The sequence below is a fragment of the Trichocoleus sp. DQ-A2 genome (assembly GCF_039961915.1).
Classification (GTDB): Bacteria; Cyanobacteriota; Cyanobacteriia; order Cyanobacteriales; family FACHB-T130; genus FACHB-T130.
In genome coordinates, this window is record NZ_JAMPKD010000020.1 from 1 (window position 1) to 57671 (window position 57671).

A 57671-nucleotide genomic window follows, 5' to 3' on the forward strand; every position below is an offset into this window, starting at 1 on the left:
AGCAAGGATTATGAACTACTGCCAGAGGTCAGTGAGGCAATGATTTATGGAGCTATGGTACGACTGATGCTCAGCCGTCTCACTTCTTAGTCTCAACTTTATAAATCAGCTCTGAGGATTTCATCAACCAATTCTCCTAAATTAGGGAATGCCCAACATCTTAGCATCAGAACTAAAGATGTCTATCCGCTCATTTTTATCTGGATAAAGTAGAGGATGCACGCTTGCGATCGCGCGGTTCTAGTTCGGTTTAAATCTTGCAGCGAGAGATTAAAAATTGCGAACCGCCACAATTCGGCGCTATCGGGATTACTCTCAAATAATTTAGCTTCCGTTAGATAGTCAGAAGCCGAGTTGACTTCCAAAATGGGTCTATACAAGCGAAATGATTTAACAATATAAATTTTGAAATTATTCCTAATCTAATGATTGCCGATTTTATTTTTAGGAATATAAAATCAGTCGTTGCTTCGCAGGCGACGCCGAGAAAGCGAAGGAACAGAAATAGATGAATTCACGACGGATCTAAATCTTTTGACGATTCAGGTTGAAGAAGCGCGATCGCTGAAATTCTCTCTTTTTGCATACGCCTTTTGGCAGGTAAGTATGCTAAAAAAAACCAGCCACTCGCGGCGACTGGTCAAGCTTGCTGTGTTGGGAGGAGGAAAACCTGATGCCAAGACGAAAAAGCTATGCAATTATCCCGTAGATAGCCAACCTGCGTCTCGATACACTAAGTCGTCCCTTGTTAAGGAATGTAACACATTTTTTTCAAAAGCTGCAATATTTATTTACAAACAGTCATTTGTGCGTGTGCCAACTTGTGCATTAAATGCCGAACAAAATAATGTAAGTTCCCCAAGCCGCAGCTAAACAGGCAATAATCGTTGACCAGATAGGGTGCCGACTGAGACTGGTAATGCCGCCTTGGGTTCGTAGGGTTTCTAAGTCAATCCAGGGAGTCGCGCCTCGCCGAAACCATCCAGTTGCAGTGACTTGCCGATTTACGAAGTCGCTGGGACGAGTGGACAAGGGTAAAAGATTACCAATAGAACCCAGTTGAGAGCAATAATGTAACTTAACCAAGCCGGTGTCGGTTTGTAGGATTAAATCCTGTCCCAGCCAGTTGCTAATCCCTTGACGCCCCAAGAGTTTTCCTTGCAGACGCACCGGCTGACTATCGACAGGTAAAGCATCGATTCGAGTCGATAAATCGGATAGGTTGGGGTTCGTTTGCAGAGTGGAAGCTTTGATATCTGGAAAGAAGGAATTGATCCGCAAAAAGGTGCCAATGCTAAAACCTATCGGCAGACAACCGACAAGGATCGTCCAGTAATCGTCGAGTATCCATGCAAGTTGCCGGATTCCCAGCCAGCTGCCAATCCACCCCAACAGCCAGAACAAGCACCCCAAGGCTAAACCAGACAAAATGCCAAAGAAGGGGGCACCTTGTAACCAAAGTTTTGACTTTTTAGTTTTAAGCGAAGATGCTCGAATCCGCTGTTCGGACATTTGAGTGAAGTCAAGTTCTGTCTCTAGCTTCCAGTGGCGGGCGTAGAGGCATAACAAGTACAGGCGATCGCCCATTAAAGGATGACTATTGTTGATGACCATCCACTGCCGATGGGGGTTGAGGTAGCCCCATTGCAACAGGGATTCCCAAGGTGTCTGGGAGGGAAAGCTGCCCAAGCTGATGGCTTGCCGATATCCCACTGGCGTCAGTGAATCAAAGCCTTCCAAAAGCCAGCGGGTAGACTGGTGTTTTTGGATATCAGCAGCAATGCCACGGGTAACTTTCAATAAAGCGCGGGAGAAGGCATTTGGGTTGCCAGTGATATCTGCCGCTATGCGATCGCTATAGATAATTCGCAGCCGCGACAGCCACAAACCGATAAAGCAAACTAGCCAAAATAAGCCGTAACTCAAAGCCGAAACAACCACCGCTGGAATCTTTAGCAGGGGGCTTTGTAAGCGGTCTCCCCACTGCGCGACTTGTCGGTACAAGGTGTAAGGAATCTGGGCGATGAGCATGATGAGGGACATCACTGCCAAATTCAATCCCAACGGTAAACAAGCCAGGGCAATCCACCAACAAGTCCAAGCCCAGTCTGAGTTCCTCAACAGGCTAAAAAAGCCTCCAATCAGGAACATTATGGTTGCCATCACCAAACCGACCAACTTGTTTTGGACAATGTGCCCCAACTCGCTGGCATAGACTGTGGCGATTTCATCCTCTGCCAGTTGATCTAAGAGTCCTTGACTGACCACAATTCGGGCAGTGCGAGGCAGATTTCCATAAGTGAGTGCGACTGGGGCGCTGATGGGTAAGATCCGCAAAGTCGGCACGGGCAAACGGCGCTGTCCGCAATAGCGGGGTAGCATCTTGGCGGCTTCTGGGCTGAATTTAGACAGCGCTGACAGCGACAGCGGTTGCATCTTCTCAAATTGCTTGAGGAAGAAGTCTAGTAGCAAGGGAGACAGACACGCTAGCAGCACCAACACGGTCACGATAGGCCAAGTCGGGTCTTCGTAAAAAGCTGGGATAGGCTGCAAAAATGGCAGGTTGATGAGGAAGTTGTTCGTCGTCGTCATCAAGAACTGCACGAAAACGCGAATTACCCAGAAAAGCGCGATCGCAGTCCCTGCTTGAAGCAACCACAGACGTTCTGGTTTCACTGCTGGCATTGCTCGCCATCCTTTGGCGCGTCCTGCTTGACGCCAGCCAATAATACTGGTCGATTCTAGAATTTTCTCATCTGTTGGCGTCTCAGATGGCGTCTCAGATGGCGTCTCAGATGGCGTCTCAGAAATGGCCCCTGTGTCTGCTGCTGTATCTGGCGCAATCGGTGCTTCTATCGGGGCGGCTACTTCTGCCTCTAGGTTGCTTTCCGCTTCTTTCCCTTTGCCCTGTACTAAGGGTGAGTTGGAGGGTGTTACCTTTTGTACTGGCTTAGTGCTGTTCGCCCTGACGCTTTCAGAGGCAGGTTGAGCGGCTTTTGCCCCCTGTGCGGGTGAAGTGGCAGGCGTTTGCAAGGGGACAAACCCGGTCGCGTCTAGAGCAGGCGACACGGATGGCTGAGGCTTTTGAGGCGGTTGGTCTAAGGGAATAAATCCGGTGACATCTGACGCAGGCGCAGCCCCTTGTGCGGGTGAAGTGGCAGGTGTTTGTAAGGGGACAAACCCGGTCGCCTCCGACGTTGGTGGAGGGGAAGGCGTTTTTTGAAGTTGAGGATAACGATTGACCAAATTAGCCAAATTCCGCTCTCCCCAGTCCTTCACCTTGGGATATTTGCTTTGACTGAGGGTTTGACAAAGCGCGATCGCTTTGTCGATTTCGCCAGTGCGTTCATAGGCAACCACCAGCCCCATCTGAGCGCGAAGGACTGTCTTTTGACTCAACTCAAACTCGCAAACGCCTTCTAGGTGGGCGATCGCATCTGGATAATTTCCCTGTTTCAGGGCTGCTAGACCAGCTTCCAGAGAGGGATTAGGAACAGAAGCCATAAAAATTCAACAGCACTCGGCTTCCTTCCAAGATACCCTCACTTCAGCGATCGCCTATCATTCAGCCAATTTTGAATTTTCAACCGCAGATGGCTACCCGTTTCAGTTGGATTCACCAATTAAAGTAAAAGCCGCCCAGTCTCTAGGGTCGGGGTGTTGTTTCATGGTTGTTAGCATCGCTTGCCGCAATGCTTGGGAGCGATCGGGGTTGAGCTGGAGATTTTTGTAAAACTCGGTCATTAAAGAGGCTGTTGGTGCATCGGGAACCGACCACAAAGAGACAATGACACTCGGAATACCCGCACTAATAAATGAACGTGATAAGCCAATCACTCCATCCCCGGTAATTTTTCCTCGTCCGGTGTCGCAAGCACTCAAAACGACTAATTCTGCATTAAGCTTCAGGTTTAAAATTTCAGAAGCCGTGAGTAAACCCTCATCTGAACCGGATGGAGCCAAAGCGATCGCACTGTTCAATCCCTGGATATCATCAAATATCCCATGTGTTGCCAGATGGATAATTCGGGCAGAAGGCAATGCTTGCGCGATCGCGGCTTTAGTCGCTTGCTTCCCTGTAATCGCCTGAGTCTTGAGCAGTTTAGCAATCTCTTTAGCTTCCTGTTCCGCCCCCGACAAGTTCGATAACTGCTCGGCGGGTTCTCCAGGTTTCAGCACCACCTTAGGCATTGTGGGATTGCCGACTATCAACGCATTCTTGCTAGAAAAAGTCCGTGTATCCCCCAAAACCCGTTTTGTGCGCTGATGGGTTAAATCCAGCATTTGAATTGAGGGAGCCGTCAGAATGGTATGTTTTTCTATCAGGTATTTACCAGAAGCATCTTGGAGAGCTGGAAATGGCGCGAGGAACAGCGCATCTTGTGGGATAAAAATCACGCGAGCATTTGGATCAACAGGTAGCTCTTCCGCAATGGGTTCAATCACCAGTTGATGGAGTTGCTGTAATCGTTTGGTCGGGCTTTCTTCCTCTATCAGTTCCGCTACAATACCGCCACCGCGCCCCCTTACCGCTATAGATTCACGGGTGTTGGCAACAAGGTCTTGTAGAGAAAGATTCTGTTTCTGCCACAGGGGCTTGAGGTCAGATGTCCGAAACGTCACTTCACCTGTAGGCTTGATAACCCAAATATAGAGTTCTGATTCCTTTGTTTGTTCTTTCCCTTGAACTTTGAAATTATCGTAAATAATCGAATATTCAACAAGGGTTGCATTTTGTTCCTTGGCAACTTTTTTAATCAGTTCAATATTGGGCGTAGTAATGCTAAATTGCTCTTTCGGGTTAGGAGATAATCGAGAAGCCAGTAATTCCACAATAGCCCGCGCCCTGCCCCGTTCGGCAATTTCCAGTGCTTCATTAGTTTTGTTCTGAACAATTAAAACTTCTTGTAGTAGGCGGTAAGTACGAGCTTGCCTTTCAAAGATTGACACTTTATTAGCATCATCTAATTTAATTCGGAGATTTTCCCAAATCTCAACTGCCTTGCGTAGGTGTTGTTCGGCTTCTGTGACCTTGCCAGCTTGACGCAGAGCATTAGCAAGATTATTCAAAGCATTGGCTTCGCCTTCCTTGTCTTCCTGTTGCCGTGCTTTTTCTAAACTCTGTTGATGTAAGTCAATTGCCTTTGCCGCATCACCAAGGGTTAAGTAAATATTTCCCAAACCTGCCAGGGCTTCAATTGGGTTAAATTCTTCTGCTTCTTTATAAAATTGAAGGGCTTTGTTATAGTCACCCAAGGCCTGGTAAATTCTTGCCAAATTGACTTTATCTTCTGCTATGCCAGAAGTGTTTTTCTCTGCTTGGTCGATGGCTAATGCTTGCAAATAATCTTTAATTGCCTTGTCAGAGTTGCCTTGGGAGTTGTAAGCATTGCCTCGACCTCTGATAACTTCTGCTTTGCTTTGTTGGTCTTGGTTCTGCTCTAAGATTTTTAAGGCATCGTTGTAATACTGAATTGCTTTGTTATAGTCAGCTAAGGAATTATAAACACTGCCCAGATTTGAGAGATTTTTAACCTGGATTTTGAGGTAATTAAATTCTTTAGCGATTTCCGATGCCTGGGAGTAGGATGCGATCGCATTGGTATAGTCACTCAGGCAATAATAAGCATTGCCCAATTTTTCCAGCATTAAACTTTCATTTTCGTGGTCTGCGATTTCCCGATAGATTTTTAATGCTGTTTGCCAAGGCTGAAACGCTGCTGAACAATTGGGGGCGTAGAATTCTAAGTCTCGCAGTCTATCTGCTTCTAATTGTGGAGTCGTAGCAATTTTTAATAGCGGCTCCAAAATGGCAATTTGCTTGCCAGACAAGTTCCATATACGGGCAGTACCATCATCGGATGCGGTAACAATCAGCTTTCTATCAGGGTTAAAGTTGACACTATTGACCCTATCTAAATGCCCTTTGAGTTCAACAAACAGCTTATCTTCTGTGTCCCATATACGGGCAGTAGCATCAAGATGCGTGGTGATTATAAACTTTCCATCCGGGCTGAAACTACTAGTCCCCCTGATAGAAGTTTCATACCCTTGAAGTTCTTTTAGTAACTTCCCTGAAGTATCCCATACTCGGGTAATACCATCAGTAGATGCAGTGACAATTAGTTGACCATCCGGGCTAAAGTTAGCATTGATAACGATGCCTTGAGCTGCTTTAAGTTCTGCTAACAGGTTGCCTGAGATATCCCACACACGAGCAGTGGCGTCATAAGAAGCAGTAACAATCAGCTTGCTGTTCGGGCTAAAGCTAGCACTTGTGACGTAATCTTGATGCCCTTGAAGTTCTGCTAGCAGCTTACCTGAGGTATCCCATACGCGAGCCGTTTTGTCATCAGATGCGGTGACAATCAGCTTACCGTCTGGACTAAATCTGGCACTGTTGACTCTGCCTTGATGCCCTTTTAGTTCAACGAACAACTCACCAGAAGTATTCCACACACGAGCTGTTCTGTCCAAAGAGGCAGTGACAATCAACTTTCCGTTTGGACTGAAACTAGCGCTATGGACTATGCTATTGTGAGCTAGAAATTGGGTGAGCAACTTACCTGATTTATCCCAGAGACGGACGATGCCGTTTTTATATGCACTGACAATCAACTTTCCGTCAGAGCTAAAGCTGGCATTGTTGACTTGGTTATTCTGATATGAAAACTCAGTCAGCACCTGACCTGACGTATCCCAAAGATTGGCAATGCCGTCATCAGATGCCGTAACAATCCTTTTCCCGTCCGAACTAAAGCTGGCGCTCCAGACTGGGCGATTATGCCTAGTAAGTTCTGCCAATAACTTACCCGACAAATCCCACACACGAGCAGTACCATCAAAAGATGCGGTGACAATACGTTGTCCATCTGGGCTGAAACGTGTCTTCCATACTTGTTTCTGATGCCCTTTGAGTTCTGCTAGCAACTTGCCAGAAATATTCCACACATGGGCAGTGCCGTCAAACGATGCAGTGACAATATGCCGTCCATCCGAGCTGAAATTAGCGCTGACAACATAGTTATGAGCTTGGAGTACTGTTAATAGTTTCCCAGAAACGTCCCATACACGAGCGGTACCATCACCGGATATCGTAATAATACGTTGACTATCTGGGCTAAAACTAGCACTTGAGAAAAGTCCAACAAAACGGTTACTGCTTACAAGAGTTTGGCTTCCTTGCAGTATCGCCAGTAGCTTCCCAGAAGCATCCCATAACCGAGTAGTACCATCCAAAGATGCAGTAACAATCAGCTTTCCGTCTGGACTAAAAGTAGCACTGTTGACAGCATCTTTATGGCCTTGGAGTAGGGTTAGTAATTTGCCAGACACATCCCATACACCAGCAGTACCATCATAAGAAGCAGTGACTACCCGCTTACCGTCTGGACTAAAATTGGCAGTTTGGACATTCTTATAATGACCTTGCAGTACAGCAAGCAGATTACCAGAAGCGCTCCAAATACGAGCAGTGCCGTCTGAAGAAGCGGTGACAATCTGTTGACCATTTGGGCTGAAATTAGCATCTTGAACAGTATCGTTATGACCTGTGAGTATTGATAGCAACTTGCCAGAGGTCTGCCATACACGAGCAATACCGTCACTTTCTACGGCAACCATCCGTTGTCCATCTGGACTGAAATTTGCAAAAAAGGAAATGGGCTTGGAAAAGCTGCGCCGAGGTTTCGCTTTATGTAAAGAAGGGGTTTGAAACAATCTCAGCAGTGATAGCTTTTTGCTAGATACATTCCACACACGAGCCGTACCTTCAGCAGATGCAGTAATAATATATTGTCCATCTGGGCTAAAACTAGAATCATTGACAGAAAACTTATGCCCTTGGAGTGCAGCTAGCAATTTGCCAGAAACGTCCCATACACGAGCAGTACTATCAACGGAGGCGGTGACGATACGCTGTCCATCTGGACTGAAACTAGCTTTCCAGACTTTTGCCTCATGCCCTTGGAGTACAGCTAGCAACTTGCCTGATACATCCCACACGCGGACAGTATAGTCATCAGATGCAGTAGCAATCAATTTTCCATCCGGGCTAAAACTGGCACTGTTAACAGAACTCTGATGCCCTTGGAGTACAGCTATCAACTTGCCCGATACATCCCACACGCGGGCGGTGAAGTCCCAAGAGATTGTCACAATTAATTTGCCATTCGGGCTAAAACTGGCACTTGTGAGATTATCCCGATGCCCTTGGAGTACAGCTAGCAACTTGCCCGATACATCCCACACGCGGGCAGTCTCATCCCAAGATGTAGTGACAATCAGTTTTCCATCCGGACTAAAACTAGCACTAGTGACATCTCTCTTATGTCCTTTAAGTTCAGTTACCAGTTTGCCGGACAAGTTCCACACACGAGCTGTTTTATCATCAGATGCGGTAACAATCAACTTACTATCTGGACTAAAACTGGCAGTTCTAACATCATCCTGATGACCTTTAAGTTCGGCTAGCAATTTGCCCGAAGTATTCCACACACGCGCTGTTTTATCATCAGATACAGTAACAATCAGTTTTCCATCTGGGCTAAAAATAGCACTGGTGACATTGCCCTGATGTCCTTTGAGTTCAGTTATCTGCTTACCGGACAAGTCCCAGACCCTAGCGGTGTCATCTTCAGATGCAGTAACAATCAGCTTACCATCAGAGCTAAAACTCCCACTCCTGAGAGTGCCTTGATGCCCTTGCAACTCAGTTAGCAAATTACTACTCGTATCCCACACTCGCGCCCTACTATCACTAGACGCCGTAACAATCAACTTGCCATCCCGGCTCCAACTGCCGGTGTTAACACTTCCCTCATGTCCTTGCTGCATGGCAAGCAACTTACCCGATACATCCCAGACACGGGCGGTTCTATCCAGAGACGTGGTAACAATTCGCTGTCCATCCGGGCTAAAACTAGCACTGTACACACTATCCCGATGCCCTTTAAGTTCCGCCAACGGCTTACCAGACAAATCCCACACTCGTGCCGTTTTGTCATCCGATGCGGTAACAATCCGCTTTCCATCGGGGCTAAAGCTGGCACTCCAGACTGTGTCAGTATGCCCTTGCAGAGACGCGATTAATCGCGTCTCTGCGCCAGACGCATCCCAGACACGGGTAGTTTTGTCAGCAGATGCTGTGACGATACGCTTGCCATCTGGGCTAAAACTGGCACTGTAAACACTACCTGAATGTCCTTTGATTTCTAACAACTGTTTGCCGGAAGTGTCCCACACGCGAACAGTTTTGTCAGCACCTGCGGTGACGATACGCTCTCCATCGGGACTAAAACTGGCACTATAAACATACCCTTGATGTCCAGTCAGTTCTACTAGCTGTTTGCCCGACAAATCCCACACACGGGCAGTCCCGTCAAACGATGCGGTGACAATGCGATCGCCATCGGGACTAAAATTTGCACTCCGGACACTTGCTGGATGCCCTCGTAGTTCCACTACTAGCTTGCCAGAGGTATCCCACACCCGCGCAGTACCGTCAGTTCCGGCGGTGACAATTAGCTTGCCATCTGGGCTAAAGCTGGCACTGTTGACACTCCCCTGATGCCCTTTGAGTTCAGCTTCTTGTGCGAAGTAATCAATAAAGCTGCCTGATACAGCAGGTTTGGCGGCGGGATTTTGGTCTAATTTCTGGTTATGGGGGGTTTGCGCGATCGCCTTCATATCAAATATGACTGGAAAATAGACAGGCAAGGGGGTTGAGATACCGAAGGCGAACCAGGGAAGAAAAAATAGACCAATTCTTGGGAGACGCATAAATCTCAATGAGGACAGCGCGATCGCGATTATCTACTGGAATACTTATCTCTCACAATTTGGCACTTATGTAATTTGCTCTCTAGTTTTTTGCCAGAAACTGGGTTGCTCAAAGAATTACCCGTGCAAACTGGATTGAGAAGGAAGCGATCGCCCTCTTCTCAACCAAATCTGGCGCTAGACTGGACAGTGTTACCAAGAGTCCAACCCTATGCAGTATCCAGATAAAGCCCTTACTTATCCAACTAGCCAAAAAGTCGATCAAGTTGATGACTATCACGGAACAAAGGTATCTGATCCTTACCGTTGGCTAGAAGATCCGGACTCGCATGAAACCAAAGCTTGGGTTGAGGCTCAAAATCAAGTTACTTTTAGCTATTTAAATGAAATTCCGGTTCGGGAAAAAATTAAGCAACGGCTAACCGAACTGTGGGACTACGAAAAATACAGTCTTCCGTTTAAAGAAGGCGATCGCTACTTCTATTTCAAAAACGACGGCTTGCAAAATCAAAGCGTTCTCTATACATTAACGTCCCTGGATGGCGAGCCAAAAGTTTTGCTAGATCCCAACAAACTTTCAGAAGATGGCACTATTGCTTTGTCGGGGATTTCGATTAGCGAAGATGGGAATTTGATGGCGTATGGTTTATCCACCTCTGGTTCAGATTGGCAAGAATGGAAGGTACGCGACGTTGAGACGGGCGAAGACCTTTGCGATCATCTCAAGTGGATTAAATTCTCTGGTGCGTCTTGGACTAAAGACAACCAAGGCTTTTTCTATAGCCGCTACGATGAACCGAACGAAACCAGCAAATTAGAAGATATTAACTACTATCAAAAACTTTTCTACCACCAACTGGGTAAGCCACAATCTGAGGATATCCTCGTCTACGATCGCCCTGACCAAAAAGAATGGGGTTTCAGCGGTGGCGTCACCGAAGATGGGCGTTACCTAATTATCAGCGTGTGGCGAGGAAGTGACCCTAAGAATTTGGTGTTTTATAAGGATTTCACAAATCCAGATGCGCCCGTAATTGAACTCATTAGCGAGTTTGAAGCTAGCTATAGTTTTATCGATAATGATGGCTCAATCTTCTGGTTTCGCACGGACTTAGATGCCCCTCGCGGTCGCGCGATCGCAATTGATACCTCCAATCTTCCCTCTGCTCCAATAAGTAAAGAGGAATGGCAAGAAATCATCCCGCAGGCAGAAGAAGTCCTCGAAGGTGTGGGCATCCTCAATAATCAGTTTGTGACTGAATATCTAAAAGATGCCCGGACTCAGATTAAAATCTTTGAGCTGAACGGCTCCTTTGTACGGGAAGTCGAGTTACCGGGAATTGGTTCGGCTGGAGGCTTTGGTGGTAAGCGCTACGATACGGAAACCTTCTACAGCTTCACCAGTTTCACAACACCCGCCACTATTTATCGCTACGACATGGTCAGTGGTGAAAGTACAATGTTCCGTCAACCGAAAGTTGATTTCAACCCTGATGATTACAAGACAAAGCAGATATTTTATCGCAGCAAAGATGGCACCCACCTGCCCATGTTTATTACCTACAAAAAAGGGCTGCAACTAGATGGAAGTAACCCTACTTATCTCTATGGCTACGGCGGTTTTAACGTCTCCCTGACGCCTAGTTTCTCGGTTGGCAATCTGGTGTGGATGGAGATGGGCGGGGTCTATGCTGTCCCCAATTTGCGCGGCGGCGGCGAGTATGGAGAGGAGTGGCACCAAGGCGGCACGAAGCTAAATAAGCAAAATGTCTTTGATGATTTCATCGCGGCGGCGGAGTGGCTAATTGCTAACGGCTATACAACCCCGGAAAAACTTGCTATCGGCGGCGGCAGTAATGGGGGATTGTTGGTGGGTGCGTGTATGACTCAGCGCCCGGATTTATTCGCTGCGGCGTTGCCAGCGGTGGGAGTGATGGATATGCTGCGCTTCCATAAATTCACGATTGGCTGGGCTTGGACTTCGGATTATGGTTCTCCGGAAAACCCGGAGGAGTTCAACGCGCTTTATGCCTATTCGCCGCTGCACAACCTCAAACCTGGGACCTCTTATCCAGCCACGATGATTACAACAGCGGATCATGACGATCGGGTGGTGCCTGCCCACAGTTTCAAGTTTGCTGCCGCTTTGCAAGCAGCTCATACAGGTGTTGCACCCGTATTAATTAGAATTGAGACTAAAGCGGGACATGGGGCTGGGAAGCCAACGACTAAGATTATTGAGGAAGTTGCGGATCGGTGGGCTTTCCTGGTGCGGGAGGTGTTCGCGTAGCGACGCGGATGCGCGAGAGCGATCGCTCAACTCAAATCGATTGCTATCTCACTCAATCATCAGTCATTATCTGCCTGGTTTGAAGAGCAAATCCAAGGAGCAATCCCCTATCAAACATCGCCAAAAAAGATAAGTTCCATGAATCTAAAATCAGCCCAGCGTTATCAGCAGTCGGCGGTCATCCCCTATCGCATCAAAAACGGAAAAATCGAAGTTTTGTTGATCACTTCCTCAACAGGAAAACGCTGGGTGATTCCTAAAGGAATGATTGAGCCGTTTATGACCCCGCAAACTTCGGCAGCCAAAGAAGCCTGGGAAGAGGCGGGAATCATCGGTCAGGTGCTACCGACTTTGGTGGGGACTTACGAGTATCAAAAAGGGGGAGGCACCTGCCAGGTTGAGGTATTTTTAATGCAGGTGAAAACGGTGCTGGAAGTTTGGCCCGAAGCTAGCTTTAGAAAGCGACAGTGGGTGAGTGTGAAACAAGCGGTTAAGCGCGTTGAGGAAGCCGAACTCAAACGCATTTTCATGACTTTCGCCGATACCTTATTCACTCTACAATCACCTCTCGAATAGCCTGAATCGTTGATGGGGCTACAAGTGTAGGTATTTTTCAGGAATCTTTGAAAATCGCGGCTTCTGCTAAAACTGAGTAGAGCGATCGCTCTTGTTGATGCACGCGATCGCTCTACTCCCATCGCTCAATATTTAGTCGCTAGACGAGAAGTAAGCGAAGTTATGCCAGATCGAAAACAACCCAATGGTTGCCGTAAAATGCTGCGGCGCACTTTTTTATTTTTAGTAGGTTTGGCACTTGCTCAATTTTTAACCGAATTCTTCTCAATTCCCCAAAACCGCTCCAATTTTGCTAGTCTCGTTCGTCAGTTATGGGAGAAAGCGATCGCTTTATGGGAGTCTCAAAACGGGGTGGCTCAAAACCCTTTACCTAGCAGTACGCCAACACCAATAAGCAGCGTTTCTCCTGAGCCTTTACCTTCGCCAACTCCAAAAACCAGCGCCACGCCTAAACCATCTCAACCGTCCTCCAAAACCAAAGTAAATCCCGCTGTTGCCAAAGGAAAACCCGTGCAACTTACCCAAAAAACAGTGGCTGGGGTGTCTTTTTATCAAACCACGATTGACCTCTCTGACCCAGAAACTTTCATCACTCTGGGATTAGCAAATAATGCGACTTATGCCAACGGGCCAACGGTGAGCAATGGTGATGAACCTTTTGCCCAGTTGGTAGCGCGTCAGAAGGCTGCTGTGGTAGCCAATGGCACCTTTTTTGATAAAAGTAACCAGAAGTGGGTGATGGGTAACATGGTGGCGGCTGGCAGATTTCTTAAATACAGTCGCTGGGAAAATTATGGGACTACCTTGGGGATTAAAGCAGGTAATCAATTAGAAATGATTACCGCCCGAACAGAAGGACAGCCGAATTGGGATCAACACTGGTTTTCAATTACTTGCGGACCAAGACTGATTAAACAAGGAAAAATTTCTATCTCGCCGCAATCAGAAGGCTTTGCCGATCCTCATGTTCTCGGTGTAGGATATCGGACTGCGATTGGGTTTCCAGCGAATCGAAAACAGTTATTTTTAATTTCTTTTCTTGCTAGTCTATCTTTACAACAAGAAGCCAACATTATGAAAGCGATTGGCTGTATTGAAGCAATGAATTTGGATGGTGGTGCTTCAGAAGCTTTAGCCCATAATGGAAGAATTTTACTTCCCGCAGGACGGAACCTGACGAATGTAATTGTTGTTTATGACACTAATTATCCTGCTCCTTCAGCTTTGAAAACATCTTGGCAACGCTTTCAAGCAGGCGATCGCCCCTCGATTCCTTTATAGCCGTCCCAAATGATTCGTGAAGGAGAGATTACCCGACTTCTCCAGGAAGTCGGGGATCTGAAGCACTAGCATCTCACCCCTAAAATAGGATTGCTTTATCAGCTTCCTCTTTAGATTTATCTTTTGAACAGCGTTAAGCATTCGCAGAGAGAAAAGGAATACTCTCAGCAAGCGGATCGTTAACACTTATCCCTTGTTTACTTGCCCAATACTCACTTAAAAAGTGAATTTGTCTCAAGCCAACGATTAGATTTAAACCTGGTACAAAAATCCACCAGACAACCAGTGGTTCTTTCATTCCAGCTTCGCTGTAGAGTTCGTTTACAGTTTTATAGAGTCTGAACTGCACAATGTAAATCCAGGCAATTCCCAGCAAGGAAAACCAACCAAACCCGCCAGGAACATCTGGATCGAATATACGCAACAATTGGGGAACTGCTACCCCCAAAACAAAAGGCGCTAAGCATAAAGTTCCTGACCAACCATAACCTTTATAGCGACGTAATTCTTCTTGGATTATCCACTTATACCAACCGTAATACAGCATTAGGGTAATAATCGATAAAAGAATCACTTGCCAGAGGGGACGGAGTTTTCCTAGAGGCTTGCTAGACATATTGACGGCTGAAGTGCTAAAGTTTTGCTCTATTATTTACATTTATTAATATACAGCAAACACCTCGCTAACGCCGCCTCTAATCTCAACCGTTTGTTCCACTTATCGGCAACCCTTTGGGCAATCCATAGAGAGCCTTTTTGGTTTGCTCTAACCTGTTGCTACTTTTTATTAGCAGTTCATTTTCTAATTGGTGCTTATTATCAGCTTTGATTAAAGCATCCATCGCTTCATAATATAAATCATTATCGTAAGCAATCAATATCAAATCAACTCCGGCATTCACCGCCTTGACGGTAGCATTTCTCAAACCATCTTTACTGTTGTAAACTGCATACATACAAAAATCGTCAGTGATTAAAACCCCATCTTGTTGCCAATCATTTCTAATTATGCTGATTACTTTCTGGGAAAAGGAGACGGGATGTTCAGCATCTACCGCCATCAATTTAGCATGACCCAGCATTGTAAAAGCCTGAGAATTACTCATTAATGTCCGGAAGGGTACCCAATCATCCTGCGCTAATTCATTCACGGAAGTATGCAATTCTGCACTTTCAAGATGGGTGTCAGTCTCTACTCTTCCCAATCCCGGAAAATGCTTAATCGTACATCTAACTCCATTGGCTTCTAGCGTCTGACAATATAACAAAGCAAATTTTTCAACGACTTCTTTATCAGATGAAATAGCTCGTTTATAAATCTTAGAAAATTTATCGTTTGGATTTATCACTCCTTTGTTTAAATCCAACACAGGGGCAAAATTTAGATTAATTCCAATTGTAGATAGCTCACTTGCCTGAGTTTTGGCATACTTGATGACTTTCTCTTTTGCTTGTTCTATATTTGCCGACTCAGAAATAACTTTTGATAATTGAGGTAATCGGGTTAGAGGGGGAGATAATCGAGATACTACACCCCCTTCTTGATCGGTCGCTATCCATAAAGGAGATAAACCTTGACTGCGGCGAATCTCCTGCAAAGCACTAATTTCTTGCTTGATATCTTCTTGGGTTTTATTTTTAATATTTCTGGTTGTAAGAAATATACCGCCTATGGCTTTTTTAGAAACTAGGTTCTTGACTTCATTCAAGTCTCGATAGCCAATAATAAAGTGCTGACCTAGCTTTTCTATTTGGGATGGTTTGGCATGGAATAGACTTTGTTTCAGTAAGTTAAATCTTATTTCAACTGTTAAAGCTGTAAGAAGACTTAGGCAAGCAATCACGAGGATTGTTTTATTCAGAAATTTTTTTTTAAGCTTCGAGGGGGTAAAAGCTTTAATTTCAGTAAAAATTAAAGCTAAATTGATTGCGATTAAACCTAAAAAGAAATAAAACTTTATGCTTGGGAGGAAAGGCGCTCTTAAATTAAAGGCAACGAATAAAAGGGCGATCGCTAAAAATAATTTAAGTATTTTAAATAAAATAACCATTTGCATAAAACAGCAAAATCAGACATCTCACGATTATTTATCTTGATTGAGCGATCGCATAATCAGTTCCCGAATCGCTTGAGCGGTGGCGGGTGCGAGTAAAACGCCGTTGCGATAGTGACCTGTGGCGAGAAGAACATTGCTGTAACCGGGCAGAAGACCGATAACAGGGGCGGGGCGTCCTTCAGGGCGGGGACGCAATCCCGACCAAGTTTTAAGGATTGTGGATTGGGCTAGGCTGGGGCAAAACGCGATCGCTTGCTGTTTCACCTTCTCCAAAAGTGCTGCATCTGCCACTATCTCATCCCCATTATTGGGAAACTCCACCGTCGCACCAACCCAGTATTCTGTGTCCGTTACGGGCACAATGTGGACATCATTGCCTGTAATTGTCGGCTGGAAATCTGCGCGCCCCATTGGCTGCGCTAGGCGCAAGTGCAACGCTTGTCCCAATACCGGGCGGATATCAATCGGTTGTTTTAAAGACGCTGTGAGTGGGGTGGAACCAAGCCCCGCTGCCACAATTAACCAATCAACATCAACTTGCCCTGCGGTTGTTTGAATGTGGCGAATGTCCGTATTTGTTGCTTCCTCTCCTAAGACGGTAACACCAAATTTAAAGGTAACGCCGTTGAGTTGGGCAGCATCAACCAGCGCTAAAGTCAGAGCAACCGGGTCGAGTTGCCGATCTTGGGGAGAATAAATCGCGCCGACGATCTCATGACTCATCTCATGACTCAACTGAGGACAGCGAGACTGGAGTTGGGCGGCGTCCCAAATTTCCAGGTGCCAGCCTTGAGTGTGGCGAATTTCTACCAGTTTTTCCCAACGAGATAAATCTTCACCAGCAAAGCAGAGCATCAGAATTCCCTGGCGGTTGAAGGGGATCTGACGGTCTAAAAGCGCTTCTAGCTCTGGAATCAGGGTTTCATAGCGCTGGATGCTAGCCTGCCGCATTTTCCAGGCATTGCCCTTAATTTTGTGACTGATCGCGCCCATCAAGACGCCCAACGCAGCGCCAGTGGCGGCTTGTGCGGGTGGTTGCTTGTCCAAGACTGTAATTGTTAGCCCTGGAATTAAACTGAGTTCATAAGCGATCGCAGCCCCAACAACGCCGCATCCAATAATTACAACCTGACTCATCTGAGAGCGCATCAGAAAGAGCGCATGAGAAATGGGTAATCCGTAACGGGGTAATCGGTAATGACGATCAGCCCTGAATTCTGAGTCAGTAGAAACGAACTCATGACAAATGACCCAGGACTAATAACTTTTTCCCAATTACCCCTTAATTGGCTATGCCTTCGGAATCAAGTTCATAAAGGCGTCGAACTCTTGCAATACAGAGCGGAAATTTGTCACCGCTTGCTGATAATCCGCCTCTTTCGCAGCCTGATCGATTCTGACCAGATCGCTGAACAAATCTTTTGCTGCTTGACGCGCCGCCTGTTTGTCCTTAGGAGCCAAGCTATCTGCCACACGGTTCATATTCCGTCGCAAATCTCCTAGTGGCCCGTGAATAAATGTACCCACATCTACCCATCGCCGTTGTTGGATGAAGGTTTGCAATGTGTTAAGGCGATCGCGCTGTTCTTGAATTCCCGGAAGCGATTGCTGAATCTGCTCAATCTGAGCCGCCGTGTAAGTAGGAGCCGATTTCGTTGCCGCAGTTGCACTACCGCAACTAATCATAAATGTGGCTACCACTACCAAAATTAAACCCAAAATAGACCGATAACGTGCCATCATGCTATTTTTTGAAACCATGAATCAAATTTCCCCTGTTATTTTAGAGAAAAATCGGGAAAACGCGAGAGGAGAAGAGAAAAAGAGATGATATCACCCATTATCCAATTGCCTGACGACGCAGAAACCCTTGAATCGCATCGCTGACTTTGTCCGACCAATGGTCTTGAGGATAATGCCCGACTTCTTCCATCTTCATGATTTCTGCCCTCTGGATGGAACTCGCCAGCTGTTGCGCTTGAGTGAAGGGAAGCCAGGGGTCTTTCATCCCCCAGGCAATTAAAGTTGGCTGCGTCCAGCTTTGAAAACCGGATTCTATTTCTGCCATCGACTGCTGAAGCTGGAGATTCCGCACGGTGTACAGGAGACTTCGCCCCGCATCCGAACTTTTGAGGTAGGGACGGCGGTAAACGTCTAAATCCTTATCTGGGATGACGTAGCGGCTACCACCTTCTAAGGTTCTGTCCACCAAGAGCGGGTCTTGCGTCATCATATCGCCGACAAAAGGCAGACCCAGTTGTTGAATCTTCCAAGGCAGCTTGGCAGTCGTTGCCACAGGTGTATTGAGGATAACCAAGCGCTCGATTTTGTCTGGATGACGCAGGGCGTACTGGAGTCCCACAGAACCCAAAAATCCCTGAACAACCAGATAGAATCGCTCGATTTCCAGGTGTTGGATGAATTCTGCTAGTGCGTTGATGAAGGTATCGGGTGTATACGCAAAGTCCCGCCGCTCTGGTTTCGCCGAGAAGCCAAAACCAATCCAGTCAGGCGCGATCGCTCTATACCCTTTCTCTGCTAATCCGGGCATTACCCCGCTCCAGCTATAACTCTGCGACGGCAACCCGTGCAGCAGCAGAACTGGCAGGTTATCACTTCTACCAATCGGATTCTCTTCCCGGTAAAACCATTCCAAGGAACCGATCTTGATTAATTGCTCATTGGTTGACACTATCTTTGCCTGCACATCTCCCGGTTGCTTGAGCTTACCGCAAAAGCGGGAATCTCCGGCAAAGCAAGTCAAGTTTTAATTTTAGTATCCTGGTTAAAATTGCATCTACAATTCCGCTGTTGAAATATTAGAATTTCAAGGATTTCATGATAATTCAGCAATTTTTTCTGGTATATTATTAGGAGTTTATATTTATTTTTTACTCAATTCTTTATAATGGAAATTTAAGGGCAAGTTCAAAAAACGCACATATTTCCATTATTTGAATATACCTTAAAAAATAGCACTTGTATAGTATCCAGATTTACCATTCTTATCGCGTCAATGAATAAACTTAAAGAAGGATGCTCTACGAAGTTGCGAAATAGAGAACATCCTGTTATATTTAAACGCCAAAACAACTGAAAAAGCGCAAGTTTAGGGGAACCCAAGCGAAGTGAATGCAGCTGAACAGGCCACAAACATACAAGTCGCTAGTAAGATTGCTGCTGTTGTCAATCTCTACAAATCTGAGTTTCCTGATGCAAGAGCAGATTTAAAACCTTGGGCAAACGACCCGGATACTAGAGAGTTAGTCGATCCGGATTCAATTGATATCGGCTTCCATTTTCCGGGCAGAAGTCGCTTATTTCAAAGCCGCAGCATCTTGGTACAGATTCGCTTTTACGAAGACCCCGTGACCGGAATTCGCCGTGCTATCGGTGTCGAATTAGCAGGTTTTGACCATAAAGGCAAACAGTGGCTACTCTCGACCGTAGAGGAGTGGCAGTTTGTCGGGGAATCCCAGCCAGTGCCTGAAGTAGGGGAAAAGCTGAAGCACTTTTGTCGGCAAATATTTGAACTTTTCAACAGCGAAGAAATCGCTTAAGTCGAATGGGTAATCCCTAGGGAATTACTCGATGACTTGGGTTGTCTGAGCAATGACTACCGGCTTGCCTTCAAATTCGGCTTCCATTTTCTTCTTGACATTTAAATCATTCGTTAAGTTGTACTCTTTCTCAAAATCAGCCAGGACGAATTTACGAACTTGCCCTGTCACCGTAACATTCTTACCTTCAGCGATCGGAACTGTGGCAGAAACTGCATTCAAAACCAACACTTTTTCGCCACTGAATATTTTGTCGTCTTCTAACTGAAACGCTTTGGGACCAATAATTTCTTCAACTTCGCCACTGACCGTCACTGTCTGACCAATCAGTTGATCCGTGTTTTGAGCAACTTTTTCAACGGCTGTGGTAGGTTCAGGGGCAGCCGCTTCTTTCTGGACAGCTACGCAACCAGGAACAAGCATGGCAAGCAGCGCTAATGCGATCGCGCCGCCACTGTTCCAAAATCCTTCGGAAAAGCTCTTTGTTCTATCGGCAACCCGATTATTCGTAAATCTCTTGTTCATTGCCCAAATCTCCTAAATCTACTTCGCAGCTAGTCGCTACAGCAGTAGATAACCCCCCGATAAAACCTTGATAAAGCTTTTTTCCCGCCCTTGTTAAATCACCGCCCCAAGCCAGCAATTGTAAAACCAAGCCACCAGCTTTTAAGCGGCGACTTTTCGCAACAGGACAGCGATAGCTAACTATTATTTTAAAAACGAAAACTACTGCCTAGCGTCTACCTGGGGAAGGAAAGCTTTGGCGAGAGTATCCCAATGCTTCCCCTCTACTTTTAGGGTGTTGCCTTGTTTGGGCGATCGCTTTCAGTTTTCTACTGAATGTTTTTGTGAGTTCTTATTCCGTAACGCATCCCGTAGAACAAAAACTAACTGGATAACTAGATTGATAAGTGGAAGAACGCTTGCCAAAAATCGTGTAACGGTTATCGCGGATTTGTTCGTAAGTGCGATCGCCCATCCACTTCACCCCCGGTAAAGCTCGATATGCATCCACAAATACGCTGCCCATTGGCAACAATCGCCCAATTTCTTCTGCCGCATCACTTCCCTGCCACCGTCTCTCAGGCGTATCGGCATCAATCAAGATCATTCCCATTTCACAATCTTGGGATGTAATTCCAAAGTGTTTGAGGGCTTCTATATCTTGCATCGGGATGTATTGAAACATCTGCCCCTTATCTAAACTTTCCAGCAATTGCACAAGGGTGACACAGAGATTACAGTTGCCGTCATAAATTACGTGGTAAGTCATTGAGTTAACAGATGTTTTTATAAATAATTTGAGACATATTTTCGGAGCGTATATCTAAGCTGTAGATTTGATTTAACTTCAATGACTCAACATCTGAATAAGGAGGATACACCCTTTGAGATCCACTAACTTGACGGTATCGACTACGACGCAGTCGAGCGAATTTTTAGCTAATTACTAGGATAACCTAATCTACCAGTTTGCTAATTCTCTCGAAGGGCAGACCTAGTCTTGAAACTAACCCATAAATAGTCCACAGAGCTAAAGTTTCCAAGTAAAAGCAGAAAAAAACAGGTAGCAGTACCCAGCAATCCACACGCACAACAGTGCAAAAAAGAAGTGAGTTTGACATCTTGCACTGTTCTCAATTAGCTCCAAAACCCACGATAAAATCGATTCATTGGCGGATTTTATTGGCGGATTATTACAACTGGTGCAAGATGTGAGCGAAACGATCTCGCACTCACAACGCGATCGCCTGCATGGTGTATTCAGCGATCATCCCGACCGCCTGAAGACAAGCAATGTCTTAGCGGTGTATACGGCTACAGTCCTTTGAGCGGAACTCAGTAAGAATGTTCAATTGCACGAATATTTAGGCAGTGATTAGGCGGGATGAAACCCAAAATTATTGTCTGCGGCTTAGGTCTGACGGGGTATAAAATATTTTCCTTGCTAAGACAGCAGGGAGCGAGCGTGATTGGCATCCATGCCGAATCGATTCCTGGTGAAGATTATGATGTCGTAATAGGAGAATTACGGGCAGCTTCGACCCTGAAAGCAGCGGGGATTCAGGAAGCCCACACATTAGTGCTGGCTGGGGAAGACGAGGCGCTGAACTTAGCGATTCTCACTCAGGCACGAGTTCTCAATCCTCGGATTCGGATTATCAACAGATTATTTAATACGAGCTTGGGCGATCGCCTTAACCAGACGCTTGCAGATCACGTCACCATGAGCGTTGCTGCCCTAGCCGCGCCCGTGTTTGCCTTTGCCGCCTTAGGAAGTCGAGCGATTGGACAGTTGCGGCTGTTTAACCAAACTTGGCCCATCCACGAAGAATATATCGATGAAGTGCATCCTTGGATCGGTCGCAAGTTAAGTGACTTATGGGATGACCGTTCTCGGATGCTGATTTACTACTTGCCGGTGGACGGTCAGATGGATCTCATTTCTGCCGTCGTGTATGGGCAACCGTTACAAGCAGGCGATCGCTTAATTGTTGGCACCCAACCCAGCGTCCGCACCTCCGGCAAACCCGTACTTCCGAAACTTTTCAAAGTCCTGACCAACTTCCAACAGTTTCCGCAATACGGTCAACCGATAGCAGTTGTTACCCTAGTCCTCCTGATCACCGTTTTTGTTGCCACCCTCACTTATGTTTGTGTCGATGCAAAAATATCTGTCGTTGACTCCCTTTATTTTTCGGTTGGCATGATTACGGGTGCTGGTGGTAACGAGAAAGTCGCAGAACACGCACCCGACAGCATTAAAATCTTTACCGCAATGATGATGCTGCTCGGTGCTGGTGTAATCGGGATTTGCTATGCTCTCCTCAACGATTTTGTTTTAGGTACCCGGTTCAAACAATTTTGGGACGCCGCACGAGTTCCAGGGCGAAATCACTACATTGTGTGCGGACTCGGCGGTATTGGAGTTCAAATCGTCAACCAACTCCATACCCACGGACATGAGGTTGTTGTCATCGAACGCGACGCCAACAATCGCTTTCTCAACACCGTCCGCGCTTTGAAAGTGCCCGTGATTCAAGGAGATGCCAGTTTATCTGCCACCCTAAAAGCTGCCAATGTAGACAAGGCAGACGCCCTCTTAGCTGTCACCAGCGACGATATGGCAAATTTAGAGATTGCCCTTAGCGCTAAAGGGATTGCACCCAAATTAGCTGTCGTGGTGCGGAATCAAGACCCCCACTTTGCATCCCAAGCGCAAAAGGTGTTTGAATTTGATGCCGTACTGAGTCCGACTGAATTAGCCGCACCTTCCTTTGCAGCAGCGGCTTTAGGAGGACGAATTTTAGGTAATGGGATAACTGGCGATAGTCTTTGGATCGCCTTAGCCACCATGATTACACCAGGGCATCCGTTTTGTGGCAAGCGCGTTCAAGAATCGGCAATGGACGCCGACTTTGTGCCTTTGTATATCGAAACCAACTGCCAAACGATTCACGGTTGGGATGTTTTGGAAACTTGCCTTAGTGCTGGCGATATTTTGTATTTGACGATGCCAGCAAATCGGCTAGAGCAATTGTGGCGCGTGACGCCTTCTCAACTTCTAGCCAGTTGAGGATTCTGTACTGGCTAGAAGCGTTTAGTCAATTAGCTTTGTAGGGACACACAGCCCTGCGTCTCTACTGCTTAAATTAATTAACGCTGGCAGACCCTCCATTAACGCAGCAGCACTCGACTCCGAGGCCCAATGGGTTGCTCAGATGTCGTCAGCTCAATCGAGCATCCTGCCGTCTGCTCGTTGGCAGAAGATGAGACACTTGTTGCGTTACTCCCTTGATTAGGCGTACAACTGGTTGCAGCTGTTGCAGAAGACTCCAAGACCACATGATTAACCTCAGTAGAGTCATTGCGGCTGAAGAGTGAGGGAGGCACATTTGCCCCGGATGGGGATGGGGATGGGGTTCCTCCACTGGCTGGACTACCACCACTGCTAATGGGTGCTGGGGCAGATACTGGGGTGGTTATTGGGGAGGTTACTGGAGAGGTTACTGGGGTGGGTGTTGAGGAGGTGGGTGCTGGGGCGGGTGCTGGCGCTGGGACAGGTGTTGGCGCTGGGACAGGTGTTGGTGCTGGGACAGGTGTTGGCGCTGGGACAGGTGTTGGAGTAATTAAGACGGCATTCGCAGGCACTTTCACCTGTAATTTCACCGGCATACCACCGGCAGGAATAGTAAAAGAAGGGAGGGGTTTCGGCACGGTAGGGGGCAAGTTGTTGCCGAAATTGTATTCAGATCCAAAATCAAACACGGTGGGGCTGGTGCCTCCATTGGCATCGCTATATCTAGACCCCTGACCCCTAATTTCAAATACACCTTGATACTGTTGCCCAGTTTTTGGATCGGTGACAACGCCTTCCCAGAAGCCTCTGGCGACAAATTCATCCTGAATTGTGCCAAATAAGGTGGTTCCTTCTTGCCCGGTTTGCTTTTTGGGTTGAAGATTGCCGCTAGTTAGAACTGGAGAGGTAATCGTTCCATTCGTGGAGACAACGGGAATACCGCGAAAGTCTACATAATGAGTGCCATCGGCTTTGGTTCCTACATAGCCAGGATTGGGTGCAGTGTAGACGAGGACGCCGTTGCGGAAATATTGCCCTGCGGCATTAGTATCAACTCTAGTCGTGCTTTGGTTGAAATTTGGGTTGGCAGGGGGAAGGGTAAAGGTACCTGTGACTGTGCCAGTGCTATTGATGGTTACTTGGGCAAAAGCACCATCTGCTCCCAAGGCGACGATCGTCGCGGTTAAACTACTGCTAATCAGTAAGCTCAAGCTCAGCTGAGTTTTTGAAGATAGCGATCGCATAAATATTCTTTCCGATTGGTATTAGCCAAAAAATAGAGCGATCGCATCATGGCAAAGCAAAGCTTCCGCCAGTTTGTGCCTCACTCAATCACATATACTGGGGAATTTTGCCGAAACCGCAACGGGTTATTTCATTTATCAGAGCTTTTTCGCTTTTACTGGCTTTTCTCCTTAAAACCGGAAAGTTGCTCTCATCGTTCCCACGACTAACGTGTCATTTGCCGCATTATGGTCGGGGTTGAAAACGACTAAAACTCCCGGCGTCAGGAAAATGTTATCCGTCAATCTGGCTCGGTAAAACAGTTCTAAGTGCAAAGCAGTGTCACGACGCCCTCCCGGCGTCCCACTCAAATTGGTCAAAAAGTTGGGAAGATTGAAGCCATCCGGCAAGGTACTGGAAGTAATTTTCGGCGGCTGTCCAAACAAAATTCCCCCCAAATTTCCTCTACCAAACAAGTCAGGAAACGCAGAAAATAACATCCAATTCGTAGTTTCCACAGAACCCGAAAGATTGACCGGATCTGAAGAAGTCCACCCTCCCCAAGTCCCTAAAGTCAATCTAGGGTTGACGCGCCAAGCCAAAGTCCCTCCCACGGCGTGAGTATTAAAGGCAAAAGAAGTCGATGGCGAAATAATCGGTGCCAAGGGCGAAATGAGTTGATTGTCGCCGGTGCCGATACCCAGCAAACCATCGGGAGAGTGTGAATAGATATAGTGCAACCCGATATCTAGATTATTTGTAGGTGCAATGGTGAACTGCACGCCCGCACTGGTTCTACCGCCAAATAGTCCACCTTGGCTGCTATTACTGGTAAAGCTAGGAAGTTCAGCGCTGTAGACGGCTTGTAAACTCAGGCGTTTGTTAATTTGCCAGTCAAATCCAATGCCGCCCGTGCCGTTGCCAATTGACAGAATGGGGTTGCGCTGACCTAATAAGGAAATCGAACCATCTCCCGAACCTTCCAAAGGATGGATACCGCGAAATGTATTGGCAGGGTTAACACCAGCGGGACCAACAATAATGCCGAAGTTATCCGTGACTGGAAACCGATAGGAAAGGTCGCTTAAAACCAGGTCGTTGTTAGTTTCTAACTCAGTCGATAACCGACCCATATTGGTAAAGACAAAGGGTGCAGAAGAGGCGAGATTTCCACCCTGAAGCCCCGTCAGCAGTAAATCCTGTCCTGTAAACGAGGTTGCCAGAGACAGTTGAACGTTACTTGCTAGAGTCAACTGAGCTTTACCAGAACGTTCCGGCACCCCATCTCTGGGGAACAAATCCACATCTACTTGATTGCTTCCCTGCAAGCCAACAATTGCTTGCCCAAATAGTCGAGTATTGGTAGAAAATTGGTGATTTTCGAGCTGTGCTGTGCGACTTTCTAAGTTATCGACTCGACCTTTAACTTCCGCTAGTTCCGTGGCATAGTCTTGTTGAAGCCGTTGCAGGGTTGCTAAATCATCTTGAGGAATGCCTTGGGGCTGTGACAAAATTGTTTCCAGGGCAGCATTGAGGGCGGCGGCAAATTCGTAGCGGCTGAGGGAACGGTTGCCGCGAAAGCTGCCATCCGGGTAGCCGGAGATGACTCCATACCGTTCTGTCAGGTTTTTTAGGGCTTGGTAACTCCAATCTTCCGGAGTAACATCGGTCAGTTGATCGACTGATGTTAATTGACTCATCGCATCGTCTGATTCATCGCTGTCAAGGATATTTTCTAAGCCTGGATTGTTCGGCTGAGTTGTTGCGAGTATCTCTTGGGAGGCATTCGGAGAACTCATTTGGGTTAACAAACCTCTCCCCCCTCCCCTCTCCTGCGAGGCGAGGGCAGTAATATTATTCCCCCTTCCCTTACCCCCCTCATTCCCCTCGCTTGCGGCTACCGTGTACGATTTTTGGTTAAGTGGCAAAACGTTGATCGATCCCCCTAAATCTCCCTTAAAAAGGGGGACTTTAACTGGATTTCCCCCCTTTTTAAGGGGGGTTGGGGGGATCAAAACGGGACTGGTTTGAGAAGTCAGGCGATTGGAAGTTGAGAATTCTGGCTGCGTGACTTCAACCGTGACGGAAGGCTTTAAAACAGGTTGAGGCTCAGTTGCATCGAGCGATCGCTCGGATGGCTGAGGCATTACGGCTGAGGGTGGCAAAGTTGAGTTTTTCCCAGCAGTTAACAGTCCGACAACTACCAGGCTGAAGTCGCTCATGAGATTCTAGTCATTCTGGATACATAGCCGTTACCTTTGACAGCCGAAATTGCTAACTTCAGGAAATCAACTAAAAAAAACGGCACCCCACTTAGGAATGCCGTTGCCATATCAGTTTTTGGCGTCACAAGTTACGCATTGAGGCGTTATCCTTCTGACGCGGTGTGCTTCTAACCCCCTTGTTCAAGAGGCGTTGAGAAAATCAAAAAGACTTTAACGCGCTTCCATCCAGGCGATACACTGCTGCATCTGCTGGCGCATCGTCTCATTGTCAGCATGGTATCGGCGTCCGTGACCGGGTAGCACCCACTCAAACGAGTAATTAGCCAGCTTTCGCATTGATTTAAGCAATTCAGGCCAGGAATACCAACAGACATCGGGGAAGGCAAACAAGTGATTTAAACTTGGCGACCAAGCCAGATGATCTCCCGTGAACAGAAATTTATTTTTGTACAGTAAAACCGTGTGACCTTTTGTATGACCGGGCACTGGAATAATTAACAAATCTGGCTCCAACTGTACTGGCTCTAAGCCAGTTAGCTGAATTTCCACATTGCGAGTACCCGAAGAGATTTCATCGGTGTGGAGAATTCGCTGACACCCAAAATGCTCGGCATACTTTTGATGATCCGCTACATCATCTCGGTGCGTCAGATACATATAGCGAATCTCTCCCATTTCCTCTAGCCGCTTCACCAGAGGAGGCGTAAAGCGGGGAGAATCAACTAACACATTGCCTTCCGGTCGCACAATTAAATAGCTAGCAGCGCCATAGGAATTTTCTGCATGATAGCCGCAATGATAGACATTTTCAGCGACTAAAATCGGAAAACTGTGCTGAGCATCTTTAACGTCTTTTGGCTTCTCCACAGTCCCAATGGAAGCCGTAGGACAAGACAAAAGAGCCTGCATTGCTTTTAATCTTTCAGCCTCATTTTCTGGCTGATGATAAACTGCTGACTGCTCATCGGTGCGATAAAACACCTCTGGAGTCATCCAACGACAAGTATCGCAATCAATACAAGTCGTATCAACGTAAAAATCGCCACTAATATTTTCAGGGTGACGCTGATTTAAGTGAGCCATAATCTAACCTAATTGGTTGTTTAAAAAGAATCTTGTGCAAAATAAATGCCTTAAAGTGGAAGCTCGAAAAAGGGAGATAGAAAAGGCTCAATTTGCAGATCAATTTGCCGACATTGTTCAACTTCCTGTACTTGAGTCCATTAGTTCAAAAAACCTAACTTTAGAGAGATGATAAAAATAAGCTGCTCATCCCTTTTAAAGGTGGGACTACAAAAATTATAGGAACGCACTTGCTCGCGTCTGTCTAACCTAAAGCAAATAGATATAGAAATGGGATGCGATTGTGCTTACCAATCAATGGGTTGGCGATCGCGGAAAAAACCACTCGTGGGGCCATCATCTGGAAGAGTAGCCAGCCACACAATTGTTTCAACCCCTTGCTCTACAGACCGGGTAGCATTTGGGCCACCCATATCGGTTCTTACCCAGCCAGGACACACAGAATTCACTAAAATATTGGTGCCTTCCAACTCATTTGCAAAAATCCGGGTAAGGGCATTTAATGCGGTTTTGGACATTCGATAAGCGGGAAATCCAGTGTTCATGTCGGATAACTGTCCTGCACCCGATGATACGTTCACAACACGCCCATACTGATGCTCTTTCATCAGCGGAATTAATGCTTGGCAAAGCAGTAATGGGCCGTGTAAATTCGTCTCCATCGTTTCGTGAATGGTACTAACCTTGGTGTTGAAGATACTACCCTCTGGATCTCCTAAAGGATCTCTCGCAATTCCAGCATTGTTCACTAGAATATCTAATCGCCCAAATTGATTGCGGATGAACTGAGCAAGATGCTCAATACTCTCTGCACTGGTGACATCAAGCGGATGAGAAACTACATCTAAGCCTTCAGCTTGCAATTTCTCAACGGCTGCTTTCCCCTTTGCTTCGTCACGACTGGTCAGAATCACTTGGATATCTCGCTTTGCGAGTTGTCGGCAAGTTTCAAAACCCAGTCCCCGATTGGCACCCGTGACAATTGCGACTTTCTTCATTGGATTTTCTATATTTCCACTGCTCCCTTTGTTTCTACTCTAGACTTTTTTGCTTTTATTGAGTGTTCTGCAAAAATTTCAGGACTGATTTATCAATGAAGTTTCGGCAGATTCCTTGGGAAGTTGCTCAGAATCTGGTTAATTTCTTGTCATGGGTAAATGAACGTACAGAAGCAAAATTAGCAACACGGGTACAGTTTCCTGTACGCATTAGGGCGCAAGCCACAAAGCAACATTCCGCGCATAAGTCTTGATATCTTCTAGGGCGCGTGGCTCTTGGTTCATGCCATCGCCGGGAGCCTCATCCACAAAGCTAGGACAACCTTTTTCGATGTCCCAGTTGTAATCGACAAAATGGTGAAAACTCGATGCAGCAACTGCACGCCCTAGGGTGTTGCCGTCAGTGTCTTTTTCACTTTCGATAACAACAGCCAGATTAAAGGGACGACCTGTAATTAAGCTTTTGCCCATTGCAATAACACGAGCATTTTTTGCGCCTGCGGGAACTCCGATTGCGCCCTCATGGGGATGAGTGGGAAAATATTCGACTAATCCAGAAGGTGAATTGGGATTGCGTAGAAGTTCGTGAATGGGTTCCGTAGGCGTTATTTTTTGATAGTCGCCGTTGCGCCCAGAATGATAGTTAGGCCAGGAAATATAGGTTGTGTAGGGGTCGTCAATGCACCAGCGAGATTCGTCGGGGTCTGGATTTTTGGTGTTGAAAAAGTGGATCGCGCCGATGTCACCCAGACCGTACATGGAGCAACCCATATCTTGATGATCGCGGGTGGTGAGGATACCTCCACCGCGTTTGCGAAATGCATTGATTCCCGCACAATCTTTTTCCGTCAGACCTTCGCCAGTATCTAATGCGAATAGCCATAGCTGGTCAAAATCCGAGCGGTCGAGGGTACTTAAAATTGGGTCGTTGCCGTCTGCATCTAACACGCGATCGCGTTCTGTTACTTCAAACAGGGGATTCCCCGCTTCATCTGTAACAGATGCGAGATAGTCGCGTAACAACGAGAAGCGCCAAATACTCCAGTCATCTTCTGTTGTCGGGATGGTTGTCTGGAGCAAAATGCGAATGGGTTGTGTCATCGTTTTTTACCTAATTCTTCTGAATCGAGAATTATCCAAATTTGCAGAAAATGGGCGGAATTAGTTTCAGAGAAATTAAATTCACGGTGGGTGATGCCAGCGCCAGCACTCATCATCTGTGCGTCTCCTGGATAAGTACCTGTCCGATTCCCCAAGCTATCTTGATGCTCCATAGCACCTTCTAGGACGTAGGTGAGGATTTCCATGTCATGATGGCTGTGGGCACCGAAACCAGAACCGGGTAAGACTCTATCATCGTGAATCAGCCTGAGAGTGCAAAATCTCATTGGCTCTGGGTCAAACAAACCCCCCAAGGAAAAGGTGCGATCGCTATCCAGCCAACCTAGCTTGGTATAACCGCGATTTTGTCTGTCGTGGATTAAATTGAGCGTATCTTGACTCATCGCTTGCACCTCGGTTTGAGTAGTCAGACACGGATGTCAGTTCATGCGATCGCCTAACGCTAGCAGCTACATTGGCATTGGTGAAATTATCAACGGTTATTGTAACGAAGGCAACAGTTAGTAACTGTTGTTAGCGCTACTAGGCACTGTAGCTTTTGTGAGGAAAGCGAGATAGTTCCATAACGAGGAATGCTAAATACTCTAGTTATCTCCTCGGATCTAAAGGGTCGTTTGCAACAAAAATACTCATAGACTTTTCTATCGCCCTGCCAGCTTTAGAATGAGCGTGAATCTAGCTGATTTCCCAGATTGTTAACATTTGATTAATTGCAGAGGAACACTTATGGCAAAATCATCTGACAAAGAATTGGTTGCTAAAGCATCCCCGGCTCTTGTGGCTTTCTATCTTAGTCAACATCCTGATTCAGAAGGACGGATGATCGACGAGATTTGGTCATGGAATTACGAAAAGCTTGAACGGATTCATGACTATGTTCAGTGGCTTTTTCCCCTGAAAGATAAAAGTGGCTACAACCCTAATGCACTGGTTCTAAATGATGAAATTGTTCAAGCTTTTCGGACAGATCCTCTACTTAAAACACGTCTGCAAAAGTCATTTAAAGTAATGCTCAGGTTTTATGGATTTAAATGCAATGAAGGAAACGTAAACAATATTGTAATAACAAAATCAGATCAATATCAAGATAGAAAACGGGCTTGGATTGAGCCTCTGAATCATAATTACCTCCGAATTACCAGAATTTTAAAATGTTTGACAACTCTGGGATTAGAAAATTATGCTCAAGCTTTTTTCAAGTGTTTAGATAATATCTACTCAGAAGAAAGTCAAAAAATTGGAGCTGATACTTATGCTTTTTGGAAAAGGGCAATTGAAATGAGTTAATTTTTGGGGTTTATTGCCTAAACGATCGTTGTAATGAACCCCGAACATTCTCCTGAAAAACGACAATAAAATTACCTGTCCTTGGATAAGAGAGCGGGCAATCTTCATCTTCCTTGAAAGCCAGTCTAGTAGGAATATTGGGTAAAAAAAGCAGAATATAGAGTCAGCAGAGGCAAAGCATTCGCCCCTACTGACTCCTTTATGGGTAAGCACAATATGTTGCTTTGATGAATACCGATTAATTACATAATCCAGTCGGTGCTTACACGGGATGCAGGTGAGTTTTAATCGTCACCCAAGGTGCTTTCGCGATCGCGTTCCGCATCGTCTCCTCGTCTGGGAAGGTTTCCGATAGATAGCGTCCTTCGCAAACCAGCGTTACCGCATTCTCTGAAAAAGGCCAAGGACTTACCGCTACCTGAGTTGGATCGCCTGCTAGTGGCGTCAGCTTCAGCGTAATTTCACCCTCAGCGGTGGGAACCTTCTCTACTGAACGCTCTTTACTTAACTTCATGCACAAGATCAGCGATAAACAATCCCAGATTCCCACTAACTGCCGATTTCGGGCGATCGCTTCTGGTGTGCTGTAGGGTGCGTAATCCGGATCGTTGCGGAGGGAGTCAATTAATTCCTTCTGGAAAGCCTGTTCGCGCCCTAGGAAGTCCTGCACAAGCTGGATATCTTCTGCGGAGTCGTTACTAGAGTCGTAATGCTCGTAGAGGCGCGTACCGTGCAGGGAAGCTAGCAGCGCTGGATATCTTCCTTGGGCGATCGCTAATTGTCCGGCTTTTGACCAAATATCTATATGGATTTTTCTCGGTAATTCCGTGAAACTGTGCGGCAAACCTGTTTTTGGGTTGAAGGTAGGCGTCTTTTCCCAGGACAGCCAGCCAATATCATGTTGCTCGGCACCTAAGCAAACCTCTTTTCTAGGTTCCAACTTCCCAAAATACTCATTTCCCCACGCTTGTGCCAATTGACCCGATACCCACGCATGGGCAAGCTGCGCGATCGCTATCAGCCCCTCTGGTTCTTTGCGATATAGCATTTATGGTTCCTACCGCATCTTCCTAACTATAGTCGTGATGAGTTGGATGCTCCTCATCACAGCAAGCCGTGCTTTATCCATTTAAACCGCTCGCGCCCCACGAGTCTGTCCGCTCCGAGATTGATTTCCACGAACGGGATCGGCAGTGAATAGAGTAATCCTAATTTCCTTTGTTTTCAGGAAGGCAAGGAAGGAGCGAAGAGGTTGGATGTAACGTTAGGTGAATCAGGCGCGAGGGGACGCGATCTCGAAGCGAGTGCGATCGCGTTCCCTCAAATTCAGCACCTTAAATTCAGAACCTCAAATGCACAAGTCGGTGCAACGACAGTTGAACCGAAACTTTTACTGACTAAGTTTTATTGACTGCTCAGCTGCGCCAACCAATCCAATATCAAAGGATTCACCACGTCCGGACGTTCATCATGGGGACAGTGACCCGTTTTGGGAATGCCGACAACCTTCACGGGTTGCCCATTCTCACTTAGCTCTTTATAAATCGTCGCACCCTTAATCGGCGTCCAGGGGTCATCTTCTCCCCAAAGTACCAGCAGCGGGTGTTGTATTTTTGGCAACAACTCAGCTGGGCTAGGGCCAGGGGGTGCCGTGAGAATTGAGGCAAAAACCTGCTGAGCGCCCGTGTCACAAGAAGGATCGTAAAGCATATCCACCAGTTCATCCGTGATAGCTTCAGGGTTCACGTAGACCTGTCTGAGCGTGCGACGGAGACGAGCTTTGTGGCGGATGCGGTTAAATAGGAACGGGCCAGCGACTTTGGAACTGACCAGCTTCGTGAAGGCTCCCATCACCAGCCGCAGGGGGAAATTCAGCTCATCGGGGCGATGATTTAAGCCCCCGGCGCAGTTAATCAGCACGCCACCAGCGGAAATTTCTGGAGAATTCACCACTACCATCAAGCTGAGTAATGCCCCAATCGAGTTGCCGACAAAGACGGTCGGTTCCTGAATATGAGTTTTCCAGAAATCCTTGAGCAATTCTTCCCACAACTGGAGATTGTAATCGAGGGCTGGCTTGTCCGAACCGCCGAAGCCGAGTAAATCTAGGGCAAATACTCGGTAGCCCTCAGCGGCGAGGACTGGCATATTCTTGCGCCAGTGTCCAATGGAAGCGCCAAAGCCGTGAATCAGCACTAGAGGGCGACCTGTGCCCATGACTGTGTACTGAATCCGGTAGCCGCGCCAAGTCCAGTTGAGTTTTTCAAAAGTGCTTCCTGTTTTTAGCTGCTGAGTCGTCACGATAATTATTAAGATTCCTTAACTATTTTTCTATCGTAATAGTCTCTATCATTAAAAAGAGATAAACCAGGGAACATCTAACCGACTTGAAAAGTCACGCTACCCGTTTTGTTTAGGTGTGAGAAGAGATTAATGAAGCGAAGTTCCTTGGTATTTTTAGGCAGCCTGGTTTTTGCTGCTGCCGGTTTAAGTATGACAACGGTTGCCCCTGCGATCGCGCAAGTTGGACAAACAACGGCCAATCTGCCCTTATCGGGTCGAAATCTGCTCAGCCAAGCAGAAGACGATACCGCCCAGCTGCCAACAGCGGTTGCTGAAGCTGTTTTAAAGGATGCTGCCCAACGGACAGGAATGCAAAGTTCTGACTTAACCATCCTTCAGGTGGCGAAGCAAACTTGGTCAAATGGTTGCTTGGAGTTAGCAGAAGCAGGTGTTGCCTGCACCGAGGCACTGGTTCCCGGCTGGCTGGTACTGGTCGGTAGCGCCAAAGAACAGGGATTTTGGGTTTATCGCACCAACGAATCTGGAACGCTCGTGAAGTGGGATGAAACAGCAACCCAAACCCTGACGGCTCGACTCCGGTCGGAAAGTACCACCACTGGGCAACAGACAACAACCCGTCGCACGGAAACCACCGAGCAAAGGAGTACCGTCCGCACAGAACAGCGGTCTACGGTGGCAATGACCGAATCCGCAGGCAACTTTAGTCTTGCCGTTCTGCAACCCGCAGGCAGCCTCACAGAGGTGATTACTCGCGTATCGGTGAAGTCGAAACAAGGCAACAGCTATTCCCAAGAGCAGTATCTCGGCGACTTCAGATACAAAATCAAGCAAAAAGCGAAGTTTGTCAAAGGTGTGAATCCGGGCGATCGCGTAGTGGTGCGTCTATACGACCAAAATCGCTTGATTGGCTACAGCGAGTTTGAATGCTTGTCTGAAAACGCCGCCGTTAACCTAATTTTGTCAGAAAATCCGTCTGAAACCCGCGTAGTGCGGACTGTGTACGGGATTGACGCTGACATGGATGGCAACATCGACAGCGGTACCACCGCCTACAACTACTACACCCAAATCGACTCTCAGGAACGGGTAACATTCCTGAGCAGCGTCGAGCAAATTAACGTCAGCCAGTTCCAATCGAGCGAGATTTCGACTTCGGCAGCGACTAGCGTTTATTCCAGCTCATTTACCAGCGGTGAATCAATGCTGGCGGGTGAGAGTATGAGCGTTTACAGTTCCGGAATGGCTGCCTTGCTGACCTCGGCTCCGGGTCAGCTGGTGCAGGTGATTGAGGTAGAAGCCGATAACGCTACCTACGAAGTCAGCCAGCTGCTGGCAAGATATGCAAACGTGGGAGTCACTCGAAACATCCAGACGAGCTTTCCCGATGTCCCGCAGGGCTACTGGGCAAAAGATTTTATTGCCCAACTGGCGGAGTTAGAAATTATCGAAGGCTTCCCCGATGGTCGCTTCCGACCGGATCAGCCGGTGACTCGCGCCCAATTTGCGGCGATGCTGCGGAAAGCGTTTGAGATGAATAAAGTGCGGAATGCGATCGCCTTTCGGGATGTCTCCTCGGATTACTGGGCGTACAGTGCTATCCAAGAAGCCTATGAAATGGGCTTTTTAGGCGCTGTTTCCAGCAATGCATTTAACCCCACCCAAAAGCTTTCTCGTCTGGATATCTTAGTGGCATTGGCAAAGGGAATGAACTACTCTTCTGCCAGTACCACCACCCAGACGCTACTGCAAGTTTACAGCGATGCCGCTAGCATCCCTAGCGACGTCCGCAGTTTGGTTGCGGCGGCGACAGAACGGGGTCTGGTGGTGAACTATCCTAATGTCCAGTCACTCAAACCCAATCAAGTCGCCACCCGTGCAGAGGTGTGTGCTTTCCTCTACCAAGCTTTAGTCAGCACTGGGAAGGCTCAGAACATCGCCTCGCCTTACGTGGCGGGCGAAGGTGCGAAACCCCCCACAGTGCGCGAAGCCGTTGATCCCCCACAACCAGAACAAGTTCCTACCAATAACCGTGAGGTAGAGGGGAACGAACGCACGAATCAGCGTCAGAATTGCAACCAAGGGGTCGGTAATGGATCGGAAGGTTGCGATCCAGGCAATTCTAATCGGAACCAGCCCAGTAACGACGAAGGCGCAGGCGCAGCACCTGGAAGTCCGGGTCGTCAGGGTCGGTAATAGTCGATAATCGTTAGTCTGACGACTAAAGAAAGCCGCAGCTATCCAAATTGAATAGCTGCGGCTTCTATTTTTTCGACGTTTATATTAGTCATTAGCAATATTATTTCCCTTCTGGTTTACATAAACTTCTCTACTTGGAAAAGGGATAGTAATTTCTTCTTGTTGATAGCGTCGGTGTAATTTTTTGATAAATTTATGCTTGGCAATTCGTTGGTTTAGAAATTCATTAACTCTAAGAAACACTGTAAAATTAATACTAAATTCTCCAAAGTTTTGATATAAGATAAAAGGCTCAAAATCAGAAATATCGGCTGCTAATTCTTGCATTACTTCCTTAGCAACTTCAACCGTTATTTCTTCAACGTGTTCCAAGTCGCTATCGTAACTAACACCTACTTGAATTGGTAAAGTTATTTCTTTCACTGGTAAATGGTAATTCGTAAAAATGGCAGAAGCCAGTTTTGTATTAGGCACAACGACTAGATTATTTGGCAGTTCTCTAATCACCGTATTCCGCCAAGTGATATCGGTAACGTAACCTTCTTGTCCCGTCTCTAGTTTTACATAGTCGCCAGTTCGGACTTGTCCGGAAATAATCAAATATAAGCCTGAAAATAAGTTAGATAGCGTATCCTGAAATGCCAAAGCAACCGCCAAACCGCCAATTCCCAAGGTTGCCAAAATGGGTGTAATAGAAATACCTAGCGTTTGCAAGATCATCAGGATTCCCAAAACTATAACGATAATCTTGGCTAGGTTAGAAAGTAATGAAGCTGAGACTCCGGGTGTTCTTTGACCGAATATAGTAACAAAACTAGCAGTCAGTCTGGCTAAAACTAAGGTGACAGAATAAAGGAAAATAACTGTCAGAATATTCTGAAAAATGCCGGAAATCCGGTCAGGAATCACCTGATTTAGTTGCAGAGTAAAAATGGCTCCATAAAAGCCAGCAACAATAAACCAAATCTTGGGGATGCCACGCAGGGAATGAAAAACGATTTCATTTCCTGGCAACCGAGTTTTAACAGCTATTCTTTTGAGTCTAGGAAGAAAAAATTTATCAAAAATTATCCCAACGAGAAATCCGCTAAGAATAAAGGCAATCGGGACAATCCATTGCTTCATGTTGATAGTTTTATCTCAAATCTACTTGTAATCTACTTGAATATTTTATGACACTAGCGTTGGTGGGCAATCTCCGTTGTCCCTATCGCGGCTAGATATTGCAGAGACACGATTGATCGCCTCTGCTGGCGCGGTTTATAGAAAAAAGATACAGCTTCAAGCAATTCTCGATTGGGAGAGATACATCGCTAGGGGCATGGCAATCAAAAAGCCGCTATCGAACGCTAGAACCGCATATATTCTGCCCAACCGAGAAACACGATTACGACAATTGTTGCTTCAACTGATCGATCAACTGTCTTAGATTTTCTGGGCTGAGAATGGCTTTCACTTCTATCTGTTGCTGAGTATCCCGCAGAGTCAGGATGTGGTTTTCGCCTTCCTTGGCAGCAAATTGCAATTGGGGATGTTTAAATTCAATCTTTTGATAGATGGTTTCTGGTATCCCTACCCGAATGACCAGTTCTCTTTGAGATTGGGGATAGATATAAAGTTGCTGGCGAAGGGTATCGAGTTCGAGTTTGGTAGGCGTAGTGCTGCGTTCTCGATCTTCGTTGATTTTGCGCCAGTAGAGAGTGATCCCGCGAATCTCAGGGATTTGAATCTCAAATACTTCGTCAAAGCGTTGGGGTTCCCAATCGAGTTCGGTAGCATCGCCCGTCTGGGGAATGATTCGCTGTCGCCACGTGATTTTATTGTCGATGAGACTTGCCCACCATTCGCGGATGGTTGCGAAGTTGTTGGTATTGTCAGGATTATTGCTGCCCTGTTCCCAGACGATTTTGTGTTGCATTTTCTCTCTTCCCTCCCCATCGCTTGCTGATTTCTCTTCTCTCCATCCAGTTTAAACTTCCTCCCTTGCCGGGAGTTGCTGTGACACAAAGATGTCGAGGTGTTGTATACGGCGTATCTACAGCGATCGCTCGTTTGCCCTATCTTCAAGTCTAAAACTGGCTGAATCCTGCGCGGGTAAGAGATGCTATGCAAAATTTTGCGATCGCTTCTAAATCTACCTTGAGCAGGTTTCGTCATACACTCTATATTGGTTCTCAGTCCGCGCCAGCGGGCTTTGTTTAAAAGTTCTCGCAACTTCTACTTCCTTTTTTCTGAAGTGGGGTTGGCATAGCGGTGATTTGAATCGCCAGGTATGGTGGCAATATGTTTACTCTTCCGATGAATCTGTTATTTCTTCCTAACCTGAATCTATTTGTTTACCACTTGAGAAACGGGTTGGGAGACGATGCAGAGCAAATCAACCAAAACCAGCTCACGTTTTGGGATAACTTCCCGTTAGAATTGCAAAGAATTCTTGTCGCTGCTGACGATTCAAATTATAACGATCCAGAATATTTAGAATTATTGCGCCTAGCGGGGGAAACTGAAGCTTATTATACTTTTCAAGCTCGCACTGAAGGATATCCAGTCAAAGGCTTTTATTATCCCGTGCGATTTAGCGATAGTTATGGGCTTTTGTTTAATTGCCACATTAACGATCGAGACTATTTGCAATCTTTTAAATGCTTTCCTAGCCTCAAACATCTTGCTGCTGATAAACAAGGCAATCTTGGAAAAACCTGGCTCGTGTCTGGGATTTTACCTCGTAACTGTGAAACCCCTTTAGAATGTCTCGCCCAAGAAGCTTACGAAACTTTGAAGTTTGGGAGGTGGAAACAGCAAAAGCCAAGTAAAGGAAAATTTTTAGGGGCAACCATTTTTGAAGTGTGGCTACCTCCCCAGCGTTGGGACATGGAAGAAAATCACCATGTTTTGGTTATCTTTTATCCCGATGTAGCCGCCGAAACTGAAGCTGCTAAATATTCTGAGGTCTGGATGCAGTTGTTTTACTACCGCAATAAAATTATTTGGTCTTATTGTGAAGCTCAGAAACTCAGACAGCAATTGCAAGAGAATTTCGGCTATATTTTTCAAGCGGGTGAAATGCTCAAGCAGCTACCGTTAAAAGAATTGCAGAGAATTTTAGAAGTAAATATAAAAATATTGTCCCAGTATGCTTCAGACTTAAATCATCTAGAAATTCAATTGCACGCGATTGAAACCTATCAGAAAAAATACCAAGAACATTTAAATTACCTGCTTCAAGAAGCTAGCAAATATGGAGAAACCGAGCTGGATTTTCTGGCACAATTTAACCAAATAGTCAAGCAATACGAAATTCAAATTCAACAAGATCGTGCCAGCTTTAGCCCTGCATTGAGAGTGCTAGAAGATGTGATTAACACGATTCGAGGCATCGTCGAGATTGAACAAGCTAAGCGCGATCGCAATCTGGAAAATATTATCGCCGCTGCCAGTCTGGGAGTGGGAACCGCCTCAGTCGCCGCCTCTGCTTCCTCGGCGTTGGTAAAAGATTTTACCCAGCCTTACCCTAACCAAATCGACAACCAACTATCCGCAGTCATCCCCTTGGCGAATCTGGTTATTGTCATCTTGTTCAGTATTGGTTTAGGTTGCCTGGTTAGTGGGTTTGCCTGGAAAATTTTGCGATCGCGTAGCGCTTGAGGAAAATCGCGCCGTTAATCCTCTCTCCCTTTGCCGCTTGGCAGTTCAAAATTTTAAATATGGACTTGCCAATTATTTACCACCAGGATTATGTCGTACCTCTCCCAGAAGGGCATCGCTTCCCCATGCCCAAATTCAGCAAACTCTACGAAATGCTCTTAAGCGATCGCGTAGCGCATCCAGAGCAAATTCATCCGCCCGAACCTCCTCCACTAGCGTGGATAGAACTCGTTCACACCCCAGAATATGTCCAAGCATACTGTGAAGGCACCCTCGATGCCAAAGCCCAGCGAAGAATCGGATTGCCCTGGAGTCCCGCATTAGCAAATCGTACCTGCGTGGCAGTAGGCGGTACGATTCTCACCGCTAAACTGGCACTCAGTCACGGTTTAGCTTGCAATACTGCGGGGGGTACTCATCACGCCTTTCCCGGTTATGGTTCTGGTTTCTGTATTTTCAACGATTTAGCCATTGCTGCCCGCGTGCTTCAACATCTGGGACTGGTGCGTCAAATCCTGATCGTGGATTTAGATGTCCATCAAGGAGACGGTACCGCCGTGATTTTCCAAGAAGATAGCAGCGTCTTCACCTTCTCGATGCACTGCGAAGTTAACTTTCCCGGAACCAAACAACAAAGTGACTTAGATGTTCCTCTCCCGATTGGGATGGAAGATGACGCCTATCTGCAAACCTTGGCAAAATATCTCCCAGATTTGCTCTCACAAGTCAAGCCGGATCTTGTTTTATACGATGCTGGCGTCGATCCTCATGCTGGCGATCGCTTGGGCAAACTCGCCCTCACAGACACCGGAATCTTCCGCCGGGAAATGCAAGTTTTGAGTACCTGTGTGGCACTCGGCTACCCAGTCGCCTGTGTGATTGGCGGGGGTTATGCTGACGATCTTGACTCCCTCGTTTATCGGCACTCCTTGCTACACCGAGCCGCCACCACTGTCTATCATCAGTACCAACTTTGATGCCAGACTAAGGGCAGAGGAGCCATTTCGTCTTCCTCGATACACTTTTTAACGGTAGCGGTATCCCGTGTCCGTACTTCGTACTCACTCATCTGAGGAAAAACCCCTTGCTATCAAAAGGCTTTGAAATTGAAATGTATACCGGCACCCCCAATGGTGACATTGTGGGTTTATCCGATCGGATTGTGGCAGACCTAGACGGGTTCATGCGGGAGCCGGATAGCCGCAACGTGGAATATATCACAGAACCCTTTTATTGTTACGACCGATTATTGTGTGCCTTGCTACGCCCTAGACGGCAACTCCGAGAGTATCTAAAACGCCTGGGAAATTACACCCTGATTCCGGGGAGTACGCTGTCTTTAGGAGGCAGCGATCGCTTCTGGCGCTCTGACCCTAGCAATCCTTACCACGACTACATTGAGAACACTTACGGCACCAAAGTTGTCACCGCCAGCGTTCACATCAATATCGGTATCAGCGATCCTGAAACCCTGATGCGGGCGATTCGCCTTGTCCGCCTAGAAGCACCCTTATACCTTGCCCTCAGTGCTTCTTCCCCGTTTTTGGATGGTAAAGCCACTGGCTATCACTCGACTCGCTGGGGATTGTTCCCAAAAACCCCAGCCCACGTTCCCTTATTTGAAAGTCACGCCCACTTTATCCAGTGGACGGAAGCCCAATTAGCCGCTGGGACAATGCAAAATGTCCGCCACCTCTGGTCATCCGTGCGACCAAATGGCAACCAGCGCCCCTACGACCTTAACCGCCTAGAACTGAGAATTTGTGACCTGATCATCGATCCGGTTGCCTTGCTGGCGGTTACAGCCTTGCTAGAAGCCCGACTTTTGCAGTTGATTGATGACCCCAGCCTCGATCCCCTAGCAATGAGTCAATTGTCTTCACAAGACTTGATTACCCTGACTGACGCCAACGAAGACGCCGCCGCCCGTCAAAGTTTGGATGCAACTCTGAGACATTGGCAAGACGGCAGACCGATCCTGGCGCGAGATTGGATTGAAGAAATAACCAGCGAAGTTTGGGACATCTCTAAACAGATGGGCTTTCGCTGTTTCTTGTCACCTCTGAAAAAGATTCTCCGCGAAGGAAATTCGGCTCAGCGGTGGTTAAATCTCCAAAACCAAGGTTTTGACACTTCCAGCGTGATGATTGACGCCATTCAAGCGGTGGCAGATCAAGAGCGCGAACTGGAAGACAAATTGTGCCAGAGCCTAGTTGCATGAAGCACTTGAAGGATCGAGAATGAAGCCTGAAGGCAGAGAATTATCCTAAAGCCTTCATTCTTTATCTTCGATCCTTACCTAGCCCCTGATTTCTTTTTTTGCCTTTTTGTGGCTTAATTTTTTGGCTAAAAAGAATCATTCGGGAATTAGAATATTTAATCAATTTGCTTGGGGTGAGTCATATAACAAATATGTATAGGTTCATGCCTCTTTGGGTATAATTTGAGTTTCCATCGTGGATTTTAGTGTTAGAGCCAGAGTAATTAGTAAGTCTCATGCCGTTTGTTGTTCTCTACAAGCCGCAAATTCCGCCCAACACCGGCAATATTGCCCGTACCTGTGCTGCCACTGGGACGGAACTGCATTTAGTCGGGCCGTTGGGTTTTGACATTAGCGATCGCTATCTGAAACGTGCCGGTCTGGATTACTGGCCCTACGTCAATCTGCACCACCACATTGGTTTAGAGGATTTTCAGGCATTCCATCAGCAGCGAGGGGGACGATGGATTGGCTTCAGCGTTTCGGGAAGGGATAACTACTTGAAGTTCGAGTTTCGGGCAGATGACTGGCTATTATTTGGTAGCGAAACAACTGGATTACCTCCAGAAGTTCTCGCCCTTTGTGCCAATACTGTCTATATTCCAATGTCACAGCCGCACGTTCGGAGCCTGAACCTTTCTGTTAGTGCCGCAGTCGGTTTGTTTGAAGCGCGTCGCCAACTGGGGATTTTGTCCTCCTGAAGGAGGCAAACAAGTCCTTTGCTCATTGCGTGTTATCAATCTTTAGTCAGGTGTTCGCAGATTGAGTTAAAGGTTAGAAATTTGGTTTGACCTTTTCTCTAGGAATCTCAAACGTGTTAACCGGCAACTGTTTGTGACTATTTATGGCTGAGCTTTCCCTATGACTTCTTGCTCAACACTCGGTGACGAATGACTCTTTTCCCTTTCTTGAGAGAGTTTCTTTTACGTCCTTCAGCTATCTAGAATACCGAATGAGCGCGGCTTAGATAAGAAATTTCTATGAACAACAGAGTAACAACGGGAAATTGATTGATAGATTTTTTTATCCAAAATCTTTCAGTGCTGAGCCTCTAAAACAACCTCGAATCAATCTTTAGGAAGATTTTTAGTAAATATGCGTCGGTATGCTCTATGCCATTTGTCAGAGTTTTCTCCATGATTCTACGGTTGTTATTCAAGGCAAAATCAGCTTAAAGTCTCATGTTGTAATGGATCAACAGCAGGATGCCAACAACGAAAAAGTTGTTTTCTCAGTCTTCCGGAGTAAAGCAAGTCAAGCAAGTATGTTCCAATATGCACGCCTTAGAAAGGAATACACCATTGACTTGCCAGCTCTTGACAAAAGGCTCCTGATTAACGCAATGATGAAGTCTTCAGCAGGGTGGGTCAAATGTAGGTCGTGCATGATTAAATTTTCCCAGTCATGTAAACTTGTCTAAATCAAAAAAGCAGGGTAATCTTGCCTAGGTATGATTACCGGCAGTGATCCTAATCACTTTTTGATGTGATTTGTCCCATTGACTGGTAAAAAACAATCATTCAGGGACAGTTAAGCGCTCGTCATAAGTAGGAGGTCGTGTTTGAAACGCCCATTCACGCACAAGATTAAATCAGTTCCTTCCTGTGCAGCAGACAAAGATGCGAAAGCGAATCTGTCCGCAGGAAAGCTTTCCGGGGGAGAGTCAGGTTTATTGAAGCCAATTTCTCCAGAGGTTAACCGTCGGGCTCGCACCTCTGCCGCCATGATTGGATTGGCAATCTCAATGGGCACCTCCAGCCTATTGCTGCCGCAACAAGGCGATGAAGCAAAGGCAGCCGATCCGGTCGCCACTGAGCCGACTGTTACCAACGCTCCTGCTGCAACAGATATTGCTGTTGCCGCTCCTGCCTCAAAAGTGGAGCCAGAAACAACTGCTTCAGTCGCAGCAATAAAGCCGGAATCCAAATCTGTCGCTGCTTCCCCAAAGGTAGTAGAGCCGGAATTCACATCTGAGGCCGTTTCCCCGAAGGTGGAGCTGGACGCTAAAGCAGAATCGAAACCAGCACCGCGCGTTATCGAACACAAGGTGCAGCAGGCACAGACAATTTGGCAATCGTCGAAGAACTATGGGGTAGAACCTGCCGCGATCGCCACTTCCAACAACATTAAATCCAGCTCAGCTCTTCCAGCTGGACAAGTGGTGAAAATTCCTTCAGCGAACGGTATTGTTCACGAAGTGAAGCCGGGCGATACCGTCGAAAAGCTATCAGAGTCTTATGGTGTTCGCCCGATACAGGTGCAGCAATCATCTGGAGCGACAACATCGGATGGACTGCCGGTGGGTCAATCAGTCACGATTCCCGGCAACGTAAATGAGCTATTAAAAGCAAGACAAGACGCTGCCATGAGCCGCTTAAAGGAGCAGCGGAGCCGCTTGCAGAGCAGTCTGGCGGAGTTGCGGTCTGAGGAGACGACAAAAGCATCTGCTGGTCAATTAGAGGTCACTGAAACAGCCCAAATTGATAGCTCTGAAGCTGCTGAGGTGGAAATAGCTGCTCCTAGAGTGCAAATTCCGGTCGCGGTGCAGATGCTAGGGGAAAACGCCCCCAATCAGGTAATCAACCAAGTACCGTCCGTACCACGCAATATCGCGGTGCAGATGCTAGGGGAAAACGCCCCCAATCAGGTAATCAACCAAGTACCGTCCGTGCCACGCAATATCGCGGTGCAGATGCCAGGAGAAAACGCCTCCAATCGGGTGATTAACCACCTCCCATCGGCACAGGCACGGGAATCGCTAGAAGCATCCCCGCAGGCGATAGGGGTGAATGAAAGCGTACCAATCCCAGTACCGACCGCGACTAACCAAGCGCTGCCAATCCAGACAGTGGCACCCGTACCGATTGCCGTCGTCGAACCTAATGGGGTAACGGCAGATGTTTACCAGGTCAAGGCGGGAGATACGGTGGATGCGATCGCTCGCATTCACGGCGTTTCCAGAGGAGAACTGCTGCGGATAAATCAGTTAGATAACCCGAACATGATTCGAGTGAATCAAGCACTGAAAATCCCGAAAAAACAGACTGTAACTGTAATTCCTGGTTTGAACGCTGCACTTAGACAATCCAAGTCTAATGTTGCTGTACCGAATCTCTCCGTTCCTACTTTGCCAACGGCTGTTCCCTTACCCGTCGCAGCAACACAGGTACGGGTGCAAAGTAGTGCTAACGTACCTATCGTCAAACCAATGTTAGTAGCGGGTAATCCGTTACCCATTGCCACACCCGCTGCCACACCGATTGCCGAGAGGAACCAAACTCAGTCTGCTGGCTTGAAGCAAAACTCTGAGTACAGCACCCAGATTGAGAAACTACGGGAAGACATCATCAAACTACGGCAGCAGTATCGTACCCAGCAAAACGGGGATACCGCTAACTCACAGAACGTTCCGGTTGCTAACATCTCGGTGCCAGTGACTCCCGCATTCGAGCCGGTTGCACCTGTCGTCAACAAACCGTTGCAACGTTCTGAATACTCGACTCCGATCAATCCAGAATTCAGCCCAAATCGTTATAACGAAGCCGTACAAGCAGAAATGCAAAAGCGGCAACGGCAACAACAGCGATCGCAGGCGGCAATCGAAATCAAAGTGCCCCCACCTGCTGCACCACGGGCTAGAACCCAGAAGCCATTGGTGGCAGCAGCGCCCTCCGGAGCGGACACTTATAACCCGACACTCCGGCCCCCCTTCGGACAACAAGTTGCTCCAGAGTTACCGCCCCTCCCTGGTCCAAATCCCTACCTGCCGGATAGCCAAATCCAATTCAATGGCTACATCTGGCCCTCAAAGGGCGTTTTGACCTCTGGTTATGGTCGGCGCTGGGGACGGATGCACAAGGGGATTGATATTGCGGCTCCGGTTGGCACACCCGTCGTGGCGGCAGCTCCTGGTGTCGTAGTCTATGCACGCTGGAATTCAGGTGGTTATGGAAATCTGGTGGACATTCAGCATCCGGATGGCAGTTTGACTCGCTATGCCCACAACAACCGGCTCCTGGTTCGCGAAGGCGAAGCAGTTGAGCAAGGTCAGCAGATTTCTGAGATGGGCAGCACCGGACGCAGCACTGGACCTCACCTTCACTTTGAGTTACATCCATCTGGAAAAGGAGCTATCAACCCAATAGCTTTGCTACCTCGACGCTAAAAAAAGGCAAAAGACAAAGCAAAAGACAAAAGAAAATATATTCTTTTGTCTTTTTTCTTTTCTTGCGTGAGGGATAGCAATAATCACGCCAGTATGCTAGGATGATAAGGTTGTTCAAGAAAACTTGGCTCTGTAGCTCAGTGGTTAGAGCAGGGGACTCATAAGCCCAAGGTCGCAGGTTCAAATCCCGCCAGAGCCATTTTAAAAGTTATGAAAAGCTAGGACTGAGGAATGAGTAGGCTTGCGATCGTACTCATTCCTCGGTGCTAATCAGTCAGAGTAGTGCCGGATGAGTTCGGCAACAGACCAAGCTTGAGCGATCGCTCCTTGAGCTGCATGAGGCGGATCGCCATCAAAAATTTCCGAAACCGAACCCAGGCAGGCTGAGGACTGCAAGTGTTCAATCATCGACTGCCAATCAAAAGGGACGGGTTCTGAATCGTAGAGGCGCTTCCAGGCTCGGATAAAGGGGCCAATCAGCCAACTCCAAACCGTACCTTGGTGGTAGGCGCGATCGCGATATTGAGAATTCCCAGCATACGTCCCCACATAGCGGGGATCGGCGGGGTCGAGACTGCGGAGACCGTAGGGTGTCACTAAGCGATCGCCTGCTACCTTGAGGACAGACCGCCCTTGCTCGGTAGGAAACCCGCAATGATAGAGCGAGAGCGCCAAAACTGCATTCGGACGAATTGTGGGGTCTCGCACATCATCCGGTGCGATCGTATCGTAGAAATATCCCAGCGTCGGATTCCAGAACTTTTGCAGCGATCTCTTCACCTGTTGCGCCTGCTGAATATAGCGTTCTCGCTGGTTAATCCGCCTCTGTGAATTCGCGCCTCCTTCCCTTAATAACAATTCTGCCCATCGGCTAGCCCAGCACAAAGCAGAGTACCAGAGAGCATTAATTTCTATAGGTTTACCCCGACGAGGCGTTACCGGCTGACCATCAACCACCGCATCCATCCAGGTAAGCGCCACTCCTGGCGCATCCCAGGTAACTAGCCCATCCGTGGCATCAATCCGGACATTGTACAGGGTGCCAGCCATAAAGCTTTTGTAAATCTGCCGCACCACAGGATATTGCTGAGCCAGAAAATCCCAATCCTGCGTTGCTTCTAGGTAAAGACCCAAAGTTTCAATCCACCACAGCGCAGCATCAATACTGTTGTAAAATGGCTCAGCTCCAGTATCTGGAAACGCATTCGGAATCAAACCATTCCGACAATAGCGCCCAAAAGTTTCCAGCAGTCCCTTCGCTAACTCATAGCGCCCAGTCGCTAAAGCTAGTCCTGGTAGAGCAATTAGCGTATCGCGTCCCCAGTCATTAAACCAGGGGTAGCCAGCAATCACAGTCGGGCCAGCAATGGAAGCGCGGTAGACAATAAATTGATCGCCTGCTCGCAACAGCTGCTGGCAAATATCATTGTCAATGTCATTGTTAATGGTTGAGAGTTCGTTGCCATGAACCCTCAACAAGGGACGGCGAAGCGCTTTCAGTCGTTGTTGCTCAACCTGCACTGCTTGCTCAAAGTCTAGGGAACTGAGCTGTGATTGTTTGGAGTTACATAATCCCACTTTCGCTTCTAGGGTGAGGGAGTCTCCCGGTTGTAGGGGTACTGTCAGGTATCCAGGGCTGTAGAGGTCTTCCTTGTCCCCCAATCCCCGCCGCTTCTCTTCTGGATAGTAATAATGCCAATACCAAACGGTGTCTGGTTGATAGCGACCCTTACTCCAGCGCAATTGCCAGGGAGTCCCAGTCCAGTCAGGACGCATCCCTTGCAAGCAAATTTGCTTTTGACCGACTAATTGCGAGAAGGACAATCCGGAAGCGCCGGATTGCTGGTGGTGAAAGTCGCGATCGCCAATTACCGGGCGTAACCTCAGCGTAGCCAACTCAGTGCCTTCATAGCGGTACTGAATCAAAATCCGGTGACAAAACTGGGGAGTACCTACTTGCTCAGTCTCCTTCCCGCTACTTACGCTCTGTGAGCTACTTTCTACTAAGCCATAGGGCATCACCAGCTGCCTGCTTAGCTGCCAGTTATCTTCACCCCAAACCCAACGGGGAAAGGGGTCAATGTCGAAAGAACGCAGTAGCTCATAGCCCAAAGGGTCAATTTTTCCATCTATCCAGAAATTCGTCCCCAGTGCAAATACCCGTCCTCCTACATCCAAACTGGCATCCAGGTGAGACAGTAATAAAGTGCGCTGACTCGGCGGATCGAGGGCGGCAATTAACCAACCGTGATAAGTCCGAGTCCGAGCATCACAAACCGTTCCACTGGCAAAACTTCCTAACCCGTTGGTGAGCAGCCACTCGCGCGTATCCAAATTCTTCATTCCTACTCAAACTCGTTATGAGTATGATATAGTTGTTACAGTTCGTAAATTAGCTGTCGTTGCGTCTAGGGTAGACCTCAACTAGATTACCCTTGACTCAGCACGAGTCAATGCAAAATCTATTCCATTTAAGGAGAATCTATTCATGACCCACCACACAGAAGGCTGTCTTCGGGTTGGACAAACCGCCCCGGACTTTACCGCAACCGCTGTGGTCGATCAGGAATTCAAGACCATCAAACTGTCTGACTATCGTGGCAAATATGTAGTCTTGTTCTTCTATCCTCTTGACTTTACATTCGTTTGTCCTACAGAGATTACAGCTTTTAGTGACGCTTATTCAAAATTTCAGGATCTCAACACTGAAATCCTTGGTGTCTCTGTAGACAGTGAATTTTCCCACTTGGCATGGATTCAGACAGACCGCAAGTCCGGCGGCGTCGGCGACCTAAACTATCCCCTCGTTTCCGATATTAAGAAAGAGATTAGTGCTGCTTTCAATGTCCTCGATCCAGAGGCAGGCATTGCACTCCGGGGGCTGTTCATCATTGATAAAGAAGGCGTGATTCAGCACGCTACGATTAACAACCTGGCTTTTGGTCGCAACGTCGATGAGACTCTGCGGACGCTGCAAGCAATCCAGTACGTACAAACTAACCCCGACGAAGTTTGCCCCGCTGGTTGGCAACCGGGTGACAAGACAATGGTTCCCGACCCCGTCAAGTCAAAGGTCTTCTTTTCTGCCGTCTAAATTTCTGGTGTCGAGTTAGTTTCAGAACTGATTCAGTCGTCAATTAATCAAAAACCCCAATACATCTTGTATTGGGGTTTTTTTTTAGGCTTGCGATCGCGTTAACTCCTGTAACGCTGCTTGCACGATATCTAGATGCTGCTGATTATATGCGATCGCGGCTATCCCTTCTCACCATTACTCGTGCAGTCGTAGCGACTCACGCCTTATACTTTCTGACTCAGCAATTTTTTCTTGAGTTGCTGACACTCTTTTGCTAGCGGTAGGTTTAATTCTGTAGCAATGGATAAGGCGCGATCGCAATACTCATTTGCCAGCCCTAAATCGCCTAATCTTTGATGAAGTCTTGCCAAGTTATACAGAGTTATAGGTTCATCACAACGAGCGACAACTTTTTTAAATATTTTCAGTGCTGTCTGTAAATTCTCTTCAGCTTGTAAATAGTCTTTTAATTCGATTAGGGTATTTCCCAAGTTACCAATTACCTTTCCTATAATCTCATCATCTCTTATCTCCTCTAGCTTGCTTAACACCTGCTTATAGTTATTGTTTGCCTGCGTGAAGTTTCCTAAGTAATAATGGACAACAGCTATGTTATTTAATGCTGTAGCTTCCCCAGTGAGGTTGCCTGTCTCTCGTGCAATTGCCAAATGCTGCTGATGGTAATCAATTGCATGGGGATAATCTCCTATGGATTTATAAGCAATGCCTAGATTGCCCAGCGTTTCCGCTTCTCCAGATCGGTCGCCTCTTGTTCGTACAATAGTCAAATACTGTTTAAGATACTCAATCGCTTGATGGTAATCTCCGAAAGATAGGAATGCATTCCCTAAATTGCCTAGAAGTCTAGCATTTACCCTAAGATTTAATTTGCCTAAAAGTCTCTTGTACAGTTCAATCCTTTCCTGATGATATCCCCAAATTCCCAACTGAATATGTAATTCGTCCTTTGTAGGCGTATTGAGGCGAATAGAAAGGATATCACTAGCTCTTCTCCAATTCTCAACTTCACATAAATGATGAAACGCTTCTAAGTAGCCTCGCACTTTCTCTAAATTAGTAGCATCAGGCTTTGGTTTGTACTTCATAAGCCAGTTTACAACTGCTATGTAATCATCGAGCTTACTATCTAGGACTGAAGCCGCCAGATAGGGTGGATTGATGGCAAGTTCCGTGAGAATTAAATTCCCTGGTGGTGTAATGCTATCTGTCATTACTGAGAGTGTCGTAGTTGTTTAGTTATCTCTATAAAGCTTTAATCGATGAGCGATCGCTACACTGCGAATTAGATTGTGTTGCCCGAAAAGACGCTCATCTTCGTGGTTAATTCCTCTATCCTCAACGAGATAGCGCTCGCGTAATGCCTGCAACGCATCCTCGCACCGCTGCTGATCGTAACCCCGATATTCTAACTGACTCAGCCACCAACTCTCGGCTACCTCGCAGCGGTACACTGAGGCAGTGCAAAGCATAAAATAGGCATCATAAACATCGTTTTTTAGCCTGTCAAAGCTTTTATCAAGACGTATTTTAACTTGATTTTGCAATTCATGGCTGTATCGCTCTAGGTGCCAGCGATCGTCTTCTCCTTTAACTTTTCCTTCTTTACGGGCTAAGTCTAAAGCATTTTTTACCTCTTCAATCTCATTGCGGTATTTTTTCCAATAAGCTCGGACATTCTGCTGATAAGACTCTGCAATTTCTCCGACAATTACCCGCAACGCTAAAGGATGTCCGTCGTAGACTTCCCCAATCTGCCGAAGGGGACTATTAGGTGATTCTAGATCGTCCTCTAGCCTAGCTTTTCGGAACAATGCCACCTGCTCTGGTATTTCTAATCCTTTTAATAGTTGATGATGCCAAAAATTTTGATACCGGGAACATTCCAGCTTCAACTTCACTGGAAAATCTTGGGAAGTGATGATTATCCGACTCTGGCAAAATGGTTCTGACAACAAACTTAGAAAAAACTTCCTCCACTCATCATCTGCAAAATCATTCCAGCGAGTGTCTTCGCTTTTGCCTTTCGTTAGTAACTCCTCAAAAGAATCCATCAATACCAAATACTTATGTTCGCACAAGCATTTGACTAACTGCCGTCGCAGTTGCTCTGGCTTGCGCTCATCTTGTGGTGGCTTTTCTCCCCATTCCTCCAGCCATCTAGCCGCAACACTAGCAAAATATGAATCTTTATTCCTATCTTCAAAATTCTCCCTATGTTCCGTCCAATCTCCCCGCAACTCAAAAACTAATCGTTCAGCGAGAGCAGTTTTGCCGATACCTGTTATCCCAACCAGTATCAAGACGCGACAATCACCCAATACCTTATTACTCAACTCTTTGACTAATATTTCTCGGCTTTCCCCTACCCAGTTATCGTTATAAGCAGAAAACTGTATTGGTGAAGCAGGTTGCGAGTTTGAACTACGTTCAACAACTTCTTCCCAGTTGACTCCTAAAACTTGGCAGAAGGCTTTGAAAGACTCAGTATTAATGGGCTTTTTTCCTTGCAGGAAACGTTTCCAAGTTATTAGTGAGACACCGTTGGCTAGTTGCTCGGAGCCTTCCCAGTTTTTGTCTGGCTCTAGAACCCTACTAGCTGCTTTAAGCCATTTTTCGTCCTCTACAGTCCATCCCTTTTCGTTCCTGGCTTGCTTAATTCTTGCTAGTCCCTTCTGTGAAGCTCTGAGCGAAGGCATTTATACAACCTAAGTTTTTGATTGTCAAGGTCAATTTTAGCTCAGTCTCACACTGAGCCTAATCTGCGTCTGGTGAAACTTGAGCAAATCAAGGATTCTGGATTGTGGGGGACAGCAAACAGCAAATTGCTTCTTCCTGGTAAAAACGAGCGCTCTGAATTAGGACTAAGACAATGCAAGCTCAAAATTTTGTTCAACTGGAACTGCCTGTAAACCTGGAGAAAATTGACTACCTCAAGCCAATGCAAGAAGCAATTCAAAATATCCTAGACTTAATCTGGAAAGGAGTAATTTTGCAGATTTCGCCACCTGCTACGAAACATCTAATGAGTCAGCATGGAAAACTCATTGCTTTTAGTAATGGCGAAGCTTACATTAAAGTTTCATCGCTAGCGATTTTCCGAAGGGCTGAGAAGAAGTTGCCAGATGTAGAAGTCGCTTTCAAGAAAGCTTTTGGTTCCAGAGTCAAAGTTAGTTTAGTCATTGACAAAACTCTCAATTGATAAGAAGAATAGGCCAAGAGCTTAAAATTAAGTCGCAACTCCAACTCAAAGGGGATGCGATTTTTGTTGGGATGAAGGATGCGATCGCTCTCTCGTCCACGATTCGCCTCGGTTCGCAAAAAAGTAAAGAACTATTACAATTACAGCAATAAGACCAAAATGATATACCGATGCTGACATCTACTGACTTTAGCGGACTGTTAAATCAACGCTTCTTTGAGAATTTCTTGCCGATTCCAGCAACCAGCCGTTTAGACCTGGGAGAAACCACTCCAGCATTTGAACTGCCGGACATCACCAATGGCGGTAAAGTCAAGTTATCGGATTACAGGGGAAAGCAACCTGTCATCCTTGCCTTTACCCGCATCTTCACCGAAAAGCAATATTGTCCCTTTTGCTTTCCTCATATCAAAGCGCTAAATGAAAACTACGAGCGCTTTACCAGTTTGGGCGTCGAGGTTTTGATGATTACCAGTACCGACGAACAGCAGAGCAAAACGGTTGTCAAAGACCTGGGGTTAAAGATGCCCTTGCTCAGCGACCCCAGTTGTCGGACGTTTCGAGCTTACTGTACGGGTCAAGCTTTGGGTGCGCCTCTGCCAGCTCAATTCGTACTGGATAAACAGGGAATTCTGCGCTATAAACATTTGTTCTCCTTCCTTGACCATAATGCTGAAGTGGAGAAGCTGCTAGAGACGCTCAGCGGATTGTAGATTACTGAAATTAATACGAATAAGTTGCGTTCAAGACCCTAATCTGTCTGAACGCAACTTGGGATTAGTATCAGGGAAGTGGGCGAGAAACCCTGCGGAAAAGCGGCACATCGTTAGCCATTGAATTCGCCATCAAGAGAATATTTGACCGTTCTATAGTGGGAAAACTAACGCGATAAATGAAGTCATCCTGCTGCCACATCACTGAAGAAAATTCATAGGATGGCTTCTGCTTTTTTCCTTCCAATAGATATCCTCTAATATCTTTCCTTAAGGTAATGCGATCGCCTGCTGCTTTATGTTTTTCTAATTCTCGTATCGCATTGAGAGAATTCTTTTTCTCAACCGAAAAACTTCCGACTAAGCACGGTTGGGGATTACTGTAGCAGGTAAAAAGGCTAACAGTATAAGCTAACGGAGTTTCTGAGGGGAAGACGCGGACAATCAACTCAGAAGGATCTACATCGGTGGGGCCACTGAGGAGAATTTGGGACGGCAAGCGCATAATCAACCCAGGCGGTACGCTGCTTTGAATTGTCTCTAAATGGCGTGTAAATACAGGCGCGGGACGAGCCTGTACGGGTACGTTCTCGGATGCCCTAATTACTACAGTCCCAGCCACCGCCAGGACGACTGACAGAAATAGATTTTTAACCCGCAAGAATTGGTAACGCAAGGATTTGAGAGTTTGTCAAGGGTTTTAAAAAAAGCATAGCAGCTGGAATGTTGCTCAGGGCGATCGCTCGCCCAAAACCAGAAGGCAAATGCCAAAATCCGACCTTAAGGCTGACCAAGAGAACTGCCTTCGCACTTTATGATTTGTAAAGTGAACGTTTGTAAACTATCAGCAGTCTAAATAGACAGGCAGGCACAGAGCTAACCTGTTGCCTTTGCATCTCACCGCTGGACAGCCCCGCCCAAGGCGAGTCCGAACCGTCTCCTGAGTGGAACACCCAAGTGCAACTTAAGCGTATGTCTCCTGATATATCTGCTGCTCAAGCCTCTCGGCAGCAAACGAGTCAAAAATCAACAAGCCAACGGCAAAATCAAAAAATTCCCCTATTTATATTGATATTTGCTGTTTTAGGGATGCCTGGGTTGACCAGTTGTGGCATTCTGCCGAAAGCAGAAGCGGAGGCTCAATCTCCCAGAGGGCAAGAAGGGGGGCAAGGAAAACCTACACCAGTGGATGTGGCGATCGCTCGCAGCGAATCGCTTCAAGAAGATGTAAAATTTATCGGCACGACTCGCCCACTCAGAGAAGTCTCGGTGCAACCCCAAGTGGAAGGACGGCTGCTCTCTCTTAAAGCAGATGTGGGAGATCGGGTGGCGCAGGGTCAAATTGTTGCCCAGTTAGATGACACCACCTTGTTGACTAGCGTGAATCAGGCGCAAGCAGAACTCGCAACGCTTCAAGCAGAAGTTGCCCGCGCCCGAACTCAGGTAGCGAATGCCCGGACACAGGTGGAACAGGCAAAAGTTGAATTGCAGCAAACACAGCGGGATGCGGCGCGACTGGCTGGCTTGGCGAGACAGGGTGCGATCGCGCAGCAACAAGCAGAATTAGCTCAAACCGAAGCTCAAACGGCTCAACAAGCTTTGCTCTCTGCTCAGGCACAGGTGAGTACAGAACAGCAAGCAGTCGTAGCGGCTCAAGGCAGAGTCAAAGCGCAACAATCTGTACTGGCTCAAAATCGCGAACGCCAATCCTATTCAGTATTAACTTCCCCCATTAGCGGCGTTGTCGTTTCTAAAGGGTTAGAACCGGGGGATTTAGCGAATCCAGGTAGTGAAATCTTGAAAATTGGAGATTTCAGCCGCGTCACAGTAGTGGTGCCAGTTTCAGAATTGGAATTGTCAAATATCCGGGCTGGACAATCGGTGCGGGTGCAATTAGATGCCTTCAAAAACAGGGAATTTCTTGGACAAGTGGCTCGCATTTCTCCGGCGGCGAATGTAGCGGCTCGTCAAGTGCCGGTAGAAGTCACGATTGCCAACCCCAAGGGTGAGATCGGCAGCGGACTATTGGCACGGGTCAGCTTTGCCTCAAATGCGTCCCAACGGGTCGTGGTGCCGCAAACAGCGCTGCAAGAAGCAGGAGAGAGAGGGAGACAGGGACAAGGAGGGCAGACACAAGGGAGGCAGGCACAAGGGGGACAGGCAAGGAGCGAGGGAGAGAGCGCTTCCAACTCCCAAGAAAATGCCAAATCTAGCAAAGCGACGGTGTTTGTTGTGACTCGTGAAGGGCAACAGCCAAGAGTGCAGGCTCGATCGGTGACAGTGGGCGATCGCGTAAATGGAAAAGTAGAAATTCTGTCGGGATTAAAGCCGGGAGAGCGATTTGTCAGCCGCGCTGGTAAGCCGCTCAAGGATGGCGAACTTGTAAGCTTAAGTGTTTTATCAGAAACCGCAAAGCCTTAGAGTTTTGAGTTTTGAGCTTTGACTTCTTAATTCAAAACTCACTCATGCACTCAAAATTCCGAATTCACTCAAAATTCAGAACTCAAAATTCAAAATTATTATGTCTGGATTTAGCCTAAGCGCGATCGCCATCCGCCGCCATATCGGCACACTCATGCTCACATTATCTGTGTTGGTGATGGGAGTGTTCTTTCTCTCCCAACTCCAAGTCGATTTGTTGCCATCTATCACCTATCCGCGAATTGGCGTGCGGGTAGAAGCGCCTGGAATTTCCCCCGAAGTGGGAGTTGATGAAATTACCAAGCCGCTAGAAGAAACTCTAAGTACCACACAAGGAGTGGTGCAAGTTTACTCCCAAACCCGCGAAGGGCAGGTGAGTTTAGACTTATTCTTTGAACCGGGAGGCAACATTGACCAAGCGCTCAACGATGCCACTGCTGCCTTTAACCGGGGTCGCAGCAGACTCCCCAGCACCATCGAAGATGCGCGTTTGTTTAAAGTTGACCCCTCCCAGCTACCCGTTTACGAAATGGCGCTGCAATCCTCTTCCCTGGGGGATGCGGATTTGCGGGTATTTGCCGATGAAGAATTATCCCGCGAACTCAGTGTAGTCAATGGTGTCGCCGCCGTCGATGTTGCGGGTGGGGTGGAAGAACAAGTGCGGGTGCAAATTGACCTGAATCGCTTACAGGCGCTGGGGGTGAGTTTGGTAGATGTGTTGAATGCTTTAGGCGATCGCAATCAGGACATCTCTGGGGGTCGCTTGCAAGGCAACGACTCCCAAACGCTAACCCGTACCGTCGGACGCTTTCAGGATGCACAGGAAATTAGCAATCTCTCCTTTGAAGTTGCTTCCTCAACTCCCAGCCCAGTAGGAGCGCAAAGCCCTACACTTTTACCACAATCTCGCGTTTATCTAAGAGATTTTGCCGAAGTCATTGATGGTACAGAAGACCAGCGGGTATTTGTCTATCTTAATGGGCAACCAGCGGTAAAACTCAGCATTCAAAAGCAACCAGATGCCAATACTATCGAGGTGGTGGAAGGAGTTAAAAAACGCATCGAAGAACTCCGCCAATCGGGTGTAATTCCCGCAGACATGAAACTGCTACCCACCTTAGATGAGTCAAAATTTATTCGCAACTCCCTGAATGATGTCATCGTTTCTGCCATCTCCGGAGCATTACTTGCAGCCGTAGCAGTTTTATTCTTTTTAGGGTCACTGCGACAAACTTTGATTATTTCCCTGACGATTCCCCTTTGTACTTTGACGGCTATCGTCTTGATGAAGTTTTTTGACTTGTCTTTGAATGTGTTCAGTTTGGGAGGTCTGGCGTTGGGGATTGGTCAAGCGATTGACACCAGCGTCGTCATCATGGAAAACATTGCCGAAAGCATTGGCATGACTCCAGGCACTCGGACAAAGCAAGGGTTAAACAAAGAGGAGATCATTGAGCAGTCGATCGTCAGTTCTCAGGAAGTAGAATCAGCAATGATTGCTGCTACAGGCGCGAACCTGGTATCTGTAGTGCCATTCTTGCTAATAGGTGGCTTTTTCTCACTACTATTTAATGAATTAATTCTTACGATTTGCTTTGCAGTCGCAGCTTCACTTTTAGTAGCTCTGACCGTTGTACCTGTTCTCACATCTCGGCTATTGGCTATCCGCTGGTCGAGTCGGGTAGGTGAGTTTCAGTTGTTGCGGCAATTTAACCGTTCTTTTGAGGCGGCAACTGGCAGCTATACTCGCACTTTAACGAGGGCGCTGCCTTATCGAATATTGATAATTGCGATTTCGGTTCTGGTTTTGGGAGGCGGTAGCTTGTGGATGGCAGGGCAAATTCCTCAAGAAATTCTGCCTCGTATTAGCACTGGTCAAGCAAATTTATCTGCCCAGTTTCCTCCGGGAACTAGCGTGGAAACTAACCGGAAAGTGATGGCAATGGTTGACGAAATCCTCACAAAACAGCCCGAAACTGACTATGTATTTAGCACGGCGGGAGGTTCTCTTTTCGGCAGTAGCACCAGTGCAAATCCCCTCCGAGGTTCCAGCTCCATCACCCTCAAATCCGGTACAGATGTCGAGAAGTTTGTCGAAAAAGTCACCCAAGAGTTAAATAAACTGAATTTAGCGGGGATTCGTCTGCGGCTCAATCCCGGTCAGGTGCGAGGTATCATCCTAACGAACTCGCCAGTGCGGGGAGCGGATGTTGATATCATCCTCCAAGGAAACGAAGATCGACCGCTGCAACAGGCAGGGCGGCAAGTGGTGCAAGCCTTGGATGAGCAAGTAAAAAGTGCAACGTTTCGACCGGATGCTGACCCTCGGCAACCAGAAGTGCAGATTCGACCGGATTGGGAGCGTGCAGAGGAGTTGGGGTTGACGACGCAAGACATTGGGCAAACGATTCAGACAGCAATCGAGGGGTCGGTACCAACGCAGTTGCAAAGAGGCAATCGCTTAGTAGATGTGCGCGTACAATTCAATGAAGAATCGGTGCAACGCGCTTCGCAATTAGAGGAGCTGCCCTTATTTGTCAATAACAACAGCTTAGTTCGGCTGGGTGATGTCGCGACCATTTCCGAAGGGCAAGCGCCTGGAGAAGTG

At 47.0% G+C, this 57671-nt stretch carries 42 protein-coding genes, 1 tRNA gene and 1 pseudogene (1 of these 44 running past the window's edge); 20 read left to right on the plus strand and 24 right to left on the minus strand.

Annotated features, from left to right (window positions below):
* A pseudogene (locus NC997_RS19105) lies at nt 1-90 on the plus strand (IS5/IS1182 family transposase); the annotation flags it as partial.
* A 738-nt stretch (nt 91-828) separates the two neighbouring features.
* Here the strand turns inward: NC997_RS19105 and NC997_RS19110 are convergent.
* Both NC997_RS19110 and NC997_RS19115 read right to left on the minus strand, forming a co-directional pair.
* Entirely contained in the window at nt 829-3504 is a 2676-nt protein-coding gene (locus tag NC997_RS19110) for a zinc metalloprotease HtpX (protein WP_190529112.1), read from the minus strand.
* Nucleotides 3505-3606: 102 nt separating this feature from the next.
* On the minus strand, nt 3607-9780 hold the full coding sequence (locus NC997_RS19115) for a CHAT domain-containing protein (protein WP_199306261.1): 6174 nt from the start codon (nt 9778-9780) through the stop codon (nt 3607-3609).
* A gap of 211 nt (nt 9781-9991) precedes the next feature.
* Between NC997_RS19115 and NC997_RS19120 the strand changes: the two genes are divergently transcribed.
* The 3 genes from NC997_RS19120 (at nt 9992) to NC997_RS19130 (ending at nt 13927) form a co-directional block, all read left to right on the plus strand.
* The gene (locus tag NC997_RS19120; protein WP_190529114.1) at nt 9992-12070 is read left to right on the plus strand and encodes a prolyl oligopeptidase family serine peptidase; all 2079 of its coding nucleotides are present in this window, start codon (nt 9992-9994) and stop codon (nt 12068-12070) included.
* Nucleotides 12071-12208: 138 nt separating this feature from the next.
* The gene (locus tag NC997_RS19125) at nt 12209-12646 is read left to right on the plus strand and encodes an NUDIX hydrolase (protein WP_190529116.1); all 438 of its coding nucleotides are present in this window, start codon (nt 12209-12211) and stop codon (nt 12644-12646) included.
* A 162-nt stretch (nt 12647-12808) separates the two neighbouring features.
* A complete protein-coding gene (locus tag NC997_RS19130; RefSeq protein ID WP_190529118.1) occupies nt 12809-13927 on the plus strand; it encodes a phosphodiester glycosidase family protein in 1119 nt (372 codons plus the stop codon).
* Between the two features lie 133 nt (nt 13928-14060).
* On the opposite strand, the gene NC997_RS19135 is transcribed toward NC997_RS19130, so the two are convergent.
* The 5 genes from NC997_RS19135 to NC997_RS19155 all read right to left on the minus strand — a co-directional run bounded on the left by NC997_RS19135 (nt 14061) and on the right by NC997_RS19155 (nt 18676).
* Entirely contained in the window at nt 14061-14543 is a 483-nt protein-coding gene (locus NC997_RS19135; RefSeq protein ID WP_190529120.1) for a hypothetical protein, read from the minus strand.
* Nucleotides 14544-14628: 85 nt separating this feature from the next.
* Nucleotides 14629-15984 carry a glycoside hydrolase family 3 N-terminal domain-containing protein gene (locus tag NC997_RS19140; RefSeq protein WP_242031455.1) on the minus strand — a complete coding sequence of 452 codons (1356 nt, stop codon included), beginning with the start codon at nt 15982-15984 and terminating at the stop codon, nt 14629-14631.
* A 27-nt stretch (nt 15985-16011) separates the two neighbouring features.
* Complete coding sequence (locus tag NC997_RS19145) at nt 16012-17121, minus strand: FAD-dependent oxidoreductase (RefSeq protein ID WP_190529122.1); 1110 nt, start codon at nt 17119-17121, stop codon at nt 16012-16014.
* Between the two features lie 153 nt (nt 17122-17274).
* On the minus strand, nt 17275-17745 hold the full coding sequence (gene psbQ, locus NC997_RS19150; RefSeq protein WP_242031456.1) for a photosystem II protein PsbQ: 471 nt from the start codon (nt 17743-17745) through the stop codon (nt 17275-17277).
* Between the two features lie 79 nt (nt 17746-17824).
* Nucleotides 17825-18676 (minus strand): alpha/beta fold hydrolase, encoded by an 852-nt coding sequence (locus NC997_RS19155; protein ID WP_190529229.1) that lies wholly within the window; start codon nt 18674-18676, stop codon nt 17825-17827.
* A 436-nt stretch (nt 18677-19112) separates the two neighbouring features.
* Between NC997_RS19155 and NC997_RS19160 the strand changes: the two genes are divergently transcribed.
* Complete coding sequence (locus NC997_RS19160; RefSeq protein ID WP_190411960.1) at nt 19113-19544, plus strand: hypothetical protein; 432 nt, start codon at nt 19113-19115, stop codon at nt 19542-19544.
* A gap of 24 nt (nt 19545-19568) precedes the next feature.
* Here NC997_RS19160 and NC997_RS19165 read toward each other — a convergent pair whose 3' ends face one another.
* The 3 genes from NC997_RS19165 to NC997_RS19175 form a co-directional block, all read right to left on the minus strand.
* Nucleotides 19569-20069 (minus strand): hypothetical protein, encoded by a 501-nt coding sequence (locus NC997_RS19165; RefSeq protein ID WP_190529123.1) that lies wholly within the window; start codon nt 20067-20069, stop codon nt 19569-19571.
* The gene (locus NC997_RS19170) at nt 20047-20199 is read right to left on the minus strand and encodes a hypothetical protein (RefSeq protein WP_190529125.1); all 153 of its coding nucleotides are present in this window, start codon (nt 20197-20199) and stop codon (nt 20047-20049) included. Before NC997_RS19170 ends, NC997_RS19165 begins: the two co-directional genes overlap by 23 nt.
* A 201-nt stretch (nt 20200-20400) precedes the next feature.
* Nucleotides 20401-20817 (minus strand): DCC1-like thiol-disulfide oxidoreductase family protein, encoded by a 417-nt coding sequence (locus tag NC997_RS19175; RefSeq protein WP_190529127.1) that lies wholly within the window; start codon nt 20815-20817, stop codon nt 20401-20403.
* A 615-nt stretch (nt 20818-21432) separates the two neighbouring features.
* Between NC997_RS19175 and NC997_RS19180 the strand changes: the two genes are divergently transcribed.
* Nucleotides 21433-23121, plus strand: coding sequence for an NAD(P)-binding protein (locus tag NC997_RS19180; protein WP_190529130.1), 1689 nt, complete (start codon nt 21433-21435; stop codon nt 23119-23121).
* Between the two features lie 101 nt (nt 23122-23222).
* Here the strand turns inward: NC997_RS19180 and NC997_RS19185 are convergent, their stop codons facing one another.
* The 6 genes from NC997_RS19185 to NC997_RS19210 form a co-directional block, all read right to left on the minus strand.
* Entirely contained in the window at nt 23223-24368 is a 1146-nt protein-coding gene (locus NC997_RS19185; RefSeq protein WP_190529132.1) for a hypothetical protein, read from the minus strand.
* A gap of 171 nt (nt 24369-24539) precedes the next feature.
* Nucleotides 24540-26570: an iron uptake porin gene (locus tag NC997_RS19190; protein ID WP_190529134.1), complete on the minus strand. Its 2031-nt coding sequence runs from the start codon at nt 26568-26570 to the stop codon at nt 24540-24542.
* A 213-nt stretch (nt 26571-26783) separates the two neighbouring features.
* Nucleotides 26784-27656 (minus strand): MBL fold metallo-hydrolase, encoded by an 873-nt coding sequence (locus NC997_RS19195; protein ID WP_190411966.1) that lies wholly within the window; start codon nt 27654-27656, stop codon nt 26784-26786.
* A gap of 287 nt (nt 27657-27943) precedes the next feature.
* The gene (locus NC997_RS19200) at nt 27944-28654 is read right to left on the minus strand and encodes an SDR family oxidoreductase (protein WP_190411967.1); all 711 of its coding nucleotides are present in this window, start codon (nt 28652-28654) and stop codon (nt 27944-27946) included.
* A 210-nt stretch (nt 28655-28864) separates the two neighbouring features.
* The gene (locus tag NC997_RS19205; RefSeq protein WP_190529136.1) at nt 28865-29755 is read right to left on the minus strand and encodes a hypothetical protein; all 891 of its coding nucleotides are present in this window, start codon (nt 29753-29755) and stop codon (nt 28865-28867) included.
* Entirely contained in the window at nt 29752-30159 is a 408-nt protein-coding gene (locus tag NC997_RS19210; protein ID WP_190529138.1) for a pirin family protein, read from the minus strand. Before NC997_RS19210 ends, NC997_RS19205 begins: the two co-directional genes overlap by 4 nt.
* A 343-nt stretch (nt 30160-30502) precedes the next feature.
* On the opposite strand from NC997_RS19210, the gene NC997_RS19215 reads away from it, so the two are divergent.
* Nucleotides 30503-31063, plus strand: a complete 561-nt coding sequence (locus tag NC997_RS19215; RefSeq protein ID WP_190529140.1) for an opioid growth factor receptor-related protein — start codon at nt 30503-30505, stop codon at nt 31061-31063.
* A 262-nt stretch (nt 31064-31325) separates the two neighbouring features.
* Here NC997_RS19215 and NC997_RS19220 read toward each other — a convergent pair whose 3' ends face one another.
* Nucleotides 31326-32111, minus strand: a complete 786-nt coding sequence (locus NC997_RS19220) for a DUF3891 family protein (RefSeq protein WP_190529142.1) — start codon at nt 32109-32111, stop codon at nt 31326-31328.
* A 204-nt stretch (nt 32112-32315) separates the two neighbouring features.
* Between NC997_RS19220 and NC997_RS19225 the strand changes: the two genes are divergently transcribed.
* Entirely contained in the window at nt 32316-32474 is a 159-nt protein-coding gene (locus NC997_RS19225; RefSeq protein WP_190529144.1) for a hypothetical protein, read from the plus strand.
* Here the strand turns inward: NC997_RS19225 and NC997_RS19230 are convergent.
* Nucleotides 32468-33364, minus strand: coding sequence for an alpha/beta fold hydrolase (locus NC997_RS19230; protein WP_190435937.1), 897 nt, complete (start codon nt 33362-33364; stop codon nt 32468-32470). The two genes, NC997_RS19225 and NC997_RS19230, sit on opposite strands and share 7 nt — an antisense overlap.
* 132 nt (nt 33365-33496) lie before the next feature.
* Between NC997_RS19230 and NC997_RS19235 the strand changes: the two genes are divergently transcribed.
* Nucleotides 33497-35560 (plus strand): S-layer homology domain-containing protein, encoded by a 2064-nt coding sequence (locus tag NC997_RS19235; protein WP_190529146.1) that lies wholly within the window; start codon nt 33497-33499, stop codon nt 35558-35560.
* Between the two features lie 87 nt (nt 35561-35647).
* Here NC997_RS19235 and NC997_RS19240 read toward each other — a convergent pair whose 3' ends face one another.
* Nucleotides 35648-36688: a mechanosensitive ion channel family protein gene (locus tag NC997_RS19240; RefSeq protein WP_190529148.1), complete on the minus strand. Its 1041-nt coding sequence runs from the start codon at nt 36686-36688 to the stop codon at nt 35648-35650.
* A gap of 262 nt (nt 36689-36950) precedes the next feature.
* Nucleotides 36951-37481 carry a hypothetical protein gene (locus NC997_RS19245; RefSeq protein WP_190529150.1) on the minus strand — a complete coding sequence of 177 codons (531 nt, stop codon included), beginning with the start codon at nt 37479-37481 and terminating at the stop codon, nt 36951-36953.
* A gap of 365 nt (nt 37482-37846) precedes the next feature.
* Here NC997_RS19245 and NC997_RS19250 point away from each other — a divergent pair, with 365 nt between their 5' ends.
* The 6 genes from NC997_RS19250 to NC997_RS19275 all read left to right on the plus strand — a co-directional run bounded on the left by NC997_RS19250 (nt 37847) and on the right by NC997_RS19275 (nt 45832).
* Nucleotides 37847-39208: a hypothetical protein gene (locus NC997_RS19250; protein ID WP_190529152.1), complete on the plus strand. Its 1362-nt coding sequence runs from the start codon at nt 37847-37849 to the stop codon at nt 39206-39208.
* 59 nt (nt 39209-39267) lie between these two features.
* A complete protein-coding gene (locus NC997_RS19255) occupies nt 39268-40185 on the plus strand; it encodes a histone deacetylase (protein WP_190529154.1) in 918 nt (305 codons plus the stop codon).
* 107 nt (nt 40186-40292) lie between these two features.
* Nucleotides 40293-41429 carry a glutamate--cysteine ligase gene (gene gshA / locus NC997_RS19260; RefSeq protein WP_190529156.1) on the plus strand — a complete coding sequence of 379 codons (1137 nt, stop codon included), beginning with the start codon at nt 40293-40295 and terminating at the stop codon, nt 41427-41429.
* A gap of 275 nt (nt 41430-41704) precedes the next feature.
* Nucleotides 41705-42169, plus strand: coding sequence for a tRNA (cytidine(34)-2'-O)-methyltransferase (locus tag NC997_RS19265; RefSeq protein ID WP_190411980.1), 465 nt, complete (start codon nt 41705-41707; stop codon nt 42167-42169).
* 860 nt (nt 42170-43029) lie between these two features.
* A complete protein-coding gene (locus NC997_RS19270; protein ID WP_190529158.1) occupies nt 43030-45633 on the plus strand; it encodes a peptidoglycan DD-metalloendopeptidase family protein in 2604 nt (867 codons plus the stop codon).
* A gap of 126 nt (nt 45634-45759) precedes the next feature.
* Nucleotides 45760-45832, plus strand: a tRNA-Met gene (locus tag NC997_RS19275).
* Between the two features lie 71 nt (nt 45833-45903).
* Here NC997_RS19275 and NC997_RS19280 read toward each other — a convergent pair.
* Entirely contained in the window at nt 45904-47976 is a 2073-nt protein-coding gene (locus NC997_RS19280) for an amylo-alpha-1,6-glucosidase (RefSeq protein WP_190529160.1), read from the minus strand.
* Between the two features lie 145 nt (nt 47977-48121).
* Here NC997_RS19280 and NC997_RS19285 point away from each other — a divergent pair, with 145 nt between their 5' ends.
* Nucleotides 48122-48727 (plus strand): peroxiredoxin, encoded by a 606-nt coding sequence (locus tag NC997_RS19285; RefSeq protein WP_190411983.1) that lies wholly within the window; start codon nt 48122-48124, stop codon nt 48725-48727.
* A 206-nt stretch (nt 48728-48933) separates the two neighbouring features.
* On the opposite strand, the gene NC997_RS19290 is transcribed toward NC997_RS19285, so the two are convergent.
* Nucleotides 48934-49941 (minus strand): tetratricopeptide repeat protein, encoded by a 1008-nt coding sequence (locus tag NC997_RS19290; RefSeq protein ID WP_190529162.1) that lies wholly within the window; start codon nt 49939-49941, stop codon nt 48934-48936.
* A gap of 21 nt (nt 49942-49962) precedes the next feature.
* Nucleotides 49963-51426 (minus strand): NB-ARC domain-containing protein, encoded by a 1464-nt coding sequence (locus NC997_RS19295; RefSeq protein ID WP_190529164.1) that lies wholly within the window; start codon nt 51424-51426, stop codon nt 49963-49965.
* A 173-nt stretch (nt 51427-51599) separates the two neighbouring features.
* Between NC997_RS19295 and NC997_RS19300 the strand changes: the two genes are divergently transcribed.
* Together NC997_RS19300 and NC997_RS19305 are read left to right on the plus strand one after the other, a co-directional pair.
* Complete coding sequence (locus tag NC997_RS19300) at nt 51600-51929, plus strand: hypothetical protein (protein WP_190529165.1); 330 nt, start codon at nt 51600-51602, stop codon at nt 51927-51929.
* 170 nt (nt 51930-52099) lie between these two features.
* A complete protein-coding gene (locus NC997_RS19305; protein WP_190529167.1) occupies nt 52100-52642 on the plus strand; it encodes a peroxiredoxin in 543 nt (180 codons plus the stop codon).
* Nucleotides 52643-52712: 70 nt separating this feature from the next.
* On the opposite strand, the gene NC997_RS19310 is transcribed toward NC997_RS19305, so the two are convergent.
* Nucleotides 52713-53318, minus strand: a complete 606-nt coding sequence (locus tag NC997_RS19310; RefSeq protein ID WP_190429752.1) for a hypothetical protein — start codon at nt 53316-53318, stop codon at nt 52713-52715.
* Between the two features lie 296 nt (nt 53319-53614).
* Between NC997_RS19310 and NC997_RS19315 the strand changes: the two genes are divergently transcribed.
* A complete protein-coding gene (locus tag NC997_RS19315; RefSeq protein ID WP_242031457.1) occupies nt 53615-55063 on the plus strand; it encodes an efflux RND transporter periplasmic adaptor subunit in 1449 nt (482 codons plus the stop codon).
* A gap of 100 nt (nt 55064-55163) precedes the next feature.
* Nucleotides 55164-57671 carry the 5' portion of an efflux RND transporter permease subunit gene (locus NC997_RS19320; RefSeq protein WP_190529169.1) on the plus strand. It continues 741 nt past the right edge of the window, so the window shows 2508 of its 3249 coding nt (coding positions 1-2508); the start codon lies at nt 55164-55166; the stop codon falls past the right edge of the window.

Bases quoted from the DNA above. Each gene is read 5' to 3' on its own strand.
- NC997_RS19315 (WP_242031457.1), top strand. From the start codon at position 53,615: ATGTCTCCTGATATATCTGCTGCTCAAGCCTCTCGGCAGCAAACGAGT.
- NC997_RS19220 (WP_190529142.1), bottom strand. From the start codon at position 32,111: ATGCTATATCGCAAAGAACCAGAGGGGCTGATAGCGATCGCGCAGCTT.
- NC997_RS19200 (WP_190411967.1), bottom strand. From the start codon at position 28,654: ATGAAGAAAGTCGCAATTGTCACGGGTGCCAATCGGGGACTGGGTTTT.
- NC997_RS19165 (WP_190529123.1), bottom strand. From the start codon at position 20,069: ATGAACAAGAGATTTACGAATAATCGGGTTGCCGATAGAACAAAGAGC.
- NC997_RS19135 (WP_190529120.1), bottom strand. From the start codon at position 14,543: ATGTCTAGCAAGCCTCTAGGAAAACTCCGTCCCCTCTGGCAAGTGATT.
- NC997_RS19140 (WP_242031455.1), bottom strand. From the start codon at position 15,984: ATGCAAATGGTTATTTTATTTAAAATACTTAAATTATTTTTAGCGATC.
- NC997_RS19300 (WP_190529165.1), top strand. From the start codon at position 51,600: ATGCAAGCTCAAAATTTTGTTCAACTGGAACTGCCTGTAAACCTGGAG.
- NC997_RS19145 (WP_190529122.1), bottom strand. From the start codon at position 17,121: ATGAGTCAGGTTGTAATTATTGGATGCGGCGTTGTTGGGGCTGCGATC.
- NC997_RS19190 (WP_190529134.1), bottom strand. From the start codon at position 26,570: ATGAGCGACTTCAGCCTGGTAGTTGTCGGACTGTTAACTGCTGGGAAA.
- NC997_RS19210 (WP_190529138.1), bottom strand. From the start codon at position 30,159: ATGAGTCAAGATACGCTCAATTTAATCCACGACAGACAAAATCGCGGT.
- psbQ (WP_242031456.1), bottom strand. From the start codon at position 17,745: ATGGTTTCAAAAAATAGCATGATGGCACGTTATCGGTCTATTTTGGGT.
- NC997_RS19245 (WP_190529150.1), bottom strand. From the start codon at position 37,481: ATGCAACACAAAATCGTCTGGGAACAGGGCAGCAATAATCCTGACAAT.
- NC997_RS19205 (WP_190529136.1), bottom strand. From the start codon at position 29,755: ATGACACAACCCATTCGCATTTTGCTCCAGACAACCATCCCGACAACA.
- NC997_RS19235 (WP_190529146.1), top strand. From the start codon at position 33,497: ATGAAGCGAAGTTCCTTGGTATTTTTAGGCAGCCTGGTTTTTGCTGCT.
- NC997_RS19195 (WP_190411966.1), bottom strand. From the start codon at position 27,656: ATGGCTCACTTAAATCAGCGTCACCCTGAAAATATTAGTGGCGATTTT.
- NC997_RS19180 (WP_190529130.1), top strand. From the start codon at position 21,433: ATGAAACCCAAAATTATTGTCTGCGGCTTAGGTCTGACGGGGTATAAA.
- NC997_RS19240 (WP_190529148.1), bottom strand. From the start codon at position 36,688: ATGAAGCAATGGATTGTCCCGATTGCCTTTATTCTTAGCGGATTTCTC.
- NC997_RS19290 (WP_190529162.1), bottom strand. From the start codon at position 49,941: ATGACAGATAGCATTACACCACCAGGGAATTTAATTCTCACGGAACTT.
- NC997_RS19285 (WP_190411983.1), top strand. From the start codon at position 48,122: ATGACCCACCACACAGAAGGCTGTCTTCGGGTTGGACAAACCGCCCCG.
- NC997_RS19125 (WP_190529116.1), top strand. From the start codon at position 12,209: ATGAATCTAAAATCAGCCCAGCGTTATCAGCAGTCGGCGGTCATCCCC.
- NC997_RS19120 (WP_190529114.1), top strand. From the start codon at position 9,992: ATGCAGTATCCAGATAAAGCCCTTACTTATCCAACTAGCCAAAAAGTC.
- NC997_RS19175 (WP_190529127.1), bottom strand. From the start codon at position 20,817: ATGACTTACCACGTAATTTATGACGGCAACTGTAATCTCTGTGTCACC.
- NC997_RS19265 (WP_190411980.1), top strand. From the start codon at position 41,705: ATGCCGTTTGTTGTTCTCTACAAGCCGCAAATTCCGCCCAACACCGGC.
- NC997_RS19115 (WP_199306261.1), bottom strand. From the start codon at position 9,780: ATGCGTCTCCCAAGAATTGGTCTATTTTTTCTTCCCTGGTTCGCCTTC.
- NC997_RS19215 (WP_190529140.1), top strand. From the start codon at position 30,503: ATGGCAAAATCATCTGACAAAGAATTGGTTGCTAAAGCATCCCCGGCT.
- NC997_RS19305 (WP_190529167.1), top strand. From the start codon at position 52,100: ATGCTGACATCTACTGACTTTAGCGGACTGTTAAATCAACGCTTCTTT.
- NC997_RS19250 (WP_190529152.1), top strand. From the start codon at position 37,847: ATGTTTACTCTTCCGATGAATCTGTTATTTCTTCCTAACCTGAATCTA.
- NC997_RS19280 (WP_190529160.1), bottom strand. From the start codon at position 47,976: ATGAAGAATTTGGATACGCGCGAGTGGCTGCTCACCAACGGGTTAGGA.
- NC997_RS19295 (WP_190529164.1), bottom strand. From the start codon at position 51,426: ATGCCTTCGCTCAGAGCTTCACAGAAGGGACTAGCAAGAATTAAGCAA.
- NC997_RS19185 (WP_190529132.1), bottom strand. From the start codon at position 24,368: ATGCGATCGCTATCTTCAAAAACTCAGCTGAGCTTGAGCTTACTGATT.
- NC997_RS19255 (WP_190529154.1), top strand. From the start codon at position 39,268: ATGGACTTGCCAATTATTTACCACCAGGATTATGTCGTACCTCTCCCA.
- NC997_RS19110 (WP_190529112.1), bottom strand. From the start codon at position 3,504: ATGGCTTCTGTTCCTAATCCCTCTCTGGAAGCTGGTCTAGCAGCCCTG.
- NC997_RS19130 (WP_190529118.1), top strand. From the start codon at position 12,809: ATGCCAGATCGAAAACAACCCAATGGTTGCCGTAAAATGCTGCGGCGC.